The following is a 57338-nucleotide window of genomic DNA, read 5'->3' as shown; positions in this document are numbered from 1 at the left end:
ACGCCCGCGCGCTCGGCCACCGCCCGGGTGCTCAGGGCGTCGTAGCCGACCTCGTCGAGGAGTTCGGCGCAGGCGTCAAGGATCCTCGTCAGCCTTTCGGCACTGCGCCGCTGGACGGGCGCGCGGCGGAGCGGGGTCGCTGGGGGCACGGGTTTCATGATGCCCGTCCGCCGGAGTCGGGTGAACCGCGCCCGCCGGTACCGGCCGCGCCGCCGCCCCCGTCCGCCCCGGCCGGGGTGCGCGTCGCGGCGGCGCCGTGCGTCGGCGGGGAGACGGACGCCGTGATGTCGGCCGTGCTCTCCACCGGTCTGCCGCGCACGGCCCACACCGTCCGGTCGTCCGCGTAGAGGCGCGCGGTGACGTGATGGGTGCCGCGCGGCACCAGGTCGCCGGCCAGGTGGTGTCCGGCGGTGCGCAGCGTGGCGACGGCACGGCCGTCGACGTAGAGGCGGGCGACCCCGCGGCCGGCCACGGCGCGGGCCCCGGCCCCCGCGGGCGAGAAGCGGAAGTGCCGCACGCTCAGGTGCACGTCCCAGCCGCCGCGCGGGTCGGGCAGGACCTCGATCGCGACCTCGGGCCCGTTCTTCTTGTCGACCTCACGGTAGTGCCGTCCTCCCTCGTCGGTCCCGTCCAGGAGTGTGCCCACGGGCGAGGCAGACACCCGCTCGCCCCGCCCGGGCCCGTCACCGGAGCCGCAGCCCGCCGGTCCGCCGAGCAGGGCACAGACCGCGAGCGCGGCGAGCAGTCCACGCTTCCACGACATGCCGGGGAGAGTAGAACAACGGTCCGACGGCCGAATCCCCCTGGAGTCGGGTTCTCGGCCGGTGCGGCGGGTCGCGGGGAGTACGCCGCGCCCGGATCGGGGCCGGGCGCGGGGGCCGTGGCCGGTCCCGAGCGGTGCTTCGGGCTCCCTCTTGCGCACGCCGACGCCGAATCCTACGGTGTTGCATAGGAATCGGGCGCGAGGGAGCGATCATGAACGGGGACGCGAGGAAGACGGCCGAGGGGCTGGCCTACCTCTCCGGATTCGGCAACGAACACAGCTCGGAGGCGGTCCCGGGAGCGCTTCCGCACGGCCGCAACACGCCGCAGCGTGCCCCGCTCGGGCTGTACGCGGAGCAGTTGAGCGGCTCGGCCTTCACCGAACCCAGAGCCCACAACCGGCGTTCGTGGCTGTACCGGATCCGCCCGTCGGCCGCGCACCCCGCGTTCACGCGCACGGACAACGGCACCCTGCGCTCGGCCCCGTTCACCGAGACCGAGCCGGACCCCAACCGGCTGCGCTGGAACCCACTGCCGGAGCCCCCGGCGGGCACGGACTTCCTGGCGGGCCTGTGGACACTCGGCGGCAACGGCGACGCGACGCGGCGCACGGGCATGGCGGTGCACCTCTATCACGCCAACTCCCCGATGGAGCGGGTGTTCAGCGACGCGGACGGCGAGCTGCTGATCGTGCCGGAGCGCGGCGGGCTGCTGCTGCGGACCGAGTTCGGGCTGCTGCGGGTGGAGCCGGGCGGGGTCGCGCTGATCCCCCGGGGGGTCCGCTTCCGCGTGGAGCCTCTGGACGAGACGTCCGTCCGGGGCTACGTGTGCGAGAACTACGGAGCCCCCTTCCAACTGCCCGATCTGGGCCCGATCGGCGCCAACGGACTCGCCAACGCCCGTGACTTCCTGGCCCCCGTGGCCGCGTACGAGGACACCGAGGGCCCGGTCGAGGTCGTCAACAAGTTCTGCGGCAACCTCTGGACCGCGACGTACGACCACTCTCCGCTCGACGTCGTCGCCTGGCACGGAAACCATCTGCCGTACGTCTACGACCTGCGCCGTTTCAATGTGATCGGCACCATCAGCTACGACCACCCCGATCCGTCGATCTTCACGGTGCTGACCTCCCCGAGCAGCACCCCGGGGCTCGCCGGCGTCGACTTCGTCGTCTTCGCCCCGCGGTGGCTGGTCGGCGAGGACACCTTCCGGCCGCCGTACTTCCACCGGAACGTGATGAGCGAGTACATGGGCCTCATCGAGGGCGCGTACGACGCGAAGGCCGAGGGCTTCGTGCCGGGAGGCGGGTCGTTGCACAACATGATGTCCGCGCACGGACCGGACCGGGAGACCTTCGACCGGGCGAGCGCCGCCGAGCTCCGGCCCCAGAAGATCGACGACGGGCTCGCGTTCATGTTCGAGACGCGCTGGCCGGTGACCGCCACGGCACAGGCCGCGGCCGCGGACCACCTGCAGCGCGGGTACGACGACGTGTGGCAGGGCCTCCAGAGGCACTACCGCCCGTTGCGCTGAGCTGCGGCGACCGGTACGGATACCTTCGTGACCTCCTTCGCTCCGGATTCGATCGTCCTGAACCGCAAGTTGCCGCTCTGGTATCAGGTGTCGCAGTCGCTGCGCGCCTCGATACTCGGGCGGTCGCCGCAGGACCCGCTACGGCTGCCCACCGAGGAGCAGTTGGCCGGGCACTACGGGGTGAGCGTGCTCACCATGCGGCAGGCGCTCAAGGAGCTGGAGGACGAGGGGCTGATCACCCGCCACCGGCGGCGCGGCACGTTCATCGAGCCGAGCGCGCGGCGGGGCGCTCCGGTACGGCTGCTCGGCTCGGTGGACACGATCGTGGCCCAGCAGTCCGGGATGACGACCGAACTGCTCGGCCACGGACCGGTCCCGCCGCCCGCCGAACTCGCCGAGTACTTCCCGGACCTGGCCGAGGTGGGCGCGTACCACCGGCTGCGCAGCGACGAGAAGACCGGCGAGCCGACGAACCACGCGCACAACTACGTACGCCCCGAACTCGCCGCGCTGATCGATCCGCAGGACCTGGTGCGCTGGCCCATGACCAAGGTCCTCCGGGACGTGGTCGGACTGCGCATCAGCCGGATCACGGACACCGTGGAGGCCCGGCTGGCCGACCCGGAGACGGCCCGGCTGCTCCAGGTCCCGCTGCTGAGCCCGATCCTGCACTACACCGGCATCGTGTACGACGAGGACGGCGTCGCCCTGGACGTGGCCCGTATCCACTACCGCGGGGACCGCTTCTCGTTCACGGTCACCCTCGACGCCCACTGACGACGGCGTACCAGGACGGCGTGCCCGGCCCGCGTCGTACGATGCCCAGCGTGACGCACGACGACGCTCCGCTGCTCGCGGACCTCATGCCGTGGTCGGTCGCACCGCCGAGGACGGGGCGGGGGTGGCCGACCGCTCCCGACGCCGCGTCCCTCGGGGCACGGTGGGACGCCCTGCTCGGGGCCGAGGGACCGGACCGCGAGGCACTGTTCGGCTCCACCCGCTCGCGCACCCCGCGGTCGGCGGTCCCGCAGCTGCCGGGACAGAGCACCGGCACGGGAAGGCTCTCGCGCGAGTCGGGCCCCTGCCCGGAGCCGGTGCGTGTCCTGCACGGGCCCTTCGACGAACAGTGGCTGATCCCGGACCACCGGCTGATCGACGCGGCACGCCCCGAACTGTGGCGGGTGGCCGACGGCCGGCAGGTGTTCGTGGTCGAGCAGACGGTGGTGCCCGGCGCACCCGGGCCGGTCCTGCTCGCCACCTCCCTCCTTCCGTTCGGCGCCGGACGCGGGGGACGGATCCGTCCCCTGTACCGGCGGCCGGGCGGGCTCGAACCGAATCTGGCGCCCGGCCTGACCGACCACCTGGGCGCCCGTCTTGGCCGGCTGCCCGACGCTCTCGACGTGCTGGCGTGGACGGTGGCCGTCGCGCGACCGGGCCCGCACGGCCGCGCCGTCCCGCTCACCGCCGACCCGGAGGTCTGGGAGCGGGGGGTCGAACTCGGCCACGGGATGCTGCGGCTGGCCCGTCGCGACGGCGAGCGCCCCAAGCTGCCGGGCGGCCGCCGCCCGTACGTGCGCGCGCCGCTCCCGGCCTCCCCCCTCGAACTGCGCTACGACCCCGACGAGGAGACCCTGTTTCTCGGAGAGGGCCGCATCTCCCCCGTACCGCCCCATGTCTGGGACTTCGAGGTGGGCGGGGTCCGCGTCCTGGAGCAGTGGTTCACGGAGCGCACCGGTGCGGGTGAACCGGGCACCCTGGAGGCGATCGGGCCGGCGAGCTGGCCGCAGAGCCGGACCTCCGAACTGCTCGAACTCCTCACCGTGCTGGCGCTGCTCGGTGAACTGCGGCGGCGGCAGGCGGAGCTGACGGTACGGGAGGCACCGATCGGCGCGGACGAGCTGCGCGCGGCGGGGGTGCTGCCGGTACCGGAGGCGATGCGACGGCCCGCGTCCGTCCTCGATCACCACGAGGAGGGCCCGGAGGGGCAGTTTGCGCTGCTCTAGGCCGTGGTGCCGACACCGGGCCGACGGCCGACGGGCCGCCGGGGATCGGATCGCGGACGGGCGCCCGGGGACCGGGGGCGGGTCGTCCCGAACCGCGGCCCGGGACGGGTGGGCCGGGGGTCCCGGGGGGCGGGCCGGAACCGGCGCCCCCTGGGCCGGGTGAGTGGCCAGGGGGTCTGCGCGCTGCCGGGCGGGAGTTCAGAGCGCGTACGAGGAGAGGGTGTACCCGCGCCCGGGGACACACCGGGGCGACGCTGCGCGCCGTGGGGATGACGGGCGGCGAGAGCGCAGCGTGCGCGCCGGGGCGGTGTGGTCGCCTGAGCGCGGGTCGGGTACCGCGTGACCGGACTAGTGGCCACCGAACAGGGAGCGGCGCAGTCGCCTCAGCGGCGCGAAGAGCGAGACCCGCCGAACGCGCGCGCCCCTGCTGTTGTTGTCGTGCGGCGTGTCACGCGCGGTGAGCTCACGCATCAGCGACGTCGCCTCGACCGTCTCGCGCTGCGGTATGGCAGGACCGCCCAGCACCGCCAGATGACGGTCCAGGCGCGAACTGGTCGCGCTGCTCCCACAGGTGATCGCAGGGACACGTGCCCTGCTGCGCACTGTTATCTGTTCCATGTCTCTCCCCACCCGTACGAGTCCACCCGGCCCGGGCAGGCTAACCCTATCGCTCCCTCATGGCACTCGTGTATCACGGTCACAGGATTCACCTTCCCCGTAAGGGTGTTGACGATTACTCTCCGAATCCAACCGATTTCAGGGTGAGTTGGACAACCGGCGCGGTAGTGGGCTGTGGCGAGCCGCCGTGCGGCTCGACGGTCACAGCGAGTGACGTGGCGCGGATGTCGAGTCCGGTGGCCGCCAAGGGCGTGTCGCCGTCGAAGAGCCCGAGGGAGCGCGGCCGCGCCTGGGGGCGCATGAGCCACAGTTGGTGTACGCGCCCCCCTGACGGGGCGTCGAGTCCGCTCAGCGTCACGACAGCCCGCCGCTCCGACGCGGAGGCGACGACTCCGATTCCCCTGCCCCGCGCGTCCCGTTGAGCGGACACCCGGGCGTCGGGCGCGGCCAGAACGTGGGCGATCTCACGCGCCTGGGCCCGCTCCCGGTCCAGCTTGTCCTGGGTCTGCGTCGCCTGTACGGCGAACAGGGAAGCGACGACGAGGGCCGCGGCGGCGGTCACGGTGGCGAAGGGCGCGAGCAGGGGACGGAAGCGCGGGCCCGGCGCACGTGCGGGCCCGTGCGCTGCCCGCGGGCGCGGTGCGCCGCCCGGCGGCGCTTCCTGCGGGGTCGTGCGGACGGCGGTCAGGACCCTTTCCCGCAGCGCGGCCGGGGCCGGGGCCGCCGTGGACCAGGCGAGCCGCACGGCGTCCTCGCCCAGCGCCCGCACCTCGGCCTCGCAGCGGGCACAGCCGCGCAGATGCCGCTCGAAGCGCCGGCGTTCGTCCGGCTCGAGCGCGTCGAGGGCGTAGGGCGCCGCGAGCGAGTGCAGATCGCGGCGCAGCAGACGGTCGAGGACGCTCATGCGACGCCTCCCAGAGGATGCCGGGCGCTGCTGGGCAGGTCCAGAACGCGGGTACGGAGGAGGTGGGTTCCGCGACGGAGTCGCCGGAGACGGCGGCCGGGACGCGGGCGGTGCGGGAGCGGACGGTGCGGGTGGGGACGGTGCGGGTGGGGACGGTGCGGGTGGGGACGGCCCACGTCGGGCCGGGTCCCGTCCTCATGACCCGCGACCGGCCGGGCCCCGTTCATGCGGCACCCCCGAGGCAGTTGCGCAGCCGGGTCAGTCCGTCGCGCATGCGGGTCTTGACCGTCCCGAGCGGGAGGGAGAGCCGTTCGGCCACCTCCCGGTAGGTGTAGCCGTCGTAGTAGGCGAGGGTGACGGACTGCCGCTGGAGGGTGGTGAGCCGGTCCAGACAGCGCCGTACCCATTCGCGTTCGAGCCCGGCCTCCACCTCCTCGGCGACCTGGTCGAAGGCGGGATGGTGGGCCCGCCGGCCCTCGCGCTGCTCGCGCTCGGTGGCCGCGCGGGCACTGCGGACCCGGTCGACGGCCCGCCGGTGCGCGAGGGTGAGGATCCAGGACAGCGCGCTGCCCCGACGGGGGTCGAACCGGGCGGCGGAGCGCCAGAGTTCGAGCAGCACCTCCTGGGACACCTCCTCCGACTGGGCGGCGTCCCGCACCACCCTGCGCACCAGTCCGAACACAGGTCCGGACACGATCCCGTACAGCTCCTCGAACGCCTTCTGGTCGCCTCCGGCCACGAGCAACAGGAGTTCGTCCGCCTCCACTCGTTCCCCCCTCTCCGGCCGCGCACGGCCCGTTCCTTCACCTACGTGTTCGCAGCGAGCGGTCCTTCGGATGGGTTACGGATCAGCGGTCCGAAAAAGCGGGTCGTCCGCGAAAGAGCCTCGAAAAGAAGCGGGCGGTCCGCTGAGACGAGTCGCGGAAGCCGCCGTAAGAACGTTTGGGATTCGACCAATCCACCGCGGCGACCGCTCCGAATGGCGTGCGTCAGGCAATTGGGATCTGAGGACGGACGGCATGACACCTATCTCCAGGAGTGGCGTGGGACGCAGGAGTCTCGTGACCCTCATCTGTGGTGCGCTGGCCGCCGGTGGGCTCGCGGCCGCCGGCGTGACCGTGCTGGAACCGGGGGCGGCCTCCGCCTCCAGCCACCGGGAGGCCCCGCTGATCTCGGGGACCCCCCAGTACGACAACACCGACGTGTACGCCTTCGTGAGTCCGGACAAGCCGGACACGACGACGCTCATCGCGAACTTCATCCCCTTCGAGGAACCGGCCGGCGGACCGAACTTCTACACGTTCGCCGACGACGCCCAGTACGACATCCACATCGACAACAACGGTGACGCACAAGGTGAGTTGATCTACCGCTACACCTTCAAGACGCACCGGAAGAACGGCGACACCTTCCTCTACAACACGGGACCGGTCACCAGCCTGGACGACCCCGACCTGAACATCACGCAGACGTACGACATCGATCTGCTGCGGCTGCACAACCAGAAGCTCGTCTCCAGGACCAAGGTCGCGGACGACATCCCGGTCGCGCCGTCGAACGTCGGCAAGGCGTCGATGCCCGACTACACCAAACTGCGCAACCAGGCGGTGTACAAGCTCGCCGGCGACTCGACCACGTTCGCGGGCCAGGCGGACGACCCGTTCTTCCTCGATCTGCGGGTGTTCGACCTGCTGTACGGCGGCAACCTGTCCGAGGTCGGGCGCGACACCCTCAAGGGCTACAACGTCAACTCGATAGCCCTGCAGGTGCCCAACGACATGATCCGGGAGTCCGCCGGGCAGCCGATCGTCGGCATCTGGTCCACGGTCCAGCGCGCGGACGCCCGCGGTGACTGGACCCAGGTCTCGCGGCTGGGCAGTCCGCTGGTCAACGAGGTCGTCAACCCGCAGAAGGACAAGGACAAGTTCAACGCGTCCGCGCCCTGGAACGACGCCCAGTTCCTGAAGAACGTGACCAACCCCGAGCTGCCGAAGCTCATCGAGGGCATCTACAAGATCAAGGCGCCGGCCGAGCCCCGCAACGACCTGGTCGACGTGTTCCTGAAGGGCGTGAAGGGTCTCAACCAGCCGCCCCACGTGCGTCCTTCGGAGGAGCTTCGCCTCAACACCTCCATCAAGCCGAGCATGCACCCCAAGCGGCTCGGTGTGCTCGACGGCGACAACGCGGGCTTCCCGAACGGGCGCCGGCTCTCCGACGACGTGATCGACGCGTCGCTGCGGGTCGTCGAGGGCGAGCTCCTCGGCCAGAAGACCGGCCTGACCGACTCGGTCGACAAGAACGACAAGAAGTTCGAGAAGTCCTTCCCCTACCTGGCCGAGCCGACCTCGGGCTCACGCGGTGCGCTGGCGAAGGGCACCGGCAACAACGTCCGCAACCAGCTGGGTGACGCGCTCCCGGCCGGTTCGGGCGGCACGGACACCATGCTGATCGCGGGCTCCGCCGCGGCGGGCGTGGCCGGGGTCCTGCTGATCGGCGCCGGCGTGATGTGGTGGCGCCGCCGCATGTACCGGGCCTACTGACCGGCCCGGTCCACCGACCGGCGCGGCCCGCACTCCCCCCATCCCCCACGGCGCGGGCCGCGCCGCCCCCCTCCCCCACCCCACGCACCCAGACAAGACGACCGTTCCCCCAAGGACTTTGAGGAGTGGGCATGTCCCCGCGTACGAACGAGAGCACGCCGGAGGGCGAACCCGGCGAGCGGTCGGTCGCCACGACGGAGCCCGACCCGGCCCCGCCGGTCCGCACCGCACAGGACCCGCCCGCCCGGTCCGCGGCGCGGGCACGGGCCGCGGCCGCCGACCGGGGGAAGCAGGACGCGGACGACTCGGGCGACCAGGGGCACGCGGACGGCACATCGGACGGCGACGCCCCGGACACGGCGAGCGCCGGGGCCGCCGACGCCGGCGACGCACCCTCCGCGGCGGAGGCCGAGAAGGCGGAGGCGAGCCGGGAACCGGCCGCGACGGACGGCGGAGGGACCGGAGCCGGCTGCGAACGGGCCGAGCCGGGCCACGAACCGGCCGAAGCGGACCGTGAATCGGCCGAGCCGGACCCTGAACCGGCCGAACCGGGCCACGAACCGGCCGAGCCGGATCCTGAACCGGCCGAACCGGACCGCGAACCGGCCGAAGCAGCAATCGAATTCGCCGAGGCCGGCGACGAGCGGGTCGCGGCCGTGCGGCGGGTGTCCGCCGCGGCCCGCCGCCGGCGGACCGTGCAGCTCGTCGCCTGCGCCGCGTCCCTGGCCGTCGCGCTCACCGCCGGGGCCGTGGTCGTCGGCGCCGTGAGGGGCGGCTCGGGCGCCGCCGCCGCGACCGCGCCGAGCGCCGTCTCCCCGCAACTCCTCGCCGGCGGCGACCTGGACACGAGCATCACCGCGCTGCAGGCCCATCTCCGGGCCCAGCCCAAGGACTTCGGCGGCTGGGCGACGCTCGGACTGGCGTACGTGGAGCAGGCCCGCACCAAGGGCGACCCCTCCCGCTACCCCCAGGCGCAGCAGGCTCTGGACCGTTCCCTGAAGCTGCGTCCGGGTAACGAGTCGGCGCTCGCCGGACGGGCCGCCCTCGCGGCGGCACGGCACGACTTCACCGGCGCCCTGAGGTACGCGGACACGGTGCTCGACGAGAACCCGTACAGCGAGCGCGCGCTCTCCTCCCGTATCGACGCGCTCGTCGAACTCGGCCGCTACGCCGAGGCGTCCAAGGCCGCCGACCTGGCCGACTCGCGCCGCCCGGGGGTCCCCGTCTTCACCCGGTACGCCTATGTGCACGAACTGCGCGGCGACGTCAGGACGGCCCGCCGGGTCCTCGAACAGGCACTGGCCACCGCCACCAGCCGGGGCGACATCTCGTACGTCGCCGGCGCGCTCGGACAACTCGCGTGGAACCAGGGCCAGTACAAGGACGCCCTCACGTTCTACGCGCGGGCGCTGGCCGCCGACGACACCTATCTCCCGGCGCTGGAGGGCCGAGCCCGCACCCAGGCCGCCCTCGGAGACCAGGCGGCGGCGATCAAGGGCATGGAGCAGGTGGTGGCGCGCTATCCCCTGCCCCAGCCCCTGGTGGAACTGGGCGAGTTGTACGAGGCGCGGGGCGAGCCGGGCGACGCACGGAAGGCCCACGCTCAGTACGCGCTGGTGGACGCGTGGATCGCGCTCGCCCACTCCTACGGCGTCGACGCAGACCTCGACACCGCCCTCGCCGCCGCCGACCACGGTGACCGGGGGGCCGCGCTCAAGGCGGCCCGGGACGAGTGGGCCCGCCGCCACACCGTGCACACGGCGGACGCGCTCGCGTGGGCGCTGCACGTCAACGGCCGTGACACGGAGGCCCTTCCGTACGCCCGCAGGGCCACGGCCACCGGCTACCGCAACGCGTCCTTCCTCTACCACCGCGGCGTGATCGAGCGCGCCACCGGTCACGGGAAGGAGGCCCGCGCCTCGCTGCGGGCAGCCCTCGACCTGAACGCGGGCTTCTCCCCGCTCGGCGCCCGTGCGGCCCGGAAGGCTCTGGAGGAGGACAAGTGAGGCCGCGCCGGCTGTTCGCCTCCTGCGCGGCCGTGTTCACCGCCGCCTGCGCGCTCGTCCTGGTGCCCGGCGGGGCCGCGAGCGCGCATCCGCTGGGCAACTTCACCGTGAACCGCTACGACGGCCTCGTCGCCGCCCGCGGGCAGGTGCGCGTCGACCACGTCGAGGACCTCGCGGAGATCCCGGCCACCCAGGCCAGGCCCGACATCCAGAGGCTCGGCATGGCGGACTGGGCCCGGCGGCGCTGCGCGTCGGCGGCGCACGGCAGCAGGGTCCGAGTCGACGGGCGGGCGGTCCCGCTCACCGTCTCCGCGAGCCGGGCGAGACTGCGGCCCGGCCAGGCGGGGCTGGACACCCTGCGCGTCGAATGCCGGCTGACGGCGCCGCTCCCCGGGACGGCCGCGGTGTCGCTCACCTTCCACAGCGCGGGCACCGACCGCGGACCCGGCTGGCGCGAGATCACCGCGCGCGGCGACCGGATGACGCTCACCGCGTCGGACGTGCCCACGAAGTCGGTGTCCGGAGAACTGACCAACTACCCAAAGGCCCTGCTCTCCTCCCCCTCCGACACCGCGACCGCCTCCCTGCGGATCCGCCGCGGCGGCCCCGCCCTCACCGAGGAACACACCACCGCGCCCGGCGCCTCCGTGCTCCCGCGCGGTGCCGACCGCTGGACCCGGGCCCTGGACGACCTGGTCGCCCGGCACGACCTCACCGTCGGTTTCGCCTCGCTGGCCCTGCTCGTCTCGGTGGGCCTGGGCGCGATGCACGCCCTCGCGCCGGGCCACGGCAAGACCCTCATGGCCGCGACGGCGGCGGCCCGGGGCGGCCGGGCGGGCCTGCGCGACGTGCTGCCACTGGCCGCGTCGGTCACGGTCACCCACACGCTCGGCGTCGTCGCCCTGGGCCTCCTGGTCACCGCGGGCTCGGCCGCCGCGCCGTCCGTCATCGCCTGGCTGGGCATCGCGAGCGGCGTCCTCGTGACGTGCGCCGGCGTCACCCTCGTACGGCGCGCGTGGCGCAACCGGACACCCGGGCGAGGCCTCCCGCGCGACCGTCGCCAGGACCACCCGCACGAGCACGACCACAGCCATGGTCACGGCCACGACCACCAGCACGGACACGGACACGAGCACGTCCGTGGTCACGGTCACGGCCCGGGCCTCGGGCACGGCCGGGAGCACGAACACGGCCACCGCCCCGCGCACGACCACGCCGATCACCCCGGCCACCCCCACGAGCACGCCGAGCGGCACGAGCGCCCGTTGGTCCTCGCACAGGCCCACGCCTCCGCCGCCACGGTTCCGCACGGCGCGCACCACCCCCGCAGCGCGCCGCACGACCACCCGCACCACCCCGGCGGTCACGACCAGCACGAGCACCCGCACAGCCGTGCCGCGTCCTCCCCTCTCGAATCCCGTGAATCCCGCGAATCCCTCGAACACACCCACGGCGGCTTCACCCACACGCACGCCGTCGCCCCCACGCTCCGCGGCACGATCCTGCTCGGGTTCGCCGGCGGGCTCGTGCCCAGTCCGTCCGCCGTCGTCGTGCTCGTCGGCGCCGCCGCGCTGGGCCAGGCCTGGTTCGGCCTGCTCCTGGTGCTCGCGTACGGCGTCGGGCTGGCCCTGACGCTCACCGCGGCGGGGTTCGCCGTGGTGAGACTCGGCAGCGGCGTGAACCGGGCGCTGGCGAAGCGCCCGCGGTGGGCCGAGGGGACGGTCGCGGCCCTGGTCCGCCGGACGGCACCGCTGGGTTCGGCCTTCGTCGTCCTGGCCCTCGGCGCCGGATTGGTGTTCAAGGGGGCGGCATCCGCACTCGGTTGAGCTACTTTTGTGGAGAAATCACGCGGATGCGCGACGGATACGAAGGGGGGACACCCGTGTCCGAAGAGCCGGGGACCGAACGTGTGATCGCCGACCGCTACCGCCTTCTCTCCCCGCTGGGACAGGGCGGGATGGGAACCGTGTGGCGGGCCCGGGACGAGGTCCTGCACCGCGAGGTCGCGGTCAAGGAGGTCCGCGCGCCCGCGGGGCTCATGGGGCCAGAGGTCGAGCGGATGTACGCGCGCCTGGAGCGCGAGGCCTGGGCCGCGGCCCGGGTGCCCAACCGCAACGTGGTGACGGTGTACGACGTGGCGACGCAGGACGGCCGCCCCTGGATCGTCATGGAGCTCGTCCGCGGGATCTCCCTCTCCGACCTCCTGGACGCCGAGGGGCCGCTCCCGCCGCAGCGCGCCGCGCACATCGGGGCCGAAGTGCTCTCCGCGCTGCGGGCCGCGCACGAGGCGGGGGTCCTGCACCGCGACGTCAAGCCGGCCAACGTCCTGCTGTCGAACGACGACCGGGTGGTGCTCACGGACTTCGGCATCGCGACCGTCGAGGGCAGTTCGGCGCTGACCATGACGGGCGAGGTCATCGGTTCGCCCGAGTTCCTCGCACCGGAGCGGGCGCTGGGCCGCACGCCCGGACCGGAGTCGGACCTGTGGTCGCTCGGCGTGCTGCTGTACGCGGCGGTCGAGGGCAACTCTCCGTTCCGGTACAACACCCCGCTCAACACCCTGCGCGCCATCGTCGACGAGCCGCTGCCGCCGCCCCGGCGGGCGGGAGAGCTGGCTCCCGTGATCGAGGGGCTGCTGAGGAAGGACCCGGCCGGGCGGACGAGCGCCGCGCAGGCGGAGAGCGATCTGCGGCTCGTCGCCGCGGGCGGCTCGACGTCCACCGGCTCCCCGGTCACGGACCCCTGGGCGGCGAGTTCCCGGACGACCGTCGCGGCCTTCCCGCAGCCCGCGCAGGGCCCGCCGCGTCCGGGCCGCGACACGCCCTACCCGCAGGGTCCGACACAGGGCGGTTCGGCGTTCCCGCCCGTCACCGATTCCCCGGCCTCGACGGAGCCCGTCCGCAACCGCCGGGCGGCCGTCGCCGTGATCGCGGGCGTGGCCGCGCTCGTCCTCGCGCTCGGCGGCCTGACGTACGCGTTGCTGAACCACGACGGCGGCGGGGACGGCACGACCAGTTCCAGCGGCACCGGTGGCAGCACCGACAAGGCCGCGGGCGGCGGAAGTTCGCCGTCGGAAAGCCGCGCGAGCGGTGACCCGGCGTCCGCCGGCACCTCCCCCGCCACCACCTCGCCCGGCGGCGGAACGAGTACGCCGCCCGCGCAGTCGGTGCGGGTGACGGTGGTGGGCGCCCACACCGACTACTCCGGGAGCTGTCCGCCGCCGCAGGCCGAAGCGCCCGTCTTCACCGCGACGTTCACGGTGGGCCGGGTGCCGGCACGGGTCGAGTACCGCTGGGTGACGGAGTCCGGACAGGTCTCCGATCCGGGGTGGAAGACCCTGTCCTTCTCGGCGGGTGACGGCAGGACCGCGCGGAGGTCGGTCGTCGTCACGACGTACGACGAGAGCGGTACGTACCGGAACGCGATCGGGGTCGAGGTCCGCGACCCCGTGCACACCACGTCCGGGTCGGTGCCGTTCTCGGTCACGTGCGTGACGGAGACCCCGTCGGACGGGGCCTCCGCTTCCGCCTCGCCGTAGGGCCGGTCAGGCCACGCCGGTGAAGACCGGCAGATAGCCGCCGGAGTGGCCGGCCGCGGTCGGGTGGTACGACTCGGTGATGTTCAGCAGGTTGAGACTGTGCAGCCATGCGCTGCCGGAGCAGAGCTCGTGGCCGGTGAAGGTGGTCCTGACGTCGCCGAAGATGAATCCGTGGTCGGCGGCGCGCTTGGCGATGGCGCTGTCCAGGTAGTCGGCGGCGCCGTTGATCGCGGCGCGCTTGGTGTCGGAGAGGCCGAGGCAGGTCGCGCCCAGCTTGTAGAACCGGGGATAGCCGAGCACCACCACGTGCGCGACGGGTGCCTTGGCGCTGATCGCGGAGTAGACGGAGTCGAGTTGACCGGGGAGCGTCGAGTCGACGTACGCCTTGGCTGTGGCGATCCTGGACAGACAGCCACTGTCGGAGCTGAGGACACAGGTGGTCATGACGTCGGCGAAACCGGCGTCGTTGCCGCCGATGCTGATCGAGACGAGGCCGGTGGAGGAGTTGAGCGGGCCGAGCTGGTTGGCGAGGACATCACCCGCACGAGCGCCCGAACAGGCCGTGAAGGCGAACGACGAGGGTGAATGAGCCGCGGCCCACAGGTAGGGGTACGACTTCGTGCTGCGCAGGCAGTCGCCGCTGGAACTGATGTAACTGTCGGCACCGACCCCCGAGGAGTAGGAGTCACCGAGAGCCACATAACCGGTGGCGGCCGCGGTGGGGGACGCCTGCGCCGCCGCTGCCCCGGTGAGGGCACCGCCGACGGCGAGGAGGAGTGAGGCCACGTATGCCGTAATTCGGGAACGTCTCATGGAACCTCCCTTTAGCAGGATCTCTGCCACAACTTTGGTAGCAGCTACGCGTGTTGACAGGAAGTGTTCATGCCAAAGATTTCCGGGACGGCCGGGGCCTCGGCACGGCGCTCACCGGCGGAATCCGATTGCATGTTCCGGTCCGCAACCAACTGGGCGGGGTCTGCGGCGAGTTCACCCCGGAGTGTGCGGCCCCGCCGGGACGCACCCGGGGATGCAGCCAGGGGTGCGCGCGGGGAGCCGTGCGGGGACTCGGACGGCGACACGTGCGGGCGCTGACCCACGGAACCGGACCGCCGGGCGTGCCCCTCGGGCGTCCCGCGGTTCCGTCGCGGGCCGCCGCGGGAGTGATCGCCGTCGGCCGTGTCGCCGCCCGGGGCCGGCACCGCGGCGCACCGGATTCCGGGCGCGGCGGCCCCGGCGGCCCCCGGGCGGCCCGGCCGCCGTCCGGCCGGACGGCGGCTGAACTGGGGCGCGTCCAGGGGAACACCGGCAACAGGCTGCGGAAATCCCGTGCGTCGGTCCCCTTGGTGACGGATCATGTCGGCATGTCTGGGAACCCACACGACGCACTGCCGATCCGGCTCAACGTCGACGACAGCGACTCCCCGTCGGATGTCGTCGACGCGCTGTTCCTCGGCCGCTTCGCGACGGGCGAGCAACCTCACTCGCACGCCGCGAACATCGACCGGGTACGGTCCGGGGCCACCCTGCTGCCACCGGGCGCCCGTGTGCTGCGCTCCGCGCGCGACGACGACCGCAGCGCGACGCTGGCGGAGGGGGAAGGCTGGACCCTCCTGGTGTCCCGCTGGAACCGCGGCGCGGACATCACGGTCACCGCGACCAGCGCGGAGCTGGCCGAGAAGGTCCTCGACCAGGCCACGGACGGCGCGGCGGACGAACCCGAACCCCAGCCCGAGAACGTGACGATGGGCTTCTGGTACGTGTCCCCGCGCCGCGGTCCGCACCGCACCACGCGCCAGATCTCCGCGGGCACGTGGGAGGAGGTCCGGCCGAACTACACCGGGCCGGTCGCCGACGCGATGGACCGCCTGATGAAGACGACGCCGGAGGACATCGCGGGCCGGCTCCTGCTGCTGCACGGGCCGCCCGGCACCGGCAAGACGTCCGCGCTGCGGACCCTGGCCCGCTCCTGGCGGGACTGGTGCCAGGTGGACTGCGTCCTGGACCCCGAGCGGCTCTTCTCGGACGTCGGCTATCTGATGGACATCGCCATCGGCGAGGACGACGGCACGGGCAAGGGCAGGTGGCGGCTGCTCCTGCTGGAGGACTGCGACGAACTGATCCGCGGCGAGGCGAAGCACACCGCGGGCCAGGCGCTCTCACGCCTGCTCAACCTCACGGACGGCCTCCTCGGCCAGGGCCGCAACGTCCTGGTGGGGGTGACCACGAACGAGGACCTGGAGCGCCTGCACCCCGCCGTGGTCCGCCCCGGCCGCTGCCTCGCCCGGATCGAGGTCGGTCCGCTGACCCGCTCCGAGGCCGTCGGCTGGCTCGGCACGGAGGAGGGGGTCTCCCGCGAGGGCGCCACGCTGGCGGAGCTGTACGCGCTCCGCCGGGGCACCACCCCGACCTCGGTCCCCGACCCACGGGACGGGGCGGACGCGGGCCTTTACCTGTAGCCCACCGCCCCTCGCCCGAGCACCCGGGAGGTGGCGACAGGTGGGGGTGCTGGCCGTACGTCCGCGATGCCCGCACGACCGGGGCTCCTCGCGGTACGGGTGCCCCACCGAGCCGCTCCCGCCCGTCCCTTCCTCCGGACCGATGGACTTACGTGCTTCGGGCTCACGGACTCCCCGTGCTCACGGGCCAACAGCCATACGGGCGTACGGACATACGGCCCCGGGCCCGCCGCCGATCGGGCGACGCCACGAGGACCGAACCGGGCAAGGCCGGAGGGAACGAGGACCGCACCAGGCAACGCGGGTCCGGGCAACGCGGATCCAGACACGGGCAGGTCCGGACGGAGGCCGGGCAGCGCAGCTCCGGACGGAGGCCGGACCGGGCAGGGCCGGACCCGTCTACGCCCCGCCCTCGTAAGCCGCCCGCAGGGCATCCCGTACGGCGTCGAGCGCGGCCCGCTCGGTCAGCCCGAGGCGGCGTACGCGCTCGGCGTACGCCTGAGCGGCCGCCGCGGCCTCACGCTCGGCGGCGGAACCGGCGGCGGCCACGAACGTACCGTTGCGCCCCCGCGTCTCGATCACCCCGTCCGACTCCAGCGCCCGGTACGCCTTGGCGACCGTGTTCGCGGCGAGACCGAGCTGCTCGGCCAGCCCCCGTACCGTGGGCAGTTTGTAGCCGACCGGCAGTGCTCCGGAACGGACCTGCCCGGAGATCTGGGCACGCACCTGCTCGTAGGGCGCGGCCCCCTCATCGATGTGGATCTTCAGCGTCACGCGGCGATTGTCCCGTACCCGCCGGGTGATGAGAGCTATCGGAGCGGGGGCGGCGAAAAATGAGAGGTGACCGCACCCGTCCCGCGCGTAGCGTGCGCGTCCATGACCGTGATCGTCGAAGACCTCCGCCCCGACGACCGGCGGCGGGCCGAGGGGTTCACCCGGGTCCGCGACCGGGCGCTCCCCTATGTACTGTTCACCCCCGACTCCCTCGCGTACGACGTCACCCACGCGCATCCCGACGCCCACTACCGCCCCCTGGTCGCCGAACTGGACGGCGAGGTGATCGGCACCGCCCAGGTCGGCATCGCGTACGACAGCCCGGAGCCGGGCCAGGGCTATCTCAACGTGTACGTCGACCCGGCCCGAACGGGTCGCGGCGCGGGCACACTGCTGGTGCGCGCCGCCGAGCGGTACCTCGCGGAGCTGGGCGCGACCAGGCTCTTCGCCTGGGTCCTGGACGAGCCGGGGAACCGGGCGTTCGCCGAGCGGCACGGCTACCGCGCCAGCCGCTCCGCCCACTTCCTCCGGCTGGACCTGGCGGGCAGCCCCCTGCCGCCGCGTCAGGACCCGCCGCCGGGCGTGGAACTGCGCTCGGCGGCGGACTTCGCCGGTGACCCGCGTCCGCTGTTCGCCCTGGACGCGGAGACGTCGACCGACGAACCGGGGGACATCCCGCACGAGTTCACGGATTACGAGGCCTGGCTGCGGGAGACCTGGCACCACCCCCTGTTCAGCGCCGAACTGACCACGGTCGCACTCGTCGACGGCCGCCCGGCGGCCTTCAGCGCGGCCCGCACGGACGGCGGCACCCGGTACGGCACCGTGATGACGGGCACCGCCGCCGCCTTCCGCGGCCGTGGCCTCGCGAAGCTCGCCAAGAACGACTCCCTGCACCGTGCCCGGGCCGCGGGCTGCACGGAGGCGTTCACCGGCAACGACGCGGGCAACGGGCCGATGATCGCGATCAACAAGTGGTTCGGGTACGGGATCTGCGGCACGGAGGTACGTCATGTCCGCGAACTCGGCTGACGGGCCCCGGCACCTGGACGTCGTCCTCGTCAAGTCCGGCCGTACGAAGATCCGTTACCCGGCCGCGCTGCTGCACGACGACGGCACCCGGGTCACCGTCCGCGCGCCGTGGGCGGCCGACGGGGTGCGTGACTTCGGCTTCGTACGGTTCGAGCCGGGCGACGTCCTCACCGAGCACTACTGGCGGGACCGGTGGTACGCGGTGAAGGAGGTCCGGGACGCGCGCGGGGTGCGCAAGGGCTGGTACTGCGACATCACCCGCCCGGCCGTCGTGGCGGGCGGCGAGCTGGTCGTCGAGGACCTCGACCTGGACCTGTGGCGCTCCGCGGACGGCACGGACGTACGGCGCCTGGACGAGGACGAGTTCACGGCGAGCGGCCTCGCGACCCGTGATCCGGCTGCCGCGGAGGCCGCGCTCGCCGCCCTCGACGCTCTTGAGCTCCTGGCCCGCCGGGGCGACTTCGAGACGCTGTTCGGCCCGGCCGCACCCCTCGGCCCCCGGTGACCGCACGTCGCCGACCGGGCACTTCACGTCACGTCCGGTGAGCCCGGTGCGGGGAATTACCCCACGTCGTACGTGGTTCCTCCTCCAACGGTCGGCCGAGACCGCGGCCCACGGTGACCGCGGCCGCCGACGGCCGACCGTGACGTCCGCCACAGACAGATCGCGACCGATGAGGAACTCTCCCGGAAAGGGTCTACCTCCGTACGACGACGGAATCGGGTAGACGCAAGGAGGCAGCCATGCGCCGTGTGACCGTGCAGAAGCCCCTGAGCAAGTCGGACTCCCGCCGGGCGAGGGACAGGGCGGACGAGCGTCCGTCCGAGCGCCCCGAGGTGCGGAAGGACATCCACCGCACGTGGTGGCCGGACGAGTGAGCCGCCCCGGCACCGGACCACGGAACAGACTCCGCACGACCGGCCACCGACGGTAGCCACCCGCTCCCGTACGACCGGCCGCGCACCGGCGGTGGCCAACGGCCCGCGCACGACCGGTCCCCGGCAACGGCACGCGCCCGCACCGCCCGTCCGCGCCACGCCTCCGCGCCCGATCCCCGCACCCCCTGGCGCCTGCCCGACCCGATCTTCCGGCCTCCGGTCCTGCGCCGTACCCTGCGCGCCGAGGGCACGGGCCGGGGGGAGGGGACGAGGGCATGCGGAAGGACGACGACCACGCGAGAACGAGCGCCAGGCTGACCGTGTGCGGCTGCCTGGCGGGCCTCGCCGTCGCGCTCCTCATTCCGGCCGCGATGGTGGTCATGGTCGCCGTCCACGGACTGCCCACCCCCTGACGCCCCGCCCCGGGCCACCCGCCGACCCCCACGCGAGGGAACGGGCATGGCCGCGCCGCGGACCGCCGCGACCGTCCGGCGCGAGAGACGCGGGCTCCCCAACCCCCATCCTGAGCCCCCCGTTAGCCCCGCCTTAAAGCGACCATAAGGATCTCCCGCACCCGCCTCCGGCAGGCGATTCCGCGGCGTGTTCGAGCTAGCTTGCTGATCACCCCCACGTACTCCGGGCTGATCGCGCCCGCTCTGGACCGTTTCGATCGAGGAGCTCCCCCATGTCCGGTCGTCGCAGGGCCGTCGGCCTCGCCGCCGTCGGTGTCGGCGGTGTCGCCCTGACCGCGCTCGCCGCCGTGCCCGCCTCCGCGCACGGTTCGATGGGAGGACCCGTCAGCCGGGTCTTCCAGTGCTATGCGGAGGGGCCCGAGAGTCCCCGGTCGGCCGCCTGCAAGGCAGCCGTGGCGACGGGCGGCACCCAGGCGCTGTACGACTGGAACGGCATCCGGATCGGTGACGCGAACGGCGAACACCAGCGGCGCATCCCCGACGGGAAGCTGTGCAGCGCGGGCGACGACGAGTTCAAGGGCCTGGACCTGGCCCGCGCCGACTGGCCCGCGACGGCCGTGAGGGCGGGCGCGTACACCTTCCGGTACCGGGTGACGGCCCCGCACAAGGGCACCTTCGACGTCTATCTGACCAAGGAGGGGTACGACCCGTCGAAACCGCTGGCCTGGGAGGATCTGGACCTGGCGCACCCGGTGGCCTCGAAGACCGACCCCGCCGCGGTGAACGGTTACTACACCTTCTCCGGCACCCTGCCGAAGCGCTCCGGCAAGCAGCTCCTCTACGCGGTCTGGCAGCGTTCGGACAGCCCGGAGGCCTTCTACTCCTGCTCCGACGTCACCTTCGGTGGAAGCGGCGGCGCGGGCAACACCGCCGCGGGCAACGGTGGTCCGGGCAACGGCGGCAGCGGGACCGACAACGGCGGCTCCCCGGGCGGCCGTCCGGGGAGCGGTGCCTCCCCCGCGTCGGGCGCGCCCGCGCCGGTCGCCTCCGCGCCCTCGGAGGAGCAGATCGCCGACGGTGCGGGCCGGTCGACGGTGCGGCACGACCACCACGACGCCACGGCCACCCCGGCCGCACGGTCCCGCACGGCCGGCGGCTCCGCCGTGCCGGACGCCTCCGGCGTCTCGGCCGGGCGGCCCGAGGCGGCCGGTGCCGGGGAAGCCCTCGCCGAGACCGGCGGCGACTCCAGAACCCCCTACCTCGCGGTCGGCGGCGCGAGCGCGCTGGCGCTGGGCGCGGCGGCGCTGTTCGCCTCGGTGCGCCGCCGCGCGGTGAACGGTGGCCGGCACGGTCGCTAGGCCGTGTCCCTTTCCGTCGGACGGGAGGGGTGCCGGGTCCTGTCCGGCGGCTCAGGCCGGACAGGACCCGGTACCGGGTGGTGGATCAGCTGAACACCGACGCGCAGTTGGTGGTGGTGGCGTGCGCGGGGTCGAGGGCGTTCGCCGCCTCGTGGAAGGCGATCCGGTCGAGGAGGCCGATCGCCGCGTGCTCGGAGATGTCGACCGGGCACAGGTCCTGCAGCAGCACGTTGTGGACGTCGGATCCGGTGAGGAACTGCGAGCGGTAGGGGGTGACCACCTCGTCGTACCTGGTGGCGATCACCGTGTAGTGGACGCCGGGGACGGTGTCGCCGCCGGCGTTGAGCTTGGCCAGGAACGCGGACCCGGCGATCTGGTCCGCGAGCGCGGGCGTCGCCGCGGACAGCAGGTCCTCGGCACCGGGGAAGTACGGCAGCAGCTTGGTGAGGCCGTCGAGGGTGGTGCCGTGGTTGTCGGGCGCGATGCCGACGAAGGTGTTCACCTTGGCGGCTCCGCCGAGGAACTTGAGGTAGTAGCGCGGCATCATGCCGCCCTGCGAATGGCCGACGAGGTCGGCCTTGGCGGCCCCGGTCGCGGCGAGCACCTTGTCGACGAAGACCTGGAGCTGTCCGGCCGACTTGTCGATGGGGCCGAGGCCGTTGAAGATCGGGACGCCGGGCAGTTGCCCGTAGTCGAGGGAGTAGACGCAGTACCCGCGGTCCACCAGGTAGGGCGCGAAGGACAGCCAGTTGTCCACGGAGTTCGCGAAGGTGCCGTGGACGAGGACGACCGGGCGGGGATGGGCGGCGGAGGGGCGGCAGGAGTAGTTGTTCCAGCCGCTGCTCGGCGCGGCGGCGTGGGCGGTGGCGGCGGGGACGATCGCGACGGCGGCGGCCATCAGCAGTGCGACGAGGGGTCTGGTCAGGCGCTTCCAGGGCAGCATCGGGTGATCTCCTTGCGGCTCAAGGGAGTGACGACGGCGTACGCCCTGTGATCCGGATCACGAGGATGCTGTTCACTCGTCAAGTTACGAGTGAGTAGCTCAACTGTGAAGTTACGCGTCAGTAAAAACTTCCAGTGGTAGCCGGGAGTGGTGATAAGGAGTGCCGGTCCGTCACCAGGCAGGCCTGATCGGACCGTAGGGGGCGATCCGCAGCAATCGGTCCCGCAAGACGCCCACCTCACCCTCCCCGAGCAGTTCGACCCACGGCCGCACGGCCTCCGCCGCCGACTCCTCCGCCGCACGCGTACAGGCCCAGCCGCGCTCGGTCAGCACGATCAGGCGGGCGCGCGCGTCACCGGGATGCGGGTGGCGTTCCACGTACCCCTTGCGCACCAGCTCGTCGACGAGCTGGCTCGCGGCCTGCTTGGTGACGCCGAGGTGTGCCGCGAGTTCGGTGACCGTCGCGCCGTCCGGGGCGAGCCGTGTGAACGCGAAACCGTGCGCGGGCCGCACCCCCTCGAATCCGCGGGCGGCGACACCCTCGTGGATGCGCTGCGTCAGCTCACCGGCGACGGCGAGCAGGGCGGCGGACAGGGCCATGGCCTCGGAATTCTGCACGGAGGCATTCAAACACCCCCCAGCCATCGGTCAATCGACTTGACTATGTAGTCAACGAGCTTGACCATATAGTCAAACATCTTGACCACTTTTCCCGCACGCCACGGAGGCCAGCCATGTCCGTCGTCCACCCGTCCGACGCCGTCGTCCACGAGATCCACGGCGCCCGTTTCGTCTCGTACGCCACCCCTCGCAGCGGCAGCGTGGAGCTGTGCGCCTGGCGGGGGGAGATACCCGCCGGGACGAAGGCCCCCGTGCACACCGTCACCCGTGAGGAGATCTTCCATCTCCTCGCCGGGGAGCTGCTGGTCACACTCGACGGCCGCACCGAACGGATCACCGCGGGCGACACGGTGATCATCAACCCCGGCGTGGCCTTCGGTGTCGAGAACCCGACCGAGCGGACCGCGACCTCCTGGGTCACCACGTCCATCGGCCTGCGGGCGGAGCTGGCCGACGGCTCGGTCCTCACCCCGCCGTGGGCCAACTGACCCCGAACGCCCCCCGGAGGCGGGCCGACGGGCAGGCCACCTGACGCCGATTGGCCCTCCCCGGGGAACGGGGCGCCGGGGACACTGGCGCTCCCAAGCACTGGCGGAGGAGTCGTGATGCAGGTAGCCGTGGTCACTTTCGACGGGTTCAACGAGCTCGACAGCTTCATCGCCTCCGCACTGATCAACCGGTGCCGCGGGGAGGGCCTGGAGGCCTTCGTCACGACGCCGACGCCGGTGGTCACGTCGATGAACGGGGTGCGGGTGACGGGGCAGCGCCCGATGGAGTTCGTGACCGAGGCCGACGTCGTACTGATCGGCAGCGGGGTGAGGACCCGGGATGTGGCCGCCGACGACCGGCTGCTCTCCACGCTCGGGCTCGACCCGTCGCGGCAGCTCATCGGGGCGCAGTGCTCCGGCGCCCTGGTCCTGGCCCGGCTCGGGCTGCTGGGTGACATGCCGGTGTGCACGGACCGGAAGAGCCGGCCCTTCGTCGAGGCGTGCGGCGTCACCGTGCTGGACGTCCCGTTCCACGCCGAGGGCGACATCGCCACGGCGGGTGGCTGTCTGGCGTCCCAGTACCTGGCCACCTGGGTGATCACCCGCACGCTCGGGGAGGGCGCCGCGCGCGGTGTCCTCGACTACGTGGCTCCGGTCGGCGAGAACCGGGAGACGGTCGAACGCGCCCTGCGCGCCGTCCACACGGGCGTGACCGCGCTGCGCTGACGCGGTCCGCCGCGCGTCATGGGCCATGCGTCATCCGCCGGCCGTCTCCTGCACCGGCCGCTTCGTCCGCCGGCCGTTCCCTGCGCCGGCCGATTCGTCCGCCGGCGTTTTCATCCCCCGTCCGCCGTCCGCCGTCCGCCATGCGCCATGCGCCATGCGCCATGCGCCATGCGAGCCGACGCGCGTGACCCCGGGTCAGTTCCGCGAGCCGACCCCCACCGCGCGGATCGCGGTGGCGGCTGTGGCCAGGGCGGCCGGGCGGACCGCCTCCGCCCCGAAACGCCGGCGGGCCCGGTCCGCGGCGGCCTCCGCGGCGCGGGCCCGGGTGTCGCCCGGGTCGAGGGAGAGCTGCCGGTAGGCACCCCCGGCCGGCAGCAGGCCGTCTGCGCGGAGCGCGAAGGCGCGGACCCGCGCTCGCTGCAGCCCCAAGGAGGTCAGCAGACCCAGGGCGGTCGCGGCGAGGGCCGGTGAGTGGTCGGTGGGCTCCGCCGACGTGCGCGAGCGGGTGGTGGAACTGCGGTCGGCGTACCGCACCGTGAGGGTGAGCCGGCCGGCGACCTGGTGTTCACCGCGCAGACGTTGCCCGATCCGGTCGGCGAGCCCCAGGACGGCCCGGTGATGGTGCGCCGGGTCGAGGCAGTCCCGGTCGAGCACGACATCGGCGGTCAGGTACGCCGCCGGCTCCGCCGGGGTGACCGGGCGGGGGTCGTGGCCGCGGGCGCGTTCGGCCAGCAGCCGGGCCTGGCCGGCGCCGAGCAGCCGTTGCAGGGTGGCCGGGGGCAGGCCGGCGAGCTGGCCGATGGTGTGCAGGCCGTACCGGGTGAGAGTGGTCGCCGTGGCACGGCCGATGCCCGGCAGCGCGGTGAGCGGACGGGGGTACAGCCAGTCGGCCGCGTCGGCGGCGGGGACCCAGGTCGTCCCTCCGGGCGCGGACGCGTCGGCCGCCATCCCCGCCAGCATGCGGTTGCCCGCGAGCCCCGCGCTGCTGTCGATGCCGTAGACGAGCTTCAGCCTCATCATCGTCGTCTGGACCATGTCGTACGGGGACAGGTCGAAGTACCGGAGTGCCGACGTCAGATCCAGCTGCACGGCGTTGGGCGGGACGGCCTGGACATGCGGCGTAATACCGGACAGGTATTCGATCACGTCGGCGTACCGGGCCTCGTCCAGTGAGGCGTGCAGATGGAGGTGGGCGATGTGCCGCTGACGTGTCCCCATTCCGCTCATTCCGCTCACTCCGCTCTTCCCGTCCATCCCGTTCATCCCTTTCATCCCGCGCTCCCCGGGCTTCGGTGGCCGAACTTCTTCAGGTCGGCCGAGCGGGTGCCGGCGGGCTGCAGGTCGGCGTACGGGTGGAGCCGCGCGCCCGTGGTGCCGTTGGCCAGGGTGCGCCGCGGCGGGGCGGGCACGGGCTGCGGCCTCCCCCGGTCCGGCCGGCCGGGAGCCGGGCCCGCCCGTCCCGGAGCCTGGGCGGGAGTCGGGTGCGGGCGGTCGGCGCCGAGGAGGGCGAGGGCGGCCTCGGGGCCGTTGTCACGGCGGGCGGCGGCGATCTCGTCCAGGTCCCAGGCCATGGAACCGACGACGGTACGACGGGTGCCGCGCACCTGCACCGTGCCGCGCACCAGCAGCAGCCCGCTGTGGAAGACGGTGTAGGCGCAGGCCGGGTGGGAGTCCTCGAAGAACGCCAGGTCGACCAGGCCGGAGCCGTCCTCCAGGGTGACGAAGATGACCCGCTTGCCGCTGGCGATCGGCGGGGTCTGGGTGGAGGCCCGTACGCCCGCGACCAGGACCTGCCGACCGGCGCGCAGCCCTGCCAGGTGCGCCGCGTCGGTCGCGCCGATCTCCCGCAGCAACCGGTGGTGATGTTCCATCAGATGCCGCGAGACGTCGATGCCGAGCGTGCCCAACTCGGCACTCAGGGCCTCGCGTCCCGTCATCTCCGGCAGACCGCTCGGTTCCGCTCCCCCGACCGCGCCGGTGTCGATGGGCAGTTGGCCCTCGTGCGCGGCCCGGGTACGGGACTGCCGGTGCAACTCACCGATCTGGAGCAGGAGATCACGACGCGTGAGGCGGCCGTCGTGGAGGGAGTTCAGGGCGCCGATCTCGGCGAGGCGTTCGGCGACGGGCCTGCTGGGGCGGGCCCGCTGCCAGAAGTCCGACAGCGATCCGTACGGCCGGCCCTCCTCGATGCGCGCGCACTCGTCCTCGCCGATGCCGCGCACCGCGGACAGCGCGATCCGCACGCCCCACTGCCGCTCGTCGGTCCGCTCGACGGTGTGCTTCACCATGGAGTGGTTGACGTCGACGGGCAGCACCGGCACGCCCCGTCGGCGGGCGTCGGAGACGAGGACCCGCTTGGGCCACATCCCGGGATCGTGTTCGAGCAGTCCCGCCAGCAGGAACGCCGGATAGTGCGCCTTGAGCCAGGCGCTCTGCAGGGCGGGTACGGCGAAGGCGACCGCGTGGGCGCGGCAGAAGCCGTACGCGCCGAAGGCCTCGACGGTCCTCCAGACCTCGTCCCGGACGGCCGCGCTGTAGCCGCGCGTACGGGCCAGGCCATGGAACCAGTCCCTGATCGCGGGCAGCCGGTCCTTCTCGCCGAGTGCCCGCCGCGCGATCTCGGCCAGCGCGCGGTCGCAGCCGGTCATCACCGACAGGGTCTCGATGATCTGCTCGTGCCAGATGGTCACGCCGTAGGTGTCGGCGAGCACCGGCTCCAGGTCCGGATGGGCGTACGCGGGTGTGCCGCCGTGGCGGGCGGCGATGTAGCGCTCGGGCATGCCGCCCGCGACCGGGCCGGGCCGGAAGAGGCTGATGTCGGCGATCACGTCCTGCGGATCGCGGGGCTGCAGTCTCGACAGAAGGTCCTGCTGACCGGGTGACTCCAGCTGGAACAGGCCCAGGGTCTGGCTCTCCTGGATGAGCTTGAACGCGAAGACGTCGTCGAGCGGCACCTGTTCCGGGTCGTCCAGATCGATGTGGTCGCCGGTGGTCCGTTCGATCTCCACGACGGCGTGGGCCATCGCGGACTGCATCCGTACGCCCAGGACGTCGAGCTTGATGTTGCCCAGCGCCTCGATCTCCTCCTTCGCGGCCATCGCCATCGGGTAGTCGCCCTGTGGCGTCGGCTGCACGGGCAGCCGGTCCAGGAGCGTCGCGTCGCTGATGACCACGCCGCAGGGGTGCATGGCCATGCCGTGGACCAGTGAGTCGAGGCCTTCCGCGAGCTCCCACAGGGGTCCGAACCGGTCCGCCTCGGCGGCCAGTTGCCGCAGCTCGGGCAGTTCGGCGAGCGCGCCGGTGATGTCCGCGGCCCGCAGGTGCGGGAAGCTCTTGGCGATCCGGTCGACGTCCGCGGGCGCGATACCGAGGGCGAGGCCGGTGTCGCGCAGGGCGCGGCGGGCCCGGTAGGTCTCGGGCATGGCGGTGACCGCGACCCGTTCCTTGCCGAAGCGTTCGAAGATCGTGTCGTAGCACTCCAGGCGTCGGGCGGACTCCACGTCGATGTCGATGTCGGGCAGGGACTCCCGGCGCCTGCTCAGAAAGCGTTCGAACAGCAGGCTGTGGTCGAGCGGGTTGGCGGTGGCGATGTCCAGCGCATGGCAGACCAGCGAACCGGCGCCGGAGCCGCGGGCCGCGACCCGGATGCCCTTGGCCCGGATGTCGGCGACCACCTGTCCGATGGCGAGGAAGTACGCGTCGTAGTTCCAGTGGGAGATGACGGCGAGTTCCTCGTCCAGCCGGGCGAGCGCCTTCCGGTCACGGTCGAGGCCGCGCCGGGCCAGGCCGGCCTCGCTGCGCGCGCGGAGCAGCCGGGCCGCGCCGCCGGCCCCGGGCTCGGCGCCGAAGAGCGCCGGTTCGGGGAGGTGAGGGGTGCCGAGGCCGAGGTCCGCCTTCGGGTCGACGGTGCACGCGGCCGCCGTCCCGGCGGTGTCCGCCATCAGCCGGCGGGCCCGCCGCCCGTCCGCCCCGGCGCATTCCACGACCATGCGCGCGACGGCCGTCATCGCCCGTTCGTCCTTGAGCCAGCGCTGTCCGCCGTCCAGCCGGCGCCGGTCGACCGGCCGCAGCAGCCGGGCGGCGTCCAGGACGTCGGCCAGGCGGTGCTGGTCGGGGTCGGCGTAGCGGACGGCGTTGGAGAGGACGGCGGTGGTACCGGTGCGGTCGGCCAGCGTGAGCGTGCGGGCGGCCAGGCGCAGGGACCCCGGACCTGTGCCGAAACGTTTCTGCGCAACGGTTTCCAAGCGGACCTCTCTCCCGAAGATCTCCTTCCAGGGCGCCAGCAGCTTCGTCGCGACATCCTCCCTGCCCACCGCCAGCGCCCGGACCGGCTCCGAGAGCGGCCCGAGCAGCACGGCCAGGCCCGGGCCCCCGTACTCGCGCAGCGCCTCCCACGGCACCACCGGCGATGTGCCCGACACGGCGCCGGCGTGGGCGGCCGAGGTGATGCGGCACAGCCGCGCCCAGCCTGCCCTGTCCTGGGCGAGCAGCGTGAACCGCAGCGGCGGCTCGACGACGTGCGCGCCACCGCGCACCGGGGTACGAAGCCGCCGCGCGGGAGGCGGTGGCGCGAGGGCCTCGATCGCGAGGTCGATCCCGAAGACCGGCCGTATCCCCGCCCCGGCACACGCCCGCGCGAACCGGACGGCGCCGGTGACCGTGTCCCGGTCGGTGAGCGCGAGCGCGGTCATGCCCCGCTCGGCCGCCCGCCGGGCGAGCTGCTCGGGATGGGCGGCGCCGTACCGGATGGAGTAACCGGACGCGACGTGCAGATGAGCGAAGCCCGCCATGCCACACCTCCATCACTCCACCCCTTTTCAGCCATACGCCCGATACGTTCATGGCACGTACGTTCGATTACTCTAACCCCATCAGCCCCGGTCAGCGATTAGATTCGAACACATCAGCGATTCTTTGGCGAGGTGAGCGATGCCCGGAACAGGCCTCGTCCCGCCACCTCCCGGACGGGGTGGCGCAGTTGAGGGAAAACATGCCGTGGCGCGCCCCGTGCCGCGTTCGAACGGACCGGGGTGGACGGCCGACGACGACGGGTGATACGGATGCCACTCTCCGTGATGTGTCGAGCCACGGGTCGGACGCCGGTGGCCGAGGACGGCCGCGACGCCACAGCGGTCCGGGGGACGCGGGCGGAGGCCGGGAAACGCCGGGAAGCATCAGGAAACGTCGGGAGACAGCGAGGAGCGAGAGCGCGGGCGCGATGGCCGGAGGCACGGCCAGGGACACCCACGGAGACGGCGGGACGACCCTGCTCCGAGGGACGCACACGACAGAGGTCCCGTCCCCGCGCGTGCGGGGACGGGACCTCTGTCGGAGAAGCGGCTCGGGTCAGCCGATCTGGGCGCCGAACGCCGAGAGCGCCTCCGTGACCGGCTGGAAGAAGGTCTCACCGCCCGAGGTGCAGTCGCCACTGCCGCCGGAGGTCAGGCCGATGGCGCTGTCACCGTCGAACAGCGACCCGCCGCTGTCGCCGGGCTCGGCGCAGACATCGGTCTGGATGAGCCCGTTGACGATGTCGCCGTTGCCGTAGTTCACGGTGGCGTCCAGGCCCGTCACCGTGCCGCTGTGCACCTGGGTCGTCGAACCGCTGCGGGTGACCTTCTCGCCGACGGTCGCCTCGGCCGCCCTGGTGATGGGCTGCGAGGAACCGTTGTAGAGGTCGACCGCGCTCGGGTGCTCCGTGCTCCCGGTGTACTTGACCAGACCGAAGTCGTTGTCGGGGAAGCTGGACTGCTCGTTCGTGCCGATCTGGTTGCCGCTGGAGTCCGACCAGCTGGAGATCGCCTCGGTGCAGTGGCCGGCGGTGATGAAGTACGGCTGGCCGCCCTTCACCACGTTGAAGCCGAGCGAGCAGCGGCCACCGGAGCCGGTGATGGCGTCACCTCCCGCGATGAAGGGCTTGAACTCCCCCTTCGTCCGCTGGAGTTCGGCCTTGGAGCCGAGCGAGTCCACGACCTTGGTCAGCTTGGCCCATTCGTCCGCGGAGACCGTACGGTCCGCGGTGACGACGACCTTGTTGCTCTGCGGGTCGGTCGCCCAGGAGGTGCCCGGGATGGTCGCGTCGCTCTTGAGCGTCGTACGGGCGCTCTTCAGTTCGGCCAGGGAGTTCTCGACGAGTCTCGCCCTCGCGCCGGCCGACGTCACGGCCTTGGCCGCGGCCTCGCCGAGCACATTGACCACGAGGTGCCGGGACTTCGCGTCGTAATACGTTCCCGCCGCGTCGGCGCCGAGATCCTCGCCGAGGGTCGAGGCGAGCTTTCCGGCCGCCGTGATCGACAACGTGTGCGGCGCGGGAGCCTGCGGCGTCTCGCTCGCGTTCGCAGTCTGGAAGGTGGCTCCGGCGGCGACGAGTGCGGCGATGCCCGCTCCCGCCATGACGGCACGCCTCGCGGGTATGCGTCGGTGCTTCAACTCACGTCCTCCTGTGGGGGTCGGCCGAGGAGGTTGTGGGGACCCCCAGGACCGGAAGGCGTACGGACACACACCCGGCACGCAGCAAAATGCCGTGTCCATGCCCGTTGTTCGCCGCCCACTATTCCGAGACGCACAGGGAGCACACAAGGTCGACTTCAGGACGCGCATACGGCAACACGCATGCGCCCCGCACACCTTGACCGTACGTGGTCATAGCACGCGAGTTCCCACTGCAAATACTGTGTGCGAGGGGTCGGGATGCGGCCTGTGAGGTCTAGTCCTGTCTTGTTTTCGCCCTGTCGGAACGTCGTCCCAAGGTGCTTTCGGCCGAGGGAGGTTGCTCCCGCACCGATTGCTGAGCGACGGGAGGCGCCGGTTCCGGGGCGTGTTCCGGTGGGAGCGGTTCCGGCGGGAGCGGTGTCGGGGCGAGCGGCGCCGGGGCGACCGCTTCTTACATGCTCGCTTCGGGTGCGGTCGGTTCCGGGCGCGACGCCGACGCGGGGGCGACCGACGCGGGGGCGACCGACGCGGGGGCGATCGGTACCGGAGCGGACTCCGGCGCCGGGGACACCGGTCCGGGTTCCGCTCCCGCCGGTCCGGTGACCCGGGAGACCGGTGCCGGTGCCGGTGCCGGTGCCGGTGCCGGTGCCGGTGCCGGTGCCGGTGCCGGTGCCGGTGCCGGTGCCTGGGACGGTACCGGTGTCACCGGGCCGGGTGTCGGGGCGGCCGATTCCGCCGCCGAGGCGACCGGTTCCGCCGTCGGGGCGGCCGATGCCGGCTGCTGGGCCCGTTCCAGGAAGCGCAGCAGTTCGACAGGGAAGGGCAGGACGAGGGTGGAGTTCTTCTCCGCGGCGACCGCCACCACCGTCTGCAGCAGCCTCAGCTGCAGCGCGGCCGGCTGCTCGGACATCACCCCGGCGGCCTCCGCCAGCTTCCTCGACGCCTGCAGTTCCGCGTCCGCGTTGATGACCCGCGCCCGCCGCTCACGGTCGGCCTCGGCCTGCCGGGCCATCGACCGCTTCATCGTCTCCGGCAGTGATACGTCCTTGATCTCCACCCGGTCGATCTGCACGCCCCATCCCATGGCCGGACTGTCGATCATCAGCTCCAGGCCCTGGTTGAGCTTCTCCCGGTTGGCGAGCAGGTCGTCCAGATCGCTCTTGCCGATGATCGAACGCAGCGAGGTCTGCGCCATCTGGGAGACCGCGAACTGGTAGTCCTCGACCTGGATGACCGCGTCGGCCGCGTCCACCACCTTGAAGTAGACGACCGCGTCCACCCGCACCGTGACGTTGTCCCGGGTGATGCCCTCCTGCGCGGGCACCGGCATCGTGACGATCTGCATGTTGACCTTGCGCAGCTTGTCGACGAAGGGCACGACCATCGTGAACCCGGGATCACGCACCTCGGAGCGCAGCCGGCCGAGGCGCAGCACCACTCCGCGTTCGTACTGTTTGACCACACGGGCCCCGGCCATCACGTAGACCAGGCCCACCGACGCGACGGAGACTCCCGCCGCCACCAGTTCCTCGACCATCACGGCCCCCCAGGGTCCGACGTGGCGCATCAGGCGTGTGCCAGGCCCTGCGGGCCTGCCTCACGGGTTCACCTCGACGGTAACCCCGGCACCTGGACAAGGGCGAGCCCCCGCACGCCGGTTGCGTACGGGGGCTCGCCTTCCGCCGGCTGCACGGCTGACCGTGCGGGGCACCGTGGGGGAAGTGCCGTGGGGGGAGTCGTGCTGTGGGGGGAGTCGTGCCGTGGAGGAATCAGTCGGTCAGCCGACGCTCACGCCGTAGTAGCTCAGCGCCTCGGTGACCGGCTGGAAGAAGGTCGTACCGCCGGAGGTGCAGTTGCCGCTGCCACCGGAGGTCAGACCGTAGGCCACGGAACCCGCGTAGAGCGGACCGCCGCTGTCGCCGCCCTCGGCGCAGACGGTGGTCTGGATCATCTGGTACACCACGTCGCCGCCGCCGTAGTTGACCGTGGCGTTCAGCGCGGTGACGCGGCCGCTGTGCGTGCCGGTCGTCGAGCCGCGACGGTAGACGGTCGTACCCACGCTGGGCGTGGCCGCGCTGGAGATGGTCTGGCTGCCGACCGCGCTCGGGTGGGCGACCGAGGAGTTGGTGTAGCGGACCAGCGCGAAGTCGTTGGTCGGGAAGCTGTAGCTGACGTTCGTGCCCAGCGTTGTGGTGTGACCGGAGTTGGAGTACCAGGTGGAGGCGACCTCACCGCAGTGGCCCGCGGTCAGGAAGTAGTAGGTGCTCCCGCTGTGCACGTTGAAACCGAGCGAACAGCGGTAGGAACCGCCGTAGATGGCGTCGCCGCCGGTGATCAGCTTCTTGAACGTGCCCGGGGTGTGCTTGATCGTGAGGGCGGCGGAGTTGCCTCCCGCGTCCTTCTTGATCTTCGCGATCTCGGCCTGGGAGACCGTGCTGTCGACGGTGACGACGACGCGGTTGGTCTTGGCGTCGACCGCCCAGGCGGTGCCCGCGATGTCGGAGTTGAGGACCGACTTGTTGACCGTGCTCAGCTGGGTGGCGCTGAATGTGTGGACGTCGGCCGCGTTCGCGGTGGGGGCGGCGAACGCCGCCGCGGCCACGAGTCCGGTGGTCACGGCGATCAGCTTGACGCGTCTCGCGATACCGCTGCGAGGAGTGGGGGTGGTGCGCTTGATCCTCACTTTTCGTTCCTCCCGAGGGAAGTAGGGGGCCCGCGTGGGGTCGGGGCCCGTGAGGCGCAGCCGGGAGTGGCCCGTCCGGATTCCGGACAAGCCGTGCCCCTGACAAGCGCTGTGGGGGAGTATTCGGCCGCACGACCGACCGGCGCAAGGGCGCCTTTCGGCCGTGCAGCGTTCAACTTGCGTACGGGAAAAGGGTGTTGATCTCTCCGGTACGACGGTGCGGAATCCGTGCGGCCCGGGTCGCCGCCCGCTCTCCCACTCCGCTCCCCCGCCCCCGCTCCCCCACTCGGCTCAGCTCAGCGTGCGCTCCCCCGCCGGGACGGCCACGCCCAGCGTATTGCCGGGCGGCGGGAGGGGGCAGACGAAGTGGTCGGCGAACGCGCACGGCGGGAGCAGGGCGCGGTTGAAATCGACCGTCGTGCGCCCCTCGGCGTCGGGCGCCGCCGGGCGCAGGAACCGGAAGCGGTAACTGCTGTCCCCGCTGGTGGTGTCGGCGAACACGGCCCACAGCGAGCCGTCGCTCTGGACCGACACCTGGAGCGTGAGATCCGCGCCGTCCAGGGTGAAGGCGAGGATGCCGCCGAGTTCGAGTCCGCGCGTCCGCCCGTCCGCGTTCTCCACCCGTACCGTGCGCCTCTCTCCGTACGGTGTGAAGTGCCCCGGTACCGACCAGCGCGGGTCGTACGGCGTCGCCTCGATGCCCTTGAACGCCGTCCGTGTCGAAGCCGCGGGGTCGAAGTCGCGTACGCCCCACTCCCCTTCACGCACCAGGACGACGAAGCGCCGCTCACCGGCCGCGACGCGCGCCCCGGCCGCCGGGCCCACGTCCGCCGTGAGCCGGACCTCCCCGGTGAGGAGCTCGCCGTCCACGCTCAGGCCGTCCTCGGGCCCCGCCGCCAGCACGACACCCGCCTCCTCGGCGGTCCACCGCCCGGGGATGTCCGGAAGTCGCCCGTCCGGATAATCCTCCAGCCAGTGCGTGCCGGTGAGCGCCGGCGGGCCGTAGGGCGCGGACACCGTGTCGATGCGGTGCTCGTGCCACTGCTTCCAGTCCTCGGATGCGTCCGTCGTCATGCGATCAACCTTTCCACAGGGGCCGCGCCGACCCGGGGTGCGAGCACGGCGTCGTACCGGTGTATTCCGTGGGCGGGCGCCCCGCTCCCGGAACGACGGGGCCATCGGGCCGGCCCGCGCCCGTACGGTCATGACGCTCACCGGGTCACCGCGTACCGGCCCGCGGGCCGGGCCAGTCGGAGGTGTTCCCTGAGCGTGCTCCCCGGATAGAAGGTGCGGAACAGTCCGCGGTGCTGGAGCAGCGCCACCGTCCCGTTCACCAGCCGCTCCAGGTCGCGGTGCGGCTCGGCCGGGATCAGGTGGAAGCCGTCGACGGCCTCGGACTCGTGCCAGAGGGTGATGAGTTCGGCGAGACCGACGGGACCGCCCCGGTACAGCGGGCCCCGCGGGGTGCGCCGGGGGCCGCCGCCCCCGTGCCCCGGCTCGGCCGCGCGTTCGCCGTCGCCGAGGTCGACGGTGAGCGTGCCGAGAACCCTCAGGGTGTCGGGGGCGCGGCCGGACTCGGCCGCCGCGTCGCGGAGTTCGGCCCGCAGGGCACGGGCCTGCGCCGGACCGGTCACCCGCAGGAGGGCCACGTCGGCGTACCGGGCCGCGGTCCGGCGCACGGAGCTCCCGGTGGCGTCCACGACCCGGACCGGATGTCCCTGCGGGGGCGGCGGTCCGGTCGGGGGACCCGTGACGGAGAAGGTGCCGCCCCGGTAGTCGACGCGGTACGAGGTGTCCCGGCCGCCGGCGCCACCGGTCCCCCCGCCTCCCGTGCCGGGCCCGTCCTCCCCGTCGGTCACCCGCCGGGCCTCGTCCCCTCCCTCAGTTCCCCCCTCAGCTCCCGCGGTTTCCAGGGTTCCCTCGGTCCCCGCTCCGGCCGTCGCCCCACCGGACCGCCAGCCCGCCCGGCCGCGGCTGATCCGGTCGAGGTTCTCCACCGCCTCCCGCACCTCACGGGAGCCGGGGCGGATGTCCGGCACGGTCGGCACCAGGCCGATCCGGCGGGTGGCCGACGCGACCCGCGCGAGCACCCCGAGCGCGTCGGGGCCGGGACGCCCGGAGGTGTCGCCGAGCGTCACGAAGTCGAGCGCGCCACGCTCCGCCAGCTGCGCCGGCCCCACGTAGGCGGCGGCGTCGAAGGACCCGCGCTGATCGACGGCGGCGGCCAGGTGCAGCAGCCCCCGGCCGTGCGGTGCGGTCATTTTTAAGGACACCTTTCCCTCTCACGGTCCATGAACGGTCTTCAGGGGACGAGCGGACCCGCACCGACGCGCGGGACCTCGGCGGACATCGGATGACCGGGGTCAGGCGGTGGGGCGACGGGCGAGGTCCCGCAGGAACACCAGCGCGGCGCGGGCCGTGGCGTCGTTCTGCCGGAACGCCGGCCCGCCGGTGCGCGGCCGGGTGAATGCGCCGGAGCCCCGGGCGTCGGTGTGCGGGCCGAGCGCGAAGCGCCGGGGGTGCGGGACGCCGGAGCGGTCCAGGACCCGGTTGTCCGCGGGGTCGACGGCGAGCAGCCCCTCCGGGGTGGCGGCGGCGCCTTCGGCGTACAGCCCGCGCAGCAGGGTGTCGCGGGTCCGCTCGACCGTGGGGTGCGGCAGTCGCGCCTCGACGAGGGCACGGGCCTCGACCGTCGCGCCGGGCACGGTGGCACTGGTCGCCCGGAACACCCCCTCGGCAGCGGTGACGGTCATGTCCGCGCCCAGGAACCGCAGGATGCCGGCCCGTGAGAGGGCCCGCATCTGGCGCAGCCTCGGTCCGGGCGGCCCCGACGCGAGAAAACTGAAGAAGCCGTGCCACCAGGAGCCGATGTCGCCGAGTCTGACCAACTGTCCGTAGACCGAGAGCAGTCCGAGGAACACCGCCGAGTCGGGGCTGTTGGCTGCGTCGTGACGTCTCGTCAGATCCTTTTCGATGTAGGTGCGCAGTCCGTTCTGGAGTTCCTCGTACGAGGTGTGGCGCACCCCGTCCAGCGGGCGGTCCAGCGCGTCGAGGTCGAGCCGGTCGGCGGGGTCGGGTACGGCGGAGGCCACCAGGGCCCGGATCCCGGGGCCGTCACCGGTCCCGTACTTCTCCTCGAAGTCGGACCAGGCCATCCGCGTCCGCCCGGGGTGGGCGGTGAACAGCCGGTGGTAGTGGGCGAACCCCAACTCCTTCTCGACCAGGGGCCACACGTCCCGCCGGAAGTCGAAACCGTCCGGCCGGGCGAGCAGTTCACCGACCTGGTCAGGCCCGAAGAACCGTGGCAGCGGAGGCCGTTCGCCCGTCCAGGGATACCCGATCTTGGAGTGGTAGGGGACCCCTCGCCGGGAGCCGACGTACAGCACGGGCTCGCGCCCGGAGGGCAGGTAGGTCTCTCCGTCGTACCGTCCGCCGCGCCCCTCGGTGAGCAGCACCATCAGGTCGACGAAGGCGAGCCCGAAGCCGCGGACGAGAACCGGCTCGCCCGCTCCCAGTGCCGTCAGGTCGCTGTCCGCGGTGAAGTCGGGCGGCAGGTGGACCAGGCCGTGCGCACGGGCGTAGGCGGCCAGCTCCCGCTGTTCTGGGTCGAGTTCGGCGTCGAGGTGGCCGAGGGTGAGGACGACGAGGTCCGCGGCGAGCGGGTCCGCGCGGCCCTCCAGCCGGACCAGTTGACGTCCGTCGGGTGCTTCGTCGATCCGCAGGGCCCGGCACGGATGGTGGTGGACCGTGATGTCCGGCGGCAGGGCGGCCACCGTCCGCTCGTACACCCAGCGCAGATACCCGCCCTGACGCTGCCGGTCGGCGAAGACCCGTCCGTCGAGGGCGGCCCACTCGTGGAGCGTGGGGCCGGCCAGGACCGGACCCGCCATGTCCACGGTCTCGTCGGTGAACATCGTGACGTCCTGGGCCTCGGAGTTCATCCACAGCAGCGGGGACTGCCGCTCGCGCCAGATGCGGCCGCCGCCCGGCGGATACGGGTCGACGAGATGGATGTCGAGACCCGAACCGGCGTACAGCTCGGGCGCGTTGGCCGCCATCCGCTCCAGGACACCGGTGCCGCGGGGGCCGGCCCCCACGATCACCAGCGAAGGACGTCCGGACGCCGGATGCGGGGTCGTCGCCGGCGGAGAGGTCGTCGTCGGAAGCGCCGTCGTCGAAGGGTTCGTCGTCGGAGGCGTGGTCATCGGGTGCGCTCCGAATCGCGCGCGTGGCGCCTCCCGACAGAGCCGAGGGCGAGTCCGATGAGGGCCAGGACGACGGCGGCGGCTGTCCACTGGCCGAGACGGCGCCGCGGAACGACGCGCGGGGAGGCGGTGCCGTCCGGTGCGGCTTCGGCGATCGTGGTGAGGGTGTCCGAGGACATGCGGAGGCTCCGTGATGCGTCGAGTCGAGCACGGGTGCCTTCACACGGATCCGCGCGGGGGACGCCGGGCGTCACGAGGCGCGTACGGCCGAGCCCCTCAGCAGGGCCGTGCACCGAGAGTACGGCGACGTTTCCCCTCACTGTCAAGGCTGTCCACACTCTGAGCCGTACGTCTCAGGTCAGTTGACGCGGAAACGGATGCCTGTTCCACTTGGGTCCATGTACGCGCAGCAGTGGCTGGTCAAGCGCTCCCACATCGACTTCGGTCGCGTGTGGTCCTCTTCCTGTTGAGCTGACCCCCTGCGCGGATGCCCCGAACGGGCACCCTCCGCGTCTCTCCGTCCCACCGCCTCCCTTCCGGCCTTCACACGCGCGCCCTCCCCTCGCCGCACCCCCAGGACTGAACCGGGCGGCACCGCCCCCGCCGCCCGGTCCGGCCGACGTACCTCAGATCCCGCAGTCGCAGCAGGAGCAGCACTCACAGCATTCGCAGGCCTCACAGCAGTCGCAGCAATCGCAGCAGTCGCCGCAATCGCCGCACCAGCCCTCCCGCCGCTGCCGGGACCACGGCCCCTCGAACTCGTCGGCACAGCACACCTTGCAGGTGCAGCAGAGCCCGATCGCGGCGGCGCATCCGGCCCAGAAGCCTCGCCGGCCGGGGCCGGGCGGCCGGAGTGAGGGCCCCCCGCCGAAGGGGCCGCCGGTGGAGGGGTTCCGCCCGTCGTACGGATGCGGCGGCTGCTGCGGACCGTACGGGCCGCCCTGTCCGGGCGGTCCGAAGGCACCGGACGCACCGGACGCACCGGAGTCGCCGTGCTCCGCGTGTCCGCACCCCGAGGTCCCGAAGGCCCGGTCCACCGAGCGCGCCAGCTCGTGCGCCAGCAGGACGTGCGCGAGCCTGCCGTCGGTGAACGCGACCTCGCGCAGCGCGAGCCGTATTCCGCGCAGCGCGTCGTCGGCGAGCCGGCGCGCCTCGGCGACCGGCGTCCCGGTGGCCGTCAGCGGGTTCCAGGCTCCCGACGCGGCGTCGGTCTCCCTGTCCTCCACGGCGTCCAGCAGATGCGCGAGGCGTCCGAAGAGCCGTCCGGCCTCGGCGAGCGGCGCGGCGTTCCCCGGCCGGCCGGCGAGGACGGCGGTGTGCGCGAAGGCGGCGGCGGTCGCGGACTCGGTCGGCTCGGTGACGGCCAGCAGCGGCGTTCCGGGCCCGGCGAGGGTCTCGATGCCGATCTGCCGGTCCACGGCGTCGACCAGGACGGCGGTGTCGAAGCCGACCTCGGACCCGGTGCGGGCCCCGGCACGCCCCCAGCTCGCGGCGACCCTGCGTGCGGCGAGGGCCACCGGCCGGCGGGCCAACAGGCCGTCGCCGTCGGCCATGTGGTCGCGCACCTTGGCGGAGGCCAGCACCAGCGAGACGGCGGCCGCGAGCCGTGCGCCGTCACCCTGCGCGACGGACGCGGTCCGCATGCCGCGCAGGGGGCAGGGGCCCGCCGTACGGCGTCCGCCGACGGAGTGCTCGATCTGAGCCTCTGTCAAAACCGATATCAGCAGACCGTCGTAATTAGTGACGATCCGAGCGAACTGCCCGTGGTCGCCGCGCAACGCGAGACAGAGCCCGCACAGATGCGCCATCCACTGCGTCTTGAGCCCTTCACCGAGCCGGTGGCTGCAGGGCCTCACGATTCCGAACACGACACTCCCCCGTGACTCGTTCGACGTTGAGCTGCGGCATCGTATCGACCACCCCGTTCACCCGTACGCCCCGTGCGTCACTCGAACGCCGTCGAGAATCATATTTCACTCACAGTCAGCAGCCGTACGCGCAACGACCCTTGGGGGGCGCGGGCTCTCGACGGATTCGCTGTGCACCAGTACCGTCACGAAACCCCCGCGCGGCGTCTATCCACTTGGCGCGACATCCGCATCATGGACGACCATGGGGATGCGGAAAGCAAGAATGACCGCTGTGAGAGGAGGCGTCCATGGGATCGGTGCGCAAGGCGAGTGCCTGGCTTGGCCTCGTCGACGACAACGATGACGAGCGTTACTACGACGACGACAACTACGCCGAGGGTCAGGAGTCCGGCGATGTCTGGGTCACCGACCCGCGCGTTAAGGTCGCGTCCGAGACGGCGGAGGAGAAGGGCCGCCGGATCGGCACGGTCACCCCGGACAGCTTCCGGGACGCACGCGGCATCGGCGAACTCTTCCGGGACGGCGTCCCGGTCATCATCAACCTCACGGCCATGGATGCCTCCGACGCCAAGCGCGTGGTGGACTTCGCGGCCGGTCTGACCTTCGGCCTGCGCGGCACCATCGAGCGGGTCGCCACCCGGGTCTTCCTGCTGACCCCCGCCCACACGGAGATCGTCAGCGGCGAGGCCGCGGGGCGCCGGACGGACGGCTTCTTCAACCAGAGCTGAGGCAGGGCCGCTCACCGGCCCCGCCCCGCGGAGCTCGGGTCACCGGAAGGCGTCGAGTCCGGTGAGCGCCTTGCCCAGTACCAGCTGGTGCATCTCCACGGTGCCCTCGTAGGTGAGGACCGATTCGAGGTTCGTGGCGTGCCGCATCACGGGATATTCGAGCGAGATCCCGTTGGCGCCGAGAATGGTCCGGGCCGTCCGGCAGATCTCGATCGCCTCGCGCACGTTGTTGAGCTTGCCGAAACTGACCTGCTCGGGACGGAGCCGTCCCGCGTCCATGCGCCGGCCGAGATGGTGGGCGAGCAGAATCCCCTTGTGCAGTTCGACGGCCATGTCGGCGAGCTTGGCCTGGGTGAGCTGGAAGCCGCCGATGGGCCGGCCGAACTGCTCCCGGGTCTTCGCGTAGGAGACCGCGGCGTCGAAACTGGCCCGTGCGGCGCCCATCGCGCCCCAGACGATCCCGTACCGCGCGTGCGAGAGGCAGCTGAGCGGTCCCTTGAGCCCGCGCACGCCGGGCAGCACCGCGTCGGCGGGCAGCCGTACGCCGTCGAGGACCAGCTCGCTGGTGACGCTGGCGCGCAGGGACCACTTGTGCTTGATCTCGGGCGCGGAGAACCCGGGCACGTCCGTGGGGACCGCGAAGCCCCTGATCCCGTCGTCGGTCTGCGCCCAGACGACGGCGACCCCGGCGACCGACCCGTTCGTGATCCACATCTTGCGTCCGTCGAGGATCCAGTCGCCCCCGGCGTCCCGCTTGGCGAAGGTCCGCATGGCGGCGGGGTCCGAGCCGTGGTCGGGCTCGGTGAGCCCGAAGCAGCCGATGACGTCACCCGAGGCCATCGAGGGCAGCCACCGCTGCTTCTGCTCCTCGGACCCGAAACGGTGGATGGCGTACATGGCGAGCGAGCCCTGGACCGACACGAGGGACCGGATCCCCGAGTCGGCGGCTTCGAGCTCCAGACAGGCGAGACCGTACTGGACCGCGCTCGCCCCCGCGCAGCCGTAGCCCTCCAGGGACATGCCGAGCGCCCCGATCCCGCCCAGCTCCCGCGCCAGTTCCCGGATACCGGGCAGCTCGCCCTTCTCGTACCACTCGGCGACGTACGGCAGCACCCGGTCCGTGGCCCAGTTCCGGACGGTGTCGCGGATCGCGAGGTCCTCCGCGTCCAGCAGGTCGTCGAGGCCCAGCGGGTCGGCGGGGTCGAAGGACGGCGGCTTCGGGGAGGCGGACGAGGACGCGGACATGGCAGTACCTCCGGCACACGAAAACTAGCAGTGTTCATCACGACGGCTTCGGGGCCGACGCTACGACGCGGTGTCCCCCGCGTCCAGGGTCCACCGGCGCGCGGGCGGGGGAACCGCGGGGCCCGGCCCGGACCACCCCCGCGCCGGCCCGGGCGCCGGTCACGCGGTGACGCGGGACCCGGCCGCTTCCCGGGGTGCGGGAACCCCGCCGGGCGCCGCCACCGCGGGCACCTCGCACTCCATGACCCGGGGCAGCCGCAGCGCCATCACCGCTCCCAGCAGCAGCAGTCCCGCACTGACCAGCAGGGTCACATGGAGTCCGTGGACGAAGGAGTCCCGGGCCGCGTGCCGCAGGGCGGCTCCACGGTCGCCGCCGAGCCGCGCGGCCACCTCGTACGCCTCGCCCAGCGAGTGCCCCGCCGCGGCCGAGTCGCGCGCCGGGACCCCCGGCACGGACGACAGCCCTGGGGCGTACGCCGCGTTCATCACACTGCCGAGCAGCGCGATCCCGATCCCGGCACCCAGCTGGTACGAGGTCTCGCCTATCGCCGCCGCACCGCCGGCCTGCGCGGGCGGGGCCTCGTTCAGCATCGACTCGTACGCCCCGAAGAGCGTCGTCTCCAGTCCGAACCCGAGCAGCACGAACCCGGTGAGGAGCAGCCCGGCGTTGTCGCCGCCGCCCATCGCGGTGAGGGTGACCACCGCGGCCGCGGTGACACAGAACCCGGAGCAGACCATCACGCGCGGCCCGAACCTGCGCAGCGTCCGGGCCCCGACGAGCCCCGCGGCCATCGCCGCGAAGGTGAGCGGCAGCAGCCGCAGCCCGGTCTCCAGCGGCGAGAGCCCGAGCACCAGCTGCAGGTACTGCGCGGCGATCAGCTCCAGGCCGACCAGCGCGAGCATGGCGAGCACGATGCACCCCACCGAGGTGCTGAACGCGGGCCGCGCGAACATCCGCAGGTTGACCAGGGGGTGCGTGCGACGCCGTTGCCGCCGCACGAAGCCGAACATCAGGGCGGCGCCGACGAGCAGGGGCCCCAGGGTGAGCGGGCCGAGGGGCGCCTCGCCTCCGCCGAGCCGCTTCACGCCGAGGACCAGCCCGAAGAGGCCGGCGGCGGCCATCAGCGCACCGGTCACGTCCCAGGGTCCGTTGCGTGCGCCGCGCGACTCGGGCAGCAGCAGCCGCCCGATCGGCAGACTGATCAGCATCAGCGGGATGTTGATGAGGAATACGGACCCCCACCAGAAGTGTTCGAGCAGGAAGCCGCCCAGCAGCGGTCCGACCGCGGCGCCGACGGCGGCGACGGCGCTCCAGATGCCGATCGCGAGCGCGCGCTCGCGCCGGTCGGGGAAGACCTGGCGCAGGATCGACAGGGTGGCGGGCATGATCATGGCGCCGCCGACGCCGAGCAGGGCGCGGGCGCCGATGAGGAGCTGCGCGCTGTCGGCGAGGGCGGCGACGCCCGAGGCGACGCCGAACAGCGCGTATCCCAGCAGGAGCACGCGTCTGCGGCCGATCCGGTCACCCAGCGTGCCGAAGAGGATGAGGAGCGAGGCACAGACGAGCGGATAGACGTCGACGATCCAGAGCAGCTCTATCGCGCCGGGTCTGAGGTCCTCGGTGACGGCGGGCACCGCGACGTGCAGCACGGTGGCGTCGAGGGCCACGAGGAGCAGGCTGACGCAGAGCACCACGAGGACGACCCAGCGGTTGGCACCGGCCCCGGCCTCCCGACGGCGACACGTGTCGGCCGTGGTCGTCCCGGACATGTACGTACCTCCCAGATGTTCCCTCGCGCTCGGCGGTCCGCTGGGTGGGGACTCCCTGCGGCTGCGGCGGGCGGAACGGCATTCCCGGGATCACGCGGCCAAGGCGAGTGAGCGGCCAGCGTACGCGAGTTCCCCTGGGCTACACGTGGCGGACCTCTCACGTTCTCCCGGCCGGGTGTGTGGCGTACGCCACGCCCGGCCCGTCGGCGCGTGCCCCGGGAGACCGGCCGGTTCCGCCCGCCGTCGATAATCGGGCCTGTGACCGATCTTGAGACGCCCGCCGCGGCACCGTCCCGCGCGGGCGCGCTGCGCCATGCCGCACCGGCCCTCCTCGGGTACGCGGGCGTCCGCGCCCTGGGTCTGATCGCCCTCGTCCCGTGGAGCGCCGCGAACGGCAAGAGCGCCCACACCCTGCTGACGGCACGGTGGGACTCGCTCTGGTACACCAGGGTCGCCGCGTTCGGCTACGGCTGGCAGGTCCGGCTGCCCGGCGGCGACGTGCACTCCAACCTCGCGTTCTTCCCGCTGCTGCCCTGGCTGGAGCGGCTCGTCGCGGCGCTGTCCCCGCTGTCCTACGCGGACGCGGGCCTGCTGGTGAGCACGCTCGCCTCCCTGGCCGCGGCCTGGGGCGTGTTCGCGGTCGCGGACCATCTGTACGGGCGGCGGGCCGGGGTGTGCGCCGCGCTCGTCTGGGCGGTGCTGCCGGTCGGCATCGTGCAGTCGATGGCGTACAGCGAGTCCTTGTTCACGGCGCTGGCCGCCTGGTCGCTCCACTCGGTGCTGACCGGCCGCTGGGTGACGGCGGGTCTGCTCGCCGCGCTCGCCGGGCTGACCCGGCCGGTGGGGGCGGCGGTGGTCGCGGCGCTCTGGGTGGCGGCGGTCACCTCGTTCGTGCGGGAGCGGAGCGCGCCTGCCGCGCAGGGCGCCTCCCGGTGGCGGCGCGCCCTCGGCATGCTTGTCGCGCCGCTCGGAGCCGCCGGATACGTCCTGTGGGTCGGCCACCGCACCCACCGGGGGCCGCTCGGCTATCTCGACGTCCAGGCGCAGTGGGGCAACGGATTCGACGGCGGATACGCGTTCGCCCGCTTCGTGGGCGACAAGTTCACGTCGTTTCCGTCGGCGCTCGCCGGCGTCGGGCTGATCGTCGGTGTCGTCCTGGTGATCTGGCTGTACGTCAGCTGTGTACGGCAGGGGCAGCCGCTCCCGCTGCTGGTGTACTCGGGGATCGTCACCGCTCTCGCCCTGTGCGCCTCGGGCTACTTCGGCTCGAAACCGCGTCTGCTGCTGCCCGCCTTCCCCCTTCTCCTGCCCCTCGCACAGGCCCTGGCCCGGCTGCGTACGCGCAGGTCAGCGGCGATCCTCGGGGCTGTGGCCGTGGGTTCGGCGATCTACGGGGCCTTCTGGCTGAACGGCTCCGGGCCGCCCTGACCGGCCCCCGCACGGCCGGTGAGCAGCCGGAGAATTCCAGTCAAGCATTCGGTGAACGCATTAATGAGCGCCATATAAGCAACACCGGTGCCGATCAATGGAATTACGGAGTGGCCACCCTCGCGGATTAGCGAATCATTGGAAATAAACACCGCCCTGAGAGGAATCCCACATCACATCGTCATCACAAAGCGAGTGATTCGGCCTGGAACGCAGCTCACTCGCTGTAGCGTCGATTGGGTGCGTACCGAACGAAACCTCACCCGTCTGGACCGGGTCTTCGCCCGGCTGGACCGTGAGCCGGAACGGCCGGCCCACATCGATGTGCCGAAGATGAGCAGGCACAGGGTCGTGCTCTTCGGAGCCACCCTGGCCTTCTACGTGGCCATCGTGTGGGCCGTGGCGATCACTTCATGGCTGGTCCGGTTCGACTGGCAGGTCATGTTCTTCCGGCCCTACCAACAGTGGCCGGAGATCCACGCGTTCCTCGACTACTACGTGGTGCTCGGCCAACGCGGGCCCACCGCCGTGATGGTGGCGGCCTGGCTCGGCTGGCGCTCGTGGCGGCAGCACACCCTCCGCCCCTTGCTGACGCTGGGCGCCTCGCTGCTCCTGCTGAACATCACGGTCGGCGCCGCCAAGCTCGGCATGGGCCGCCTCGGCCCGCACTACGCCATCACCATCGGCTCGAACGAGATGGGTCTGGGCGGCGATATATTTCCTTCGGGCCACACCGCGAACGCCGTGGTGACCTGGGGGATTCTGGCCTATCTGGCCTCGACCCCGGGGGCGCGGCGCTGGCTGTCCGCACTGTCCGCCGTGACCTCGCTCGGCGTCGGCCTCACCACCGTCTACCTCGGTACGCACTGGCTGAGCGACGTGCTCCTCGGCTGGGCCGCCGGCCTGTTGATCCTGCTCGCCCTGCCCTGGTGCGAGCCGCTGATCGCCCGCGCCGAGACCGCGATCTTCACGCTGCGCGACGTCTGGCGCTCCCGTCGCGGCCGTACCGCGCCCGCCCCGGCCGGCGTTCCCGTCGGCGCCCCGGTCGGCGCGCCCGTCCTGGTCAAGCAGCACGGGCCCGCGGACGACGAGGTGCCGGCGCGCGAGACCGTGGCCGCCGGCCGCTCGCCGCGGGGACCCGTCCACCTGGCCCCCGGACCGCACCTGGCCCGCTCCGAGCGGACCCCGGTCACCCCGGCCGGCAGCCGCCGGCCGCCGCACGCGGACCGCGCGGCACGCTCCGCGACCACGACCGCCTCGGCCCGCCCGGCCGCAGGCGGCTGAGACCAGGAACACGGCGGGGCCGGTACGCACGACCTCCCCGCACCCGAAGGCCCCCGGCTCAACCGAACCGGGGGCCTTCGCACGCTCGGACTCCCGGACCCTCCCTGGCCCTCCCGGACTCCTGGGCCCTCCCGGACTCCCGGACCTCCGGGCCCTGTCGGCCCGTCACATCCCGTTCGGCCTTTTTGCACCTTCTGCGGCTTTCGCGAACTCCGGTCTCAGCCCTTCCAGCAGCGGGTGACCCGCCCGTCGGCGACCTCGAAGTTCAGCCGCCCCACGCGGTACTCCATGGTGATGATCGCGCCGGGCGGGAGGGAGCGCACCGAGGACCAGCCCCGCTCACGGGCGCGGTGCTCGGCGCCGCTCCCCTCCATCCCGACATAGCTCTCCGGGTCGTCCTCGGGTTCCGCAGGCGGAGTGGGAATGGGTGCCATGGCCGCCACGTTAGGCGGCCCGTCCCGGCCGGGGAAGCCCGAACCGTGGACACTGCGTCACCCGTGCCCCTCCGGTCACACTTCTGTCACAGGATCACGACACGCGTTTCGGCCGAACTCCGTCACACGAACGAGGGGTTCGGCACCTGGACCGGACACCTTCGAACGTAATTCGGGACTGTCCGCGTCCCGTTCCGAATAACCCGGCGGAAAGTGCGCGCACCAGCGCCGGAACCGCGCTTTGCATTCCGATTCCGACGCGTGTCACGGAAGCCGGTAGCGCATGGGAAATACACGGTTCCACCACAGAACGAGCGCACCTCCCGGCCTGTCAGCGCGCCCCGGTTCCGCCTCCGGTTCCCGGTGTCGGACCCGTGCCGTCCCCCGTCCCGCGCGATTTCCCGGGAGCCCGCTCCAGCGCCCGGGACAGCCTGCCGTGCGCCGTTCTGATCGCCTCGGTCAGCTCGACGGGTTCGAGCACCTCGAACTCGAGGCCCATCAGCATCACGTGGATCACCATCACGTCGAGATTCGCGGCTCCGGTGCGCAGGAGACAGCTGTTCTCGCCCTCGGCCTCCAGCGTCCCCGCCGACGGCGAGATCCGCTCGGCCGCCTCCGCCGGGGGAACGAACAGCCGGACCACCGCGTGGGTGGCGTACGCGCCCGTGGAGACGCCCCGGGAGACATAGGAGGCCAGGTCGTCCGCCGGCGGGGTACGGGGCGGGAAGCGCGGTCCGTGCGGGGGCCTCGGGGTGATGCGGTCCACCCGGAACGTGCGCCAGTCGTCGCGGTCGACGTCCCAGGCGACCAGGTACCAGCGCCGTTCGGTGCAGACCAGGCGGTGCGGTTCGACGGTGCGACGGGACGGGGAGCCGCCGTGGTCGCGGTAGTCGAAGCGCATTCGCTCGGAGTCGCGGCAGGCGTGGGCGAGTTCCGTGAGCACCGCCGGGTCGGCCGCGGAGGTCTGCGGGCCGCGGAGCATCGGCACGGTGAACGCGTTGAGCGCGCTCACCCTGCGGCGCAGCCGGTGCGGCAGGACCTGTTCGAGCTTGGCGAGGGCCCGTACGGACGTCTCGCCGATTCCCTCGACGCCCTGTCCGGCGGCCGTGCGCAGACCGACCGCGACGGCCACCGCCTCGTCGTCGTCCAGCAGGAGCGGGGGCAGTTCGGCGCCCGCGCCGAGCTGATAGCCGCCTCCGGTGCCCGGGCTCGCGTTCACGGGATAGCCCAGTTCGCGCAGCCGGTCCACGTCGCGGCGCACGGTGCGGGGTGTCACGCCGAGGCGCTCCGCCAGGCCGGCGCCCGACCATTCGCGATGGGACTGCAGCAGCGAGAGCAGTCGCAGCAGCCGTGCCGAGGTCTCCAGCATGGTGCCGAGTCTGCCAGCCCTCGCGGACAGCCGCTGTCCGCGAGCCGGACCCGTGACACGACGAACGGCCTGCGCGCGGAAACGGATCGGGTGCGCGGGAGGTGGTCAGTCCGCCGGGGCGACCGTCACGGACACGTCGTTGTCCCCCGTGTAGTAGGGACCCGCCACCAGCAGGCCGTGCGGCGTGCGCACGGTGGTTCTCGGGTGGAGCAGGACGGTCTTCTTGTCGGCGATGTCGTCGAGCAGCCGTGCGACGCGCACCCGGGGCCCGCTCTCCCCCGTCGGCCGCAGCCAGAGGTCCCAGACGCCGGGCCGCAGCGCCTCGTACGCCACCGTGCAACGGAACTCGTGCTGATCCACGGCGACTTCGGCGCGCACCGGCGATCCGGCCGCGTCACGGTGGCACACCTCGGCGTACGCGTCCGGCGCGAGCCCGACCCCGTACACCCGTCCCCGCACTCCGAGCTCCCGCTCCCCGCAGCCCAGTTCGACCGCCTCCGCGTGCGGGGCGCGCAGCCAGCTGCGGACGGTGAGGCGGCCGTGCCGGGGCGAGACGTTCTCCCGGCCCGGTGGAGCGGGGAACCCGGAGGCGTACGGGATGCGGACGGCCACCCGGCCGAGGGCGCCGCTCGGGACCCGGGCGACGAGCGAGCGCAGGTCGTTCACTCCGGGGACGAGCCGGTGCGGTTCGCCGCCCGCCACCTGCGCGTACGCGTCCCAACGCCCTTCGGGCAGAGGGACGCTGCTGGGCAGGGCGGCGCGGAGCCGCCCGTCCCCGACGGGGGTCAGCGGCAGTCTGGTCTCCTCACGGCCCCCTCGGCGGCGCAGCACGAGGTGCGCCTCGCCCGGCTCACCGGTGTCGGTGACGTCGAAGGTGAGGCCACCCGCTGAGTCGGCGATGCAGTCGGCGGACGGGGGTACGGCGGTGTCCGCCTCGGCGCGCCGTCGCGCGGCCCGCGGGACCGGCGTCATCATGCGGGGCGTCCCTTGCTCGCGTGGACCTCTTGGGTGATGAGACCCCGGACCCGGCCGATTGGTTGCCTCCCAACGGCACATCGGGGCTCACGGAACGGCTGCGGCACCACGAGAACCGGCCGCTCCGCTCCCGCGCCGTCCCCGGAGGACCCGCCGGACACCTCCCGGGCCGCCGGGTCCTCGGGTGTCCACCGGTCACCCGGGGCCCCCGTGACCGCGGGGCCCCGGGTGTGCGCCGTCACCGAGCGCCGGGCCGGCCACCCGCCCCTCCGGGTTCCGGCCCGGTCCGCCGGAACCCGGAGGGGCTGTCCCCCGGCAGGCCGGGAGACAGCCCCGTGTCCGAGGGCCCGAGGAGGCGTGCTCAGATGTCGAGCCGCTGTCCGGGCACGATCAGGTCGGGATCACCGCCGATGACCGCCCGGTTGGCCGCGTAGATCTCCCGCCAGCCGGTCGCGTGCCGTGCCGCGATGCCGCTGAGGGTGTCGCCGCTGCGGACCGTGTAGTTCCCGTGGCCGCCGCGGGACAGGTCGCGGTTCGTGTGCTCCGGCGCGCGCGCGGGTGCCGAGCGCTTCCTCGACGGGGCCGCCTCGGGCGCGGCGGCCGACGGCGCCCGCTTGGACACCGGCTTCGGCGCCGATTTCCTGGTGGCCGGCTTTCCGGCCGATCCGGCGCCCGAGGATCCGGGCGCGCTTCCGTAGGCTCCGGCCCGGGCCGAACAGGTGGGCCAGGCGCCCCAGCCCTGTGCGTTCTGGACCTTGGCGGCAATGGCGATCTGGGCGCTCCTGGAGGCCTTGTCGGCGGTCGCCGCGTAGGCCGTGCCGCCGTACGCGCGCCAGGTGCCTGCGGAGAACTGGAGTCCTCCGTAGTAGCCGTTGCCGGTGTTGATGTGCCAGTTCCCGCCGCTCTCGCACTGGGCGATGCGGTCCCACACTCCGCTGTCGGCCGCGGCGGCTTCGCCGGTCGCGGCGAGCAGTCCGAGCGGGGCGAGCAGAGCCGCCCCGGCGAGGACCGCCGTCGTACGGGTCGTCGTGCGGGTCTTACGGGTGTTGTCGGCACATGCGGACATGTATTTCCCTCTCGAAACACCCGGGTCCCCCAAGGCGGGGTGCGGTTCTGCGCGCGTAGGACGCGGTCGCCGCACTCCTCCCCGTCCGCCGGCGGTGGTGCTCGAAGCTGACTGTGCGGTGTGGCCGGCGGACGTGCCCGAGTGGTGCTCGTTGCACTCGGGGGTGGAATCTAGGGAGCCGGTCGCCCCGATATCAACCAACTCCATGTCATTCGAGGCCAGTTCACGGTTACCGCAGGTATCGGCGACTTTCGGCCACCCATTTCATTGCCCGATTTCCGGATATGTCGACCAGTCACCGTCTCGCCCTGTGACCCACCTCACCGGTTCAACTTCCTTGACGTCCGGCCGAGTTGGCTGGGAGTGACGGATTCCGCGCCCCAGCTCACCCTGCGCGTCGGATGGTTCGATTCCGTTCGCTTCCGGGCGTGACTCCGGCCACAGATCGCCCGTTGTCATCTTCATGAGCCGGGGCCCCCGGCGTCATGGGCCGGGAGCCACCCGGCATCGCCACGCACCGCATCCCGAGGAGCCACCCGTGCCGCGCATGCTCGACGTCAGCGACGACGTACGCGCCGAGATCGGCGACGAAGAAGCCGACCGGCTGCTCGCCGGAGAGAACGCCCCGGGCAGTTACGACTGCACGTCCTGCCGCACCCCGGGCGACTCGGAACAGGAGCGGACCAGCACCGTCCTGTTCATCGGCGACGAGACCGCCGTCCTCGCCTTCGCCCACGCCACCTGCCTGCCCTCACAGGTCGTACAGGTCACCGAGGAGCAACTGCAGGGCGCCGTCCGCTCGATCAACCCCGACGGCGCGCCCGGCCAGGCCGCCCCCGAGCAGGCCGTGCTGGGCGTCACCAGCGGACTCGTCCTGCTGAACGGCGAGTTGCACCCGGCGCTCGTCGTCGAACCGACCGGCCCCATCGTGCGCCCCGGTTCGACCGACATCGGCGACGACTTCCTGCCGCTCCTGATCGAGCAGGGCTTCATGCCGGTGACCCAGCTGCACTCGGTGCCGCCCGTGCTGCACGGCTGGTCGGTCCTGCTCGCCATGGGCCAGCTGCACGCCGTGCTCCAGCCGGGGACCGGCGGCGGCTCGCCCGTCGCCTGGTGGCAGGCGCACCAGGCCCTCCAGGTCGCCGAGAGCTGGCGCGCCGCCGCCAACAAGCACCAGCAGGTACTGCTGTTCGCGGCTCCGGTCGGCTCGATCGGCCGGCAGCCCCGCGAGGACCTGCTGCGCGACGCGCTGGACAAGGCCGCGGCCAACGGCAAGCTGGTGGCCGCGGCCATGCCGCTCGCCGGTACCTGATCCGCCGAGCGGGTACGGGCAGCCACGCCCGTACCCACAGGTCCGGTCACCTCATTCCCGCGGGACCGGTCACGTCGTTCCCCCGGGTCCGGTCACGGGGCAGGCTCCGGCCGCCCCGTGACCGGACGCTCCGCCGACCGCGCCCCGAGGGAGCCCGGCATCCCCCGGACGCCGGATCGCGTCCCCGCTGACCTGCGAAAGCGACGCGGTGGCCGCATCCCATGAGCGGTGGGGTCGTTGGCACCTACGTGCACACCTACGACGCCCCCCGCCGCCAGTCCCTCCAGCCGGTCCCCCACGCGCGACCGGCGCAGGACCCCCAGAGCGGCCCCTCGGCCACGCCGATCTACGACGCTCTCTACGCCGAGTGGGTCAGATGCTTCAGGGCGCTGCCCGGTGACCGGCACGGCGAGGAGGAGCTCGCCTTCACGGCGTTCGGGAACCTGGCGCACGGCACGGGCGGGTACGGATCGTCCTCGTACACCTCGTCGTTCAGCTCCTACAGCGCGGGCGCGTACTCCGCGCGCCACGGCGGTGTGACGCCGGGGCACACCACGACGGCGACCGCCGTCTGGCACCCGGTCGGACGGCAGCAGGAGGGCACGGGCATGCACCACGTGCCGGCCGCCCTGCCGCCCGCGCCACGCCGGGGGCTCTGAGCGCGACCCGGCCGGACAAAAGGCGAGGGGCGGCTCCCGTGGGAGCCGCCCCTCATCCGTTGCCACCGCTCTCGCGGCTACTTCTTCTTGTTCGCACCGCGCTTCTCGCGCACCCGCACCGAGATGTGGATCGGCGTCCCCTCGAAACCGAACTCCTCGCGCAGCCGGCGCTCGATGAAGCGCCGGTAGCCGTGCTCGATGAACCCGGAGGCGAAGAGCACGAACCGCGGGGGCTTCGTCCCCGCCTGCGTGCCGAACAGGATGCGGGGCTGCTTGCCGCCGCGGACCGGGTGCGGATGGGCGGCGACCAGCTCACCGAGGAAGGCGTTCAGACGGCCGGTCGGAACCCGGGTCTCCCAGCCGTCCAGGGCCGTCTCGATCGCCGGGACGAGCTTCTCCATGTGCCGGCCGGTGCGCGCCGAGACGTTCACCCGGGGCGCCCACGCCACCTGGAGGAGCTCGGTCTCGATCTCCCGCTCCAGGTAGTAGCGGCGCTCCTCGTCGAGGGTGTCCCACTTGTTGAAGGCGAGGACGATCGCGCGGCCCGCGTCGACGGCCATCGTGACGATGCGCTGGTCCTGCACGGAGATGGTCTCGGAGGCGTCGATCAGGATGACCGCGACCTCGGCCTTCTCCACGGCCGCCGCGGTACGCAGCGAGGCGTAGTAGTCGGCGCCCTGCTGGAGGTGGACGCGCTTGCGGATGCCCGCCGTGTCCACGAACTTCCAGGTGACGCCGCCGAGTTCGATGAGCTCGTCGACCGGGTCCCGGGTGGTGCCCGCGATCTCGTTGACCACCACGCGGTCCTCGTTGGCCACCTTGTTCAGCAGGGACGACTTGCCGACGTTCGGGCGGCCGATGAGGGCGATGCGGCGCGGACCGCCCACCGCGGCGCCGAAGGTCTGCGCCGGGGCCTCCGGAAGCGCCTCCAGGACGGCGTCCAGCATGTCGCCGGTGCCGCGGCCGTGCAGCGCGGAGACGGGGTGCGGCTCGCCGAGCCCGAGGGACCAGAGGTACGAGGCGTCCGCCTCGCCGCTCGGCCCGTCGACCTTGTTGGCGCACAGCACGACCGGCTTGCCGGCCTTGCGCAGCAGCCGCACGACCGCCTCGTCGGTGTCGGTCGCGCCGACCTTGGCGTCCACGACGAAGACGACCGCGTCGGCCGCCTCGATCGCGTACTCGGCCTGGGCGGCGACGGACGCGTCGATGCCGAGGACGTCCTGCTCCCAGCCGCCGGTGTCGACGAGCTTGAAGCGGCGGCCCGCCCACTCGGCCTCGTAGGTGACGCGGTCACGGGTGACGCCGGGCTTGTCCTCGACGACGGCCTCGCGGCGGCCGATGATCCTGTTCACCAGGGTCGACTTGCCGACGTTCGGGCGGCCGACGACGGCGAGGACGGGCAGCGGGCCGTGGCCCGCCTCGTCGATCGCGCCCTCGACGTCCTCGATGTCGAAGCCCTCTTCCGCGGCGAGCTCCATGAACTCCGCGTACTCGGCATCGCCAAGCGCCCCGTGCTCGTGCCCGGCCGGGCCGGCCGAGCCGTCGGGCTGGATGTGGTCGTTCATGAAGTCCGTACCTCGTCGTTCATTCGTGGTGATCGGTGGACCGCCCGGGGACCGGGTGATCCACTACTCAAGTGTCGCCTAGTGCCCGGTGGGGCGCCCGGCGGTCTCCGGGCGTCCGGTCAGACGCCTGGCGTGGTCCAGGTGGGCGCCCAGCTGCTTCTGGATGCGCGTGGTCGCCTCGTCCAGTGCCTTGCGCGTACGCCGCCCACTGCCGTCGCCCGCCTCGAAGGGGTCTCCGAAGACGACGTCGACGCGGCTGCGCAGCGGGGGAAGCCCCTTGGTCAGCCGGCTGCTCCTGCCGGAACTTCCCAGGACCGCCACCGGGACGATGGGGGCGCCGCTGCGGACCGCGAAGTAGGCGAGCCCGGCGCGCAGCGAGGCGAAGTCCCCCTCGCCGCGGGTGCCCTCCGGGAAGATGCCGAGCACCCCGCCGGCCGAGAGGACGCCGAGGGCCTGGGTGATCGCGGTGCGGTCGGTGGTGGTGCGGTCGACCTTGACCTGCCCGATGCCGAGCAGGAACGGGTCGAGAGGGCCGATGAACGCTTCCTTCTTGATCAGGAAGTGGGTGGGCCGGGGTGCCACCCCCATGACCATCGGGCCGTCGATGTTGTGCGAGTGGTTCACGGCGAGGATCGCCGGGCCGGTCGCGGGGACCTTCCAGGCGCCGAGCACGCGCGGCTTCCACAGGCCGTACATCAGGCCGACGCCGATACGGCGCCCGACCTCGGCGCCCCTCTCCGAGGGTGCGGTCACTTGGCGGCCCGCTTCTCCTCGACGAGGGTGACGACGCACTCTATGACCTGCTGGAGGGTGAGGTCGGAGGTGTCCACCTCGACCGCGTCGTCCGCCTTGGCGAGCGGGGAGGTCTTGCGGCTGGAGTCGGCCGCGTCCCGCTTCAGCAGGGCCTCGCGCGTCGCCTGCACGTCGGCGCCCTTCAGCTCGCCGCTGCGGCGGGCGGCGCGCGCCTCCGGGGAGGCGGTGAGGAAGATCTTCAGGTCGGCGTCGGGCAGCACCGTGGTGCCGATGTCCCGGCCCTCGACGACGATGCCGTACTCCGCGTCCGCGGCGATCGAACGCTGCAGGTCGGTGATCCGTGCGCGCACCTCGGGCACCGCGCTGACCGCGCTGACCTTGGAGGTGACCTCCTGGGTGCGGATCGGGCCCGCGACGTCGGTCCCGTCGACCGTGATGGCCGGCGCGGACGGGTCGGTGCCCGAGACGATCTCCGGCTTGCCCGCCACGGCGGCGATCGCCGTCGGGTCCGTGACGTCGATGCCGTTGCTCACCATCCACCAGGTGATCGCCCGGTACTGCGCGCCCGTGTCCAGGTAGCTGAGGCCCAGCTGCGCGGCCACGGCCTTGGAGGTGCTCGACTTGCCCGTGCCGGAGGGGCCGTCGATGGCGACAATCACTGCCGGGGCGGTCCGGGCGGCGCCGTTTTCCACGGTGGGGACACCTTCCTGGTGCGGGGTGGAGGTCTGTGCGGGACGCGAACGCGCCCCGCACAAGGTTACTGGCTCCCCGGGGCCCGTATTACTGGCCCTGTCGCCGCTCCCCCGCCACCGCCTTCCCGGCCCCGGCCGGGAAGGCCCCGGTCCCGCCGGTCGTCTACTGGCGCAGCGCCCAGCCCCGGTCCCGCAGCGCCGCGCTCAGCACGGGTACCGCCTTGGGCTCGACCATCAGCTGGACCAGACCGGCCTGGCGGCCCGTCGCGTGCTCGATGCGTACGTCCTCGATGTTGACGCCGGCCGCCCCGGCGTCGGCGAAGATACGGGCCAGCTGGCCCGGCTGGTCGTCGATGAGGACGGCGACCGTCTCGTACGTCAGCGGAGCGGCGCCGTGCTTGCCCGGGACCCGCACCTGGCCCGCGTTGCCGCGGCGCAGCACGTCCTCGATGCCGCCGGCCCCCTCGCTGCGCTTGGCCTCGTCGGAGGACTGCAGGGCACGCAGCGCCCGGACCGTCTCGTCGAGGTCGGCGGAGACGTCCGCGAGGAGGTCGGCGACCGGCCCCGGGTTCGCCGAGAGGATGTCGATCCACATCCGGGGGTCCGAGGCCGCGATCCGGGTCACGTCACGGATGCCCTGCCCGCAGAGCCGTACCGCGGCCTCCTCGGCGTGCTGCAGACGCGCGGCGACCATGCTGGACACCAGGTGCGGCATGTGCGAGACGAGCGCGACCGCCCGGTCGTGGGCGTCGGCGTCCATGACGACGGGGAGCGCGCGGCAGTGCGAGACCAGTTCCAGCGCGAGGTTCAGGACCTCGGTGTCCGTGTCCCGGGTGGGCGTCAGGACCCAGGGGCGGCCCTCGAAGAGGTCGCCCGTCGCGGCCAGCGGGCCCGACTTCTCGCGGCCCGACATGGGGTGCGAGCCGATGTACGCGGAGAGGTCGAGGCCCAGGGCCTCCAGTTCCCGGCGCGGGCCGCCCTTGACGCTCGCCACGTCGAGGTAGCCGCGCGCGAGCCCGCGCCGCATGGCGTCGGCGAGCGTGGCCGCCACGTGCGCGGGCGGGGCCGCGACGATCGCGAGGTCCACGGGCCCCGCGGGCGTCTCCTCGGTTCCGGCGCCGAGCGCGGCGGCCGTGCGGGCCTGCTCCGGGTCGTGGTCGGTGAGGTGGACGACGACACCGCGCTGGGCGAGCGCGAGCGCCGCCGAGGTGCCGATCAGACCGGTTCCGATGACGAGCGCGGTCCTCACTGGGCGATGTCCTTGCGCAGCGCGCCCGCGGCGCCCAGGTAGACGTGCGCGATGTCGGCCCGGGGCCGGTCGGACTCGATGTGCGCGAGGATCCGTACGACACGGGGCATCGCGCCCTCGATGTCCAGTTCCTGGGCGCAGATCAGCGGTACGTCGACGATGCCCAGCTTGCGGGCCGCGGCCGCGGGGAAGTCGCTGTGGAGATCGGGCGTCGCGGTGAACCAGACGCTGATCAGGTCGTCGGTGGTGAGTCCGTTCCGCTCCAGGACGGCGGTGAGCAGCTCGCCGACCCGCTCGTCCATGTGGCCGGCCTCGTCCCGTTCCAGTTGGACGGCGCCCCGGACCGCTCGTACCGCCACGGCAATGCTCCTCGCTGATCTGCGTACACGTCTGTCGTACCAGCGTAGTCAGCCCGTGGGCGCGCCGGTGCGCGGCGCCCGTCTGACGAGACGGACCGCCGCGCCCGGGACCCGGTTCAGAGCGACTGCTGTCTGATCAGGTCCGCCAGGGAGGCGCCCGAGCGCGGCAGCTCGCCGCCCGGGGTCAGTCGGTCGACCGCCCGCGGCAGGTGCTCGGCGATCCGGTCCGCGGCCTGCTCGGGGCTGACCCCGCTGCGGGCGGCGACCTCGTGGAGGGTGTCGGCGGGCAGCGCCCGGGCGACCTGTTCGCCGGAGACGGGCTTGTTCTCGCCGGTGCCGATCCACGACCGGGCCTGGTCCGCGAGCCCGGACTTCGCGAGCAGGTCCATCAGCCCGCCCAACGGGTTGCCGGCGCCGCCCTGGCCGTCGGTCAGGGACCGGAGCAGCGAGCCCAGGACGTCGATCCCGCCGGGTGCGCCATCCTGCCCGCCGCTCGGTCCGCCACCCTGCCCGCCGCCCGGTCCGGCGCCGAGGAGACCGCCGAGCAGGCTGCCGAGATCGTTGTCCGCCATGGGTCGAGGCCTTTCGGAGAGTGCGGCCGGGCGCGGACCGCCGTCCGTCCCGGGGTCACGTCAATGTCACTCCGATCGCCCCGTTCCGCCACTTGGGGTGAGCATGCGCCCGTGCGCCTCTGGACGCCGGGGCGCCGGTCCGCTCTGATGGAGGGGACCGCCTCGGGGGAGGCCCGTATGAAGCGCCCAGGTCCCTTGCTCACCCTTCTCGCCGGACTGCTTCTCGCCGCGTTCATGCTGTCGCTCAACGCGACGACGGGGGTGAGGAACGCGGCGTCGTCCGGCCCGCGGACCCCCGCCGCCGCGCCGCCGTCGAGCGCGGCACCGGAAGGTCCGGCGGGCTCGGCGAACCCGGCGGACCGGCCGTCCTCGCCGAGCCCGTCGCCCTCCGTGTCACCGTCCGCGAAGCCCGTGCCGAACGCCGACTACGCGGGCCGCACCGACGACGACTCCTCGGCCGTCGCCGTCTCGCTGCGCGACGGCCGCGCGATCGCGTACTTCTGCGACGGCCACGACAAGGAGTCGTGGCTCAGGGGAGCCGTCCGCGCCGACGGCACGATGCGGCTCACCGGGAAGAACGGCGCGCGGCTCGACGGCACGCTGCGGGACGGCGGCCGGATCCGCGGCACCGTCCACCTCGGCGGGCAGCGGTACGCCTTCACCGCCGACAAGGCCGTCAAGCCGTCCGGGCTCTACCGCGCGACGGCCACGGTCCGCGGTGCCAGGGTCGACGGCGGCTGGATCGTGCTGCCCGGCGGCAGGCAGGTCGGCATCCTCGACCGCGACGGCGAACCCTCCGCGGCACCCGTGATCGACCCGCGGACCGGCACGGTCACGGTCGACGGACGGAGACTCACCGCGCACCCCGTCACTCCGTGACACCTCCGGCACCCTCGTGCGTTCACCGCCGTCCCCGGCCCGTCCGGGACCGCGAGCCCCTCCCGACGACGAACCTCTTCCGGCCGGGAACCCTCCCGGCCAAGCCCCCCGTCACGACCAGGAACCCGTTCGACCAGGAACCCCCAGGAACCCCCTCCCGGCCCTTCTCCGGCCCGATCCCGACCAGGGAGCCGTCATGACCGCGGATCCGAAC

Annotated in this window: 53 protein-coding genes (2 of these 53 cut by a window edge); 22 read left to right on the top strand and 31 right to left on the bottom strand. The window is 72.8% G+C overall.

Features of this window, described 5'->3' with window-relative positions; translation table 11 throughout:
- Both OG776_RS31960 and OG776_RS31955 read right to left on the bottom strand, forming a co-directional pair.
- Positions 1-158: the beginning of a TetR/AcrR family transcriptional regulator gene (locus OG776_RS31960; RefSeq protein WP_148007624.1), read on the bottom strand. Its footprint begins 463 nt before the window's first position; only the first 158 of its 621 coding nucleotides appear in the window; its start codon is at positions 156-158; its stop codon lies beyond the left edge, outside the window.
- Positions 155-763: a nuclear transport factor 2 family protein gene (locus OG776_RS31955; RefSeq protein ID WP_148007623.1), complete on the bottom strand. Its 609-nt coding sequence runs from the start codon at positions 761-763 to the stop codon at positions 155-157. The genes OG776_RS31960 and OG776_RS31955 overlap by 4 nt, the downstream gene beginning before the upstream one ends.
- A 212-nt stretch (positions 764-975) precedes the next feature.
- On the opposite strand from OG776_RS31955, the gene hmgA reads away from it, so the two are divergent.
- Genes hmgA through OG776_RS31940 form a run of 3 tightly spaced genes read left to right on the top strand, consistent with a single transcriptional unit; the run spans position 976 to position 4298 of the window.
- Positions 976-2295 (top strand): homogentisate 1,2-dioxygenase, encoded by a 1320-nt coding sequence (gene hmgA, locus OG776_RS31950; protein WP_148007622.1) that lies wholly within the window; start codon positions 976-978, stop codon positions 2293-2295.
- Between the two features lie 27 nt (positions 2296-2322).
- On the top strand, positions 2323-3072 hold the full coding sequence (locus tag OG776_RS31945; RefSeq protein WP_329322943.1) for a GntR family transcriptional regulator: 750 nt from the start codon (positions 2323-2325) through the stop codon (positions 3070-3072).
- 41 nt (positions 3073-3113) lie between these two features.
- Positions 3114-4298, top strand: a complete 1185-nt coding sequence (locus OG776_RS31940) for a type ISP restriction/modification enzyme (RefSeq protein WP_148007620.1) — start codon at positions 3114-3116, stop codon at positions 4296-4298.
- A 348-nt stretch (positions 4299-4646) separates the two neighbouring features.
- Here the strand turns inward: OG776_RS31940 and OG776_RS31935 are convergent, their stop codons facing one another.
- The 3 genes from OG776_RS31935 to OG776_RS31925 form a co-directional block, all read right to left on the bottom strand.
- Positions 4647-4916 (bottom strand): hypothetical protein, encoded by a 270-nt coding sequence (locus tag OG776_RS31935; protein WP_148009570.1) that lies wholly within the window; start codon positions 4914-4916, stop codon positions 4647-4649.
- A gap of 115 nt (positions 4917-5031) precedes the next feature.
- Positions 5032-5820 (bottom strand): anti-sigma factor, encoded by a 789-nt coding sequence (locus OG776_RS31930; protein WP_148009569.1) that lies wholly within the window; start codon positions 5818-5820, stop codon positions 5032-5034.
- Between the two features lie 223 nt (positions 5821-6043).
- Positions 6044-6586, bottom strand: coding sequence for a sigma-70 family RNA polymerase sigma factor (locus tag OG776_RS31925; protein WP_148009568.1), 543 nt, complete (start codon positions 6584-6586; stop codon positions 6044-6046).
- A gap of 253 nt (positions 6587-6839) precedes the next feature.
- On the opposite strand from OG776_RS31925, the gene OG776_RS31920 reads away from it, so the two are divergent.
- The 4 genes from OG776_RS31920 (at position 6840) to OG776_RS31905 (ending at position 13904) form a co-directional block, all read left to right on the top strand.
- Positions 6840-8360 carry a DUF4331 domain-containing protein gene (locus OG776_RS31920; RefSeq protein WP_329322941.1) on the top strand — a complete coding sequence of 507 codons (1521 nt, stop codon included), beginning with the start codon at positions 6840-6842 and terminating at the stop codon, positions 8358-8360.
- Between the two features lie 131 nt (positions 8361-8491).
- The gene (locus OG776_RS31915; RefSeq protein ID WP_329322940.1) at positions 8492-10366 is read left to right on the top strand and encodes a tetratricopeptide repeat protein; all 1875 of its coding nucleotides are present in this window, start codon (positions 8492-8494) and stop codon (positions 10364-10366) included.
- Positions 10363-12192, top strand: a complete 1830-nt coding sequence (locus tag OG776_RS31910) for an urease accessory protein UreH domain-containing protein (RefSeq protein ID WP_329322939.1) — start codon at positions 10363-10365, stop codon at positions 12190-12192. Before OG776_RS31915 ends, OG776_RS31910 begins: the two co-directional genes overlap by 4 nt.
- A gap of 56 nt (positions 12193-12248) precedes the next feature.
- A complete protein-coding gene (locus OG776_RS31905) occupies positions 12249-13904 on the top strand; it encodes a serine/threonine-protein kinase (protein WP_329322938.1) in 1656 nt (551 codons plus the stop codon).
- A gap of 6 nt (positions 13905-13910) precedes the next feature.
- On the opposite strand, the gene OG776_RS31900 is transcribed toward OG776_RS31905, so the two are convergent.
- On the bottom strand, positions 13911-14717 hold the full coding sequence (locus tag OG776_RS31900; protein ID WP_329322937.1) for an SGNH/GDSL hydrolase family protein: 807 nt from the start codon (positions 14715-14717) through the stop codon (positions 13911-13913).
- A 548-nt stretch (positions 14718-15265) separates the two neighbouring features.
- Here OG776_RS31900 and OG776_RS31895 point away from each other — a divergent pair.
- Positions 15266-16360, top strand: coding sequence for a DUF5925 domain-containing protein (locus OG776_RS31895; RefSeq protein ID WP_148007614.1), 1095 nt, complete (start codon positions 15266-15268; stop codon positions 16358-16360).
- 399 nt (positions 16361-16759) lie between these two features.
- On the opposite strand, the gene OG776_RS31890 is transcribed toward OG776_RS31895, so the two are convergent.
- On the bottom strand, positions 16760-17134 hold the full coding sequence (locus tag OG776_RS31890) for a GntR family transcriptional regulator (protein ID WP_187285493.1): 375 nt from the start codon (positions 17132-17134) through the stop codon (positions 16760-16762).
- Between the two features lie 102 nt (positions 17135-17236).
- Between OG776_RS31890 and OG776_RS31885 the strand changes: the two genes are divergently transcribed.
- From OG776_RS31885 to OG776_RS31865, 5 genes are all read left to right on the top strand, one after another.
- Positions 17237-18166, top strand: coding sequence for a GNAT family N-acetyltransferase (locus OG776_RS31885; RefSeq protein ID WP_148007613.1), 930 nt, complete (start codon positions 17237-17239; stop codon positions 18164-18166).
- A complete protein-coding gene (locus OG776_RS31880) occupies positions 18147-18671 on the top strand; it encodes a DUF402 domain-containing protein (RefSeq protein WP_329322936.1) in 525 nt (174 codons plus the stop codon). The genes OG776_RS31885 and OG776_RS31880 overlap by 20 nt, the downstream gene beginning before the upstream one ends.
- Positions 18672-18910: 239 nt before the next feature.
- Positions 18911-19045 (top strand): hypothetical protein, encoded by a 135-nt coding sequence (locus OG776_RS31875; RefSeq protein WP_261994396.1) that lies wholly within the window; start codon positions 18911-18913, stop codon positions 19043-19045.
- 275 nt (positions 19046-19320) lie between these two features.
- On the top strand, positions 19321-19458 hold the full coding sequence (locus OG776_RS31870; protein ID WP_329322935.1) for a hypothetical protein: 138 nt from the start codon (positions 19321-19323) through the stop codon (positions 19456-19458).
- Between the two features lie 272 nt (positions 19459-19730).
- The gene (locus OG776_RS31865; protein ID WP_329322934.1) at positions 19731-20816 is read left to right on the top strand and encodes a lytic polysaccharide monooxygenase auxiliary activity family 9 protein; all 1086 of its coding nucleotides are present in this window, start codon (positions 19731-19733) and stop codon (positions 20814-20816) included.
- 85 nt (positions 20817-20901) lie between these two features.
- On the opposite strand, the gene OG776_RS31860 is transcribed toward OG776_RS31865, so the two are convergent.
- A complete protein-coding gene (locus OG776_RS31860) occupies positions 20902-21759 on the bottom strand; it encodes an esterase/lipase family protein (RefSeq protein ID WP_148007610.1) in 858 nt (285 codons plus the stop codon).
- Between the two features lie 171 nt (positions 21760-21930).
- Entirely contained in the window at positions 21931-22377 is a 447-nt protein-coding gene (locus OG776_RS31855; protein ID WP_148007609.1) for a MarR family winged helix-turn-helix transcriptional regulator, read from the bottom strand.
- 116 nt (positions 22378-22493) lie between these two features.
- Here OG776_RS31855 and OG776_RS31850 point away from each other — a divergent pair, with 116 nt between their 5' ends.
- Together OG776_RS31850 and OG776_RS31845 are read left to right on the top strand one after the other, a co-directional pair.
- A complete protein-coding gene (locus OG776_RS31850) occupies positions 22494-22868 on the top strand; it encodes a cupin domain-containing protein (protein ID WP_148007608.1) in 375 nt (124 codons plus the stop codon).
- Between the two features lie 117 nt (positions 22869-22985).
- The gene (locus OG776_RS31845; RefSeq protein ID WP_148007607.1) at positions 22986-23594 is read left to right on the top strand and encodes a DJ-1/PfpI family protein; all 609 of its coding nucleotides are present in this window, start codon (positions 22986-22988) and stop codon (positions 23592-23594) included.
- 195 nt (positions 23595-23789) lie between these two features.
- Here OG776_RS31845 and OG776_RS31840 read toward each other — a convergent pair whose 3' ends face one another.
- From OG776_RS31840 to OG776_RS31795, 10 genes are all read right to left on the bottom strand, one after another.
- Positions 23790-24812 (bottom strand): DNA polymerase Y family protein, encoded by a 1023-nt coding sequence (locus OG776_RS31840; protein WP_148007606.1) that lies wholly within the window; start codon positions 24810-24812, stop codon positions 23790-23792.
- A gap of 50 nt (positions 24813-24862) precedes the next feature.
- A complete protein-coding gene (locus tag OG776_RS31835) occupies positions 24863-28384 on the bottom strand; it encodes a DNA polymerase III subunit alpha (protein WP_329322933.1) in 3522 nt (1173 codons plus the stop codon).
- A gap of 556 nt (positions 28385-28940) precedes the next feature.
- Entirely contained in the window at positions 28941-30023 is a 1083-nt protein-coding gene (locus OG776_RS31830; RefSeq protein WP_329322932.1) for a S1 family peptidase, read from the bottom strand.
- Positions 30024-30477: 454 nt separating this feature from the next.
- On the bottom strand, positions 30478-31563 hold the full coding sequence (locus OG776_RS31825; protein WP_329323787.1) for a slipin family protein: 1086 nt from the start codon (positions 31561-31563) through the stop codon (positions 30478-30480).
- Positions 31564-31803: 240 nt separating this feature from the next.
- Positions 31804-32709 (bottom strand): S1 family peptidase, encoded by a 906-nt coding sequence (locus OG776_RS31820; protein ID WP_148007603.1) that lies wholly within the window; start codon positions 32707-32709, stop codon positions 31804-31806.
- Between the two features lie 291 nt (positions 32710-33000).
- Positions 33001-33783, bottom strand: coding sequence for a DUF1684 domain-containing protein (locus OG776_RS31815; RefSeq protein WP_329322931.1), 783 nt, complete (start codon positions 33781-33783; stop codon positions 33001-33003).
- 137 nt (positions 33784-33920) lie between these two features.
- Positions 33921-34970 (bottom strand): LLM class flavin-dependent oxidoreductase, encoded by a 1050-nt coding sequence (locus OG776_RS31810; protein ID WP_329322930.1) that lies wholly within the window; start codon positions 34968-34970, stop codon positions 33921-33923.
- A 102-nt stretch (positions 34971-35072) separates the two neighbouring features.
- Complete coding sequence (locus OG776_RS31805) at positions 35073-36914, bottom strand: FAD/NAD(P)-binding protein (protein ID WP_329322929.1); 1842 nt, start codon at positions 36912-36914, stop codon at positions 35073-35075.
- On the bottom strand, positions 36911-37093 hold the full coding sequence (locus tag OG776_RS31800; RefSeq protein WP_443077296.1) for a hypothetical protein: 183 nt from the start codon (positions 37091-37093) through the stop codon (positions 36911-36913). The genes OG776_RS31805 and OG776_RS31800 overlap by 4 nt, the downstream gene beginning before the upstream one ends.
- A gap of 447 nt (positions 37094-37540) precedes the next feature.
- Positions 37541-38782 (bottom strand): DUF5685 family protein, encoded by a 1242-nt coding sequence (locus tag OG776_RS31795; RefSeq protein ID WP_148007600.1) that lies wholly within the window; start codon positions 38780-38782, stop codon positions 37541-37543.
- A gap of 290 nt (positions 38783-39072) precedes the next feature.
- On the opposite strand from OG776_RS31795, the gene OG776_RS31790 reads away from it, so the two are divergent.
- Entirely contained in the window at positions 39073-39513 is a 441-nt protein-coding gene (locus tag OG776_RS31790) for a cell division protein SepF (protein WP_329322928.1), read from the top strand.
- A gap of 39 nt (positions 39514-39552) precedes the next feature.
- Here OG776_RS31790 and OG776_RS31785 read toward each other — a convergent pair whose 3' ends face one another.
- Together OG776_RS31785 and OG776_RS31780 are read right to left on the bottom strand one after the other, a co-directional pair.
- Entirely contained in the window at positions 39553-40758 is a 1206-nt protein-coding gene (locus OG776_RS31785; RefSeq protein ID WP_148007598.1) for an acyl-CoA dehydrogenase family protein, read from the bottom strand.
- 159 nt (positions 40759-40917) lie between these two features.
- Positions 40918-42528: an MFS transporter gene (locus OG776_RS31780; RefSeq protein ID WP_329322927.1), complete on the bottom strand. Its 1611-nt coding sequence runs from the start codon at positions 42526-42528 to the stop codon at positions 40918-40920.
- 258 nt (positions 42529-42786) lie between these two features.
- Between OG776_RS31780 and OG776_RS31775 the strand changes: the two genes are divergently transcribed.
- On the top strand, positions 42787-43956 hold the full coding sequence (locus tag OG776_RS31775) for a glycosyltransferase family 39 protein (protein WP_148007596.1): 1170 nt from the start codon (positions 42787-42789) through the stop codon (positions 43954-43956).
- Positions 43957-44196: 240 nt separating this feature from the next.
- Positions 44197-45240, top strand: coding sequence for a phosphatase PAP2 family protein (locus tag OG776_RS31770; protein ID WP_148007595.1), 1044 nt, complete (start codon positions 44197-44199; stop codon positions 45238-45240).
- Positions 45241-45458: 218 nt separating this feature from the next.
- Here the strand turns inward: OG776_RS31770 and OG776_RS31765 are convergent, their stop codons facing one another.
- From OG776_RS31765 to OG776_RS31750, 4 genes are all read right to left on the bottom strand, one after another.
- The gene (locus OG776_RS31765; protein ID WP_329322926.1) at positions 45459-45674 is read right to left on the bottom strand and encodes an I78 family peptidase inhibitor; all 216 of its coding nucleotides are present in this window, start codon (positions 45672-45674) and stop codon (positions 45459-45461) included.
- 331 nt (positions 45675-46005) lie between these two features.
- Entirely contained in the window at positions 46006-47043 is a 1038-nt protein-coding gene (locus OG776_RS31760) for a helix-turn-helix transcriptional regulator (RefSeq protein WP_329322925.1), read from the bottom strand.
- A gap of 105 nt (positions 47044-47148) precedes the next feature.
- Complete coding sequence (locus tag OG776_RS31755; protein WP_329322924.1) at positions 47149-48018, bottom strand: hypothetical protein; 870 nt, start codon at positions 48016-48018, stop codon at positions 47149-47151.
- Positions 48019-48379: 361 nt separating this feature from the next.
- Positions 48380-49084: a LysM peptidoglycan-binding domain-containing protein gene (locus OG776_RS31750; RefSeq protein ID WP_148007592.1), complete on the bottom strand. Its 705-nt coding sequence runs from the start codon at positions 49082-49084 to the stop codon at positions 48380-48382.
- A gap of 538 nt (positions 49085-49622) precedes the next feature.
- On the opposite strand from OG776_RS31750, the gene OG776_RS31745 reads away from it, so the two are divergent.
- Together OG776_RS31745 and OG776_RS31740 are read left to right on the top strand one after the other, a co-directional pair.
- Entirely contained in the window at positions 49623-50396 is a 774-nt protein-coding gene (locus tag OG776_RS31745) for a hypothetical protein (RefSeq protein WP_148007591.1), read from the top strand.
- Positions 50397-50644: 248 nt separating this feature from the next.
- Entirely contained in the window at positions 50645-51055 is a 411-nt protein-coding gene (locus OG776_RS31740; RefSeq protein WP_148008125.1) for a hypothetical protein, read from the top strand.
- Positions 51056-51132: 77 nt separating this feature from the next.
- Here OG776_RS31740 and der read toward each other — a convergent pair whose 3' ends face one another.
- The 6 genes from der to OG776_RS31710 form a co-directional block, all read right to left on the bottom strand.
- Positions 51133-52620 (bottom strand): ribosome biogenesis GTPase Der, encoded by a 1488-nt coding sequence (gene der, locus OG776_RS31735; protein ID WP_148007590.1) that lies wholly within the window; start codon positions 52618-52620, stop codon positions 51133-51135.
- A gap of 78 nt (positions 52621-52698) precedes the next feature.
- The gene (locus OG776_RS31730; protein ID WP_148007589.1) at positions 52699-53412 is read right to left on the bottom strand and encodes a lysophospholipid acyltransferase family protein; all 714 of its coding nucleotides are present in this window, start codon (positions 53410-53412) and stop codon (positions 52699-52701) included.
- A complete protein-coding gene (gene cmk, locus OG776_RS31725; RefSeq protein WP_148007588.1) occupies positions 53370-54065 on the bottom strand; it encodes a (d)CMP kinase in 696 nt (231 codons plus the stop codon). The genes OG776_RS31730 and cmk overlap by 43 nt, the downstream gene beginning before the upstream one ends.
- 163 nt (positions 54066-54228) lie before the next feature.
- Positions 54229-55314, bottom strand: a complete 1086-nt coding sequence (locus tag OG776_RS31720) for a prephenate dehydrogenase (protein ID WP_329322923.1) — start codon at positions 55312-55314, stop codon at positions 54229-54231.
- On the bottom strand, positions 55311-55673 hold the full coding sequence (gene aroH, locus OG776_RS31715; protein WP_148007586.1) for a chorismate mutase: 363 nt from the start codon (positions 55671-55673) through the stop codon (positions 55311-55313). The genes OG776_RS31720 and aroH overlap by 4 nt, the downstream gene beginning before the upstream one ends.
- 116 nt (positions 55674-55789) lie before the next feature.
- Positions 55790-56245 (bottom strand): YidB family protein, encoded by a 456-nt coding sequence (locus OG776_RS31710; protein ID WP_148007585.1) that lies wholly within the window; start codon positions 56243-56245, stop codon positions 55790-55792.
- A gap of 177 nt (positions 56246-56422) precedes the next feature.
- On the opposite strand from OG776_RS31710, the gene OG776_RS31705 reads away from it, so the two are divergent.
- Entirely contained in the window at positions 56423-57124 is a 702-nt protein-coding gene (locus tag OG776_RS31705) for a hypothetical protein (protein ID WP_148007584.1), read from the top strand.
- A 196-nt stretch (positions 57125-57320) separates the two neighbouring features.
- Positions 57321-57338 carry the start of a DUF6529 family protein gene (locus OG776_RS31700; RefSeq protein ID WP_329322922.1) on the top strand. The gene runs 567 nt beyond the window's last position, so 18 of the gene's 585 nt are visible here — the first part of the coding sequence; its start codon is at positions 57321-57323; its stop codon lies beyond the right edge, outside the window.

Origin of the sequence: Streptomyces sp. NBC_01689, from assembly GCF_036250675.1 — a bacterium.
Lineage (GTDB): Bacteria > Actinomycetota > Actinomycetes > Streptomycetales > Streptomycetaceae > Streptomyces.
Note: the sequence above shows the minus strand (reverse complement) of the source record. Positions and strands in the feature narration are given on the sequence as shown.

Bases quoted from the DNA above. Each gene is read 5' to 3' on its own strand.
- OG776_RS31955 (WP_148007623.1), bottom strand. From the start codon at position 763: ATGTCGTGGAAGCGTGGACTGCTCGCCGCGCTCGCGGTCTGTGCCCTG.
- hmgA (WP_148007622.1), top strand. From the start codon at position 976: ATGAACGGGGACGCGAGGAAGACGGCCGAGGGGCTGGCCTACCTCTCC.
- OG776_RS31940 (WP_148007620.1), top strand. From the start codon at position 3,114: ATGCCCAGCGTGACGCACGACGACGCTCCGCTGCTCGCGGACCTCATG.
- OG776_RS31935 (WP_148009570.1), bottom strand. From the start codon at position 4,916: ATGGAACAGATAACAGTGCGCAGCAGGGCACGTGTCCCTGCGATCACC.
- OG776_RS31930 (WP_148009569.1), bottom strand. From the start codon at position 5,820: ATGAGCGTCCTCGACCGTCTGCTGCGCCGCGATCTGCACTCGCTCGCG.
- OG776_RS31920 (WP_329322941.1), top strand. From the start codon at position 6,840: ATGACACCTATCTCCAGGAGTGGCGTGGGACGCAGGAGTCTCGTGACC.
- OG776_RS31915 (WP_329322940.1), top strand. From the start codon at position 8,492: ATGTCCCCGCGTACGAACGAGAGCACGCCGGAGGGCGAACCCGGCGAG.
- OG776_RS31900 (WP_329322937.1), bottom strand. From the start codon at position 14,717: ATGAGACGTTCCCGAATTACGGCATACGTGGCCTCACTCCTCCTCGCC.
- OG776_RS31895 (WP_148007614.1), top strand. From the start codon at position 15,266: ATGTCTGGGAACCCACACGACGCACTGCCGATCCGGCTCAACGTCGAC.
- OG776_RS31885 (WP_148007613.1), top strand. From the start codon at position 17,237: ATGACCGTGATCGTCGAAGACCTCCGCCCCGACGACCGGCGGCGGGCC.
- OG776_RS31880 (WP_329322936.1), top strand. From the start codon at position 18,147: ATGTCCGCGAACTCGGCTGACGGGCCCCGGCACCTGGACGTCGTCCTC.
- OG776_RS31875 (WP_261994396.1), top strand. From the start codon at position 18,911: ATGCGCCGTGTGACCGTGCAGAAGCCCCTGAGCAAGTCGGACTCCCGC.
- OG776_RS31870 (WP_329322935.1), top strand. From the start codon at position 19,321: ATGCGGAAGGACGACGACCACGCGAGAACGAGCGCCAGGCTGACCGTG.
- OG776_RS31865 (WP_329322934.1), top strand. From the start codon at position 19,731: ATGTCCGGTCGTCGCAGGGCCGTCGGCCTCGCCGCCGTCGGTGTCGGC.
- OG776_RS31860 (WP_148007610.1), bottom strand. From the start codon at position 21,759: ATGCTGCCCTGGAAGCGCCTGACCAGACCCCTCGTCGCACTGCTGATG.
- OG776_RS31850 (WP_148007608.1), top strand. From the start codon at position 22,494: ATGTCCGTCGTCCACCCGTCCGACGCCGTCGTCCACGAGATCCACGGC.
- OG776_RS31845 (WP_148007607.1), top strand. From the start codon at position 22,986: ATGCAGGTAGCCGTGGTCACTTTCGACGGGTTCAACGAGCTCGACAGC.
- OG776_RS31840 (WP_148007606.1), bottom strand. From the start codon at position 24,812: ATGGGGACACGTCAGCGGCACATCGCCCACCTCCATCTGCACGCCTCA.
- OG776_RS31835 (WP_329322933.1), bottom strand. From the start codon at position 28,384: ATGGCGGGCTTCGCTCATCTGCACGTCGCGTCCGGTTACTCCATCCGG.
- OG776_RS31825 (WP_329323787.1), bottom strand. From the start codon at position 31,563: ATGGTCGAGGAACTGGTGGCGGCGGGAGTCTCCGTCGCGTCGGTGGGC.
- OG776_RS31815 (WP_329322931.1), bottom strand. From the start codon at position 33,783: ATGACGACGGACGCATCCGAGGACTGGAAGCAGTGGCACGAGCACCGC.
- OG776_RS31810 (WP_329322930.1), bottom strand. From the start codon at position 34,970: ATGACCGCACCGCACGGCCGGGGGCTGCTGCACCTGGCCGCCGCCGTC.
- OG776_RS31805 (WP_329322929.1), bottom strand. From the start codon at position 36,914: ATGACCACGCCTCCGACGACGAACCCTTCGACGACGGCGCTTCCGACG.
- OG776_RS31800 (WP_443077296.1), bottom strand. From the start codon at position 37,093: ATGTCCTCGGACACCCTCACCACGATCGCCGAAGCCGCACCGGACGGC.
- OG776_RS31790 (WP_329322928.1), top strand. From the start codon at position 39,073: ATGGGATCGGTGCGCAAGGCGAGTGCCTGGCTTGGCCTCGTCGACGAC.
- OG776_RS31785 (WP_148007598.1), bottom strand. From the start codon at position 40,758: ATGTCCGCGTCCTCGTCCGCCTCCCCGAAGCCGCCGTCCTTCGACCCC.
- OG776_RS31780 (WP_329322927.1), bottom strand. From the start codon at position 42,528: ATGTCCGGGACGACCACGGCCGACACGTGTCGCCGTCGGGAGGCCGGG.
- OG776_RS31765 (WP_329322926.1), bottom strand. From the start codon at position 45,674: ATGGCACCCATTCCCACTCCGCCTGCGGAACCCGAGGACGACCCGGAG.
- OG776_RS31760 (WP_329322925.1), bottom strand. From the start codon at position 47,043: ATGCTGGAGACCTCGGCACGGCTGCTGCGACTGCTCTCGCTGCTGCAG.
- OG776_RS31755 (WP_329322924.1), bottom strand. From the start codon at position 48,018: ATGATGACGCCGGTCCCGCGGGCCGCGCGACGGCGCGCCGAGGCGGAC.
- OG776_RS31750 (WP_148007592.1), bottom strand. From the start codon at position 49,084: ATGTCCGCATGTGCCGACAACACCCGTAAGACCCGCACGACGACCCGT.
- der (WP_148007590.1), bottom strand. From the start codon at position 52,620: ATGAACGACCACATCCAGCCCGACGGCTCGGCCGGCCCGGCCGGGCAC.
- OG776_RS31710 (WP_148007585.1), bottom strand. From the start codon at position 56,245: ATGGCGGACAACGATCTCGGCAGCCTGCTCGGCGGTCTCCTCGGCGCC.
- OG776_RS31705 (WP_148007584.1), top strand. From the start codon at position 56,423: ATGAAGCGCCCAGGTCCCTTGCTCACCCTTCTCGCCGGACTGCTTCTC.